Origin of the sequence: Parapedobacter soli (genome assembly GCF_025460835.1) — a bacterium.
Lineage (GTDB): Bacteria > Bacteroidota > Bacteroidia > Sphingobacteriales > Sphingobacteriaceae > Parapedobacter > Parapedobacter soli.
Map to the genome: position 1 here is coordinate 57,672 of NZ_JAMXAY010000014.1, position 43,867 is coordinate 101,538.

At 48.8% G+C, this 43,867-nt stretch carries 41 protein-coding genes and 1 tRNA gene (1 of these 42 running past the window's edge); 22 read left to right on the top strand and 20 right to left on the bottom strand.

Going from position 1 to position 43,867, the window contains the following annotated elements; all coding sequences use genetic code 11:
- Positions 1-696 carry the final stretch of a MutS-related protein gene (locus tag NGM62_RS08365; protein ID WP_262247073.1) on the top strand. It extends 1,104 nt beyond the left edge of the window, so 696 of the gene's 1,800 nt are visible here — the last part of the coding sequence; the start codon falls outside the window, past its left edge; the stop codon is at positions 694-696.
- 4 nt (positions 697-700) lie between these two features.
- Here NGM62_RS08365 and smpB read toward each other — a convergent pair whose 3' ends face one another.
- Together smpB and NGM62_RS08375 are read right to left on the bottom strand one after the other, a co-directional pair.
- On the bottom strand, positions 701-1,156 hold the full coding sequence (gene smpB, locus NGM62_RS08370; protein ID WP_262247074.1) for an SsrA-binding protein SmpB: 456 nt from the start codon (positions 1,154-1,156) through the stop codon (positions 701-703).
- Positions 1,157-1,191: 35 nt separating this feature from the next.
- The gene (locus NGM62_RS08375) at positions 1,192-1,854 is read right to left on the bottom strand and encodes a metal-dependent transcriptional regulator (RefSeq protein WP_262247075.1); all 663 of its coding nucleotides are present in this window, start codon (positions 1,852-1,854) and stop codon (positions 1,192-1,194) included.
- 87 nt (positions 1,855-1,941) lie between these two features.
- On the opposite strand from NGM62_RS08375, the gene NGM62_RS08380 reads away from it, so the two are divergent.
- Genes NGM62_RS08380 through NGM62_RS08390 form a run of 3 tightly spaced genes read left to right on the top strand, consistent with a single transcriptional unit; the run spans position 1,942 to position 5,146 of the window.
- On the top strand, positions 1,942-3,039 hold the full coding sequence (locus NGM62_RS08380) for a carboxylate-amine ligase (RefSeq protein WP_262247076.1): 1,098 nt from the start codon (positions 1,942-1,944) through the stop codon (positions 3,037-3,039).
- Between the two features lie 45 nt (positions 3,040-3,084).
- Entirely contained in the window at positions 3,085-3,936 is an 852-nt protein-coding gene (locus tag NGM62_RS08385) for a type 1 glutamine amidotransferase (RefSeq protein WP_262247077.1), read from the top strand.
- Between the two features lie 16 nt (positions 3,937-3,952).
- Complete coding sequence (locus NGM62_RS08390) at positions 3,953-5,146, top strand: hypothetical protein (protein ID WP_262247078.1); 1,194 nt, start codon at positions 3,953-3,955, stop codon at positions 5,144-5,146.
- A 61-nt stretch (positions 5,147-5,207) separates the two neighbouring features.
- Here the strand turns inward: NGM62_RS08390 and sucD are convergent, their stop codons facing one another.
- On the bottom strand, positions 5,208-6,086 hold the full coding sequence (gene sucD / locus NGM62_RS08395) for a succinate--CoA ligase subunit alpha (RefSeq protein WP_262247079.1): 879 nt from the start codon (positions 6,084-6,086) through the stop codon (positions 5,208-5,210).
- An 80-nt stretch (positions 6,087-6,166) separates the two neighbouring features.
- Entirely contained in the window at positions 6,167-6,706 is a 540-nt protein-coding gene (locus NGM62_RS08400; RefSeq protein ID WP_262247086.1) for an RNA methyltransferase, read from the bottom strand.
- A 170-nt stretch (positions 6,707-6,876) separates the two neighbouring features.
- Here NGM62_RS08400 and rpsT point away from each other — a divergent pair, with 170 nt between their 5' ends.
- The gene (gene rpsT / locus NGM62_RS08405) at positions 6,877-7,131 is read left to right on the top strand and encodes a 30S ribosomal protein S20 (RefSeq protein ID WP_262247088.1); all 255 of its coding nucleotides are present in this window, start codon (positions 6,877-6,879) and stop codon (positions 7,129-7,131) included.
- Positions 7,132-7,220: 89 nt separating this feature from the next.
- Here rpsT and NGM62_RS08410 read toward each other — a convergent pair whose 3' ends face one another.
- Positions 7,221-8,078, bottom strand: coding sequence for a 3-keto-disaccharide hydrolase (locus NGM62_RS08410; RefSeq protein ID WP_262247090.1), 858 nt, complete (start codon positions 8,076-8,078; stop codon positions 7,221-7,223).
- Between the two features lie 185 nt (positions 8,079-8,263).
- Here NGM62_RS08410 and NGM62_RS08415 point away from each other — a divergent pair, with 185 nt between their 5' ends.
- Positions 8,264-9,754 (top strand): succinate CoA transferase, encoded by a 1,491-nt coding sequence (locus NGM62_RS08415; RefSeq protein ID WP_262247092.1) that lies wholly within the window; start codon positions 8,264-8,266, stop codon positions 9,752-9,754.
- A gap of 30 nt (positions 9,755-9,784) precedes the next feature.
- Here the strand turns inward: NGM62_RS08415 and NGM62_RS08420 are convergent, their stop codons facing one another.
- The 8 genes from NGM62_RS08420 to NGM62_RS08455 all read right to left on the bottom strand — a co-directional run bounded on the left by NGM62_RS08420 (position 9,785) and on the right by NGM62_RS08455 (position 21,163).
- Positions 9,785-12,946, bottom strand: a complete 3,162-nt coding sequence (locus tag NGM62_RS08420) for an error-prone DNA polymerase (protein ID WP_315975859.1) — start codon at positions 12,944-12,946, stop codon at positions 9,785-9,787.
- Positions 12,930-14,441, bottom strand: coding sequence for a Y-family DNA polymerase (locus NGM62_RS08425; protein ID WP_315975858.1), 1,512 nt, complete (start codon positions 14,439-14,441; stop codon positions 12,930-12,932). Before NGM62_RS08425 ends, NGM62_RS08420 begins: the two co-directional genes overlap by 17 nt.
- Complete coding sequence (locus NGM62_RS08430; protein ID WP_262247093.1) at positions 14,438-15,181, bottom strand: ImuA family protein; 744 nt, start codon at positions 15,179-15,181, stop codon at positions 14,438-14,440. The genes NGM62_RS08425 and NGM62_RS08430 overlap by 4 nt, the downstream gene beginning before the upstream one ends.
- A 289-nt stretch (positions 15,182-15,470) precedes the next feature.
- On the bottom strand, positions 15,471-16,742 hold the full coding sequence (rodA, locus tag NGM62_RS08435; protein WP_262247094.1) for a rod shape-determining protein RodA: 1,272 nt from the start codon (positions 16,740-16,742) through the stop codon (positions 15,471-15,473).
- Positions 16,735-18,684 (bottom strand): penicillin-binding protein 2, encoded by a 1,950-nt coding sequence (mrdA, locus tag NGM62_RS08440; protein ID WP_262247096.1) that lies wholly within the window; start codon positions 18,682-18,684, stop codon positions 16,735-16,737. The genes rodA and mrdA overlap by 8 nt, the downstream gene beginning before the upstream one ends.
- 32 nt (positions 18,685-18,716) lie before the next feature.
- Positions 18,717-19,232 carry a rod shape-determining protein MreD gene (locus NGM62_RS08445; protein WP_262247098.1) on the bottom strand — a complete coding sequence of 172 codons (516 nt, stop codon included), beginning with the start codon at positions 19,230-19,232 and terminating at the stop codon, positions 18,717-18,719.
- The gene (mreC, locus tag NGM62_RS08450; RefSeq protein ID WP_262247100.1) at positions 19,225-20,058 is read right to left on the bottom strand and encodes a rod shape-determining protein MreC; all 834 of its coding nucleotides are present in this window, start codon (positions 20,056-20,058) and stop codon (positions 19,225-19,227) included. Before mreC ends, NGM62_RS08445 begins: the two co-directional genes overlap by 8 nt.
- An 82-nt stretch (positions 20,059-20,140) precedes the next feature.
- A complete protein-coding gene (locus tag NGM62_RS08455) occupies positions 20,141-21,163 on the bottom strand; it encodes a rod shape-determining protein (RefSeq protein WP_262247102.1) in 1,023 nt (340 codons plus the stop codon).
- A gap of 121 nt (positions 21,164-21,284) precedes the next feature.
- Here NGM62_RS08455 and NGM62_RS08460 point away from each other — a divergent pair, with 121 nt between their 5' ends.
- Together NGM62_RS08460 and NGM62_RS08465 are read left to right on the top strand one after the other, a co-directional pair.
- Positions 21,285-23,273, top strand: coding sequence for a DUF3857 domain-containing protein (locus NGM62_RS08460; RefSeq protein WP_262247104.1), 1,989 nt, complete (start codon positions 21,285-21,287; stop codon positions 23,271-23,273).
- Positions 23,270-25,174, top strand: coding sequence for a DUF3857 domain-containing protein (locus tag NGM62_RS08465; protein ID WP_262247106.1), 1,905 nt, complete (start codon positions 23,270-23,272; stop codon positions 25,172-25,174). The genes NGM62_RS08460 and NGM62_RS08465 overlap by 4 nt, the downstream gene beginning before the upstream one ends.
- Before the next feature lie 5 nt (positions 25,175-25,179).
- On the opposite strand, the gene NGM62_RS08470 is transcribed toward NGM62_RS08465, so the two are convergent.
- A complete protein-coding gene (locus NGM62_RS08470) occupies positions 25,180-26,835 on the bottom strand; it encodes a M1 family metallopeptidase (protein ID WP_262247107.1) in 1,656 nt (551 codons plus the stop codon).
- Positions 26,836-26,842: 7 nt separating this feature from the next.
- Positions 26,843-28,246, bottom strand: coding sequence for an aminopeptidase P family protein (locus NGM62_RS08475; RefSeq protein WP_262247109.1), 1,404 nt, complete (start codon positions 28,244-28,246; stop codon positions 26,843-26,845).
- A 132-nt stretch (positions 28,247-28,378) separates the two neighbouring features.
- On the opposite strand from NGM62_RS08475, the gene NGM62_RS08480 reads away from it, so the two are divergent.
- The 5 genes from NGM62_RS08480 (at position 28,379) to NGM62_RS08500 (ending at position 30,414) form a co-directional block, all read left to right on the top strand.
- Entirely contained in the window at positions 28,379-28,828 is a 450-nt protein-coding gene (locus NGM62_RS08480) for an SRPBCC family protein (protein ID WP_262247110.1), read from the top strand.
- A 114-nt stretch (positions 28,829-28,942) separates the two neighbouring features.
- Positions 28,943-29,263 (top strand): ArsR/SmtB family transcription factor, encoded by a 321-nt coding sequence (locus NGM62_RS08485; RefSeq protein ID WP_262247143.1) that lies wholly within the window; start codon positions 28,943-28,945, stop codon positions 29,261-29,263.
- Between the two features lies 1 nt (position 29,264).
- A complete protein-coding gene (locus tag NGM62_RS08490) occupies positions 29,265-29,729 on the top strand; it encodes an SRPBCC family protein (protein WP_262247112.1) in 465 nt (154 codons plus the stop codon).
- A 6-nt stretch (positions 29,730-29,735) separates the two neighbouring features.
- Positions 29,736-30,122: a DoxX family protein gene (locus NGM62_RS08495; RefSeq protein WP_262247114.1), complete on the top strand. Its 387-nt coding sequence runs from the start codon at positions 29,736-29,738 to the stop codon at positions 30,120-30,122.
- Between the two features lie 13 nt (positions 30,123-30,135).
- Entirely contained in the window at positions 30,136-30,414 is a 279-nt protein-coding gene (locus tag NGM62_RS08500) for a YdeI/OmpD-associated family protein (RefSeq protein ID WP_262247116.1), read from the top strand.
- Positions 30,415-30,484: 70 nt separating this feature from the next.
- Here NGM62_RS08500 and ggpS read toward each other — a convergent pair whose 3' ends face one another.
- From ggpS to NGM62_RS08515, 3 genes are all read right to left on the bottom strand, one after another.
- Positions 30,485-32,737, bottom strand: coding sequence for a glucosylglycerol-phosphate synthase (gene ggpS / locus NGM62_RS08505; RefSeq protein WP_262247117.1), 2,253 nt, complete (start codon positions 32,735-32,737; stop codon positions 30,485-30,487).
- 210 nt (positions 32,738-32,947) lie between these two features.
- On the bottom strand, positions 32,948-33,475 hold the full coding sequence (locus NGM62_RS08510) for a YqgE/AlgH family protein (protein WP_262247119.1): 528 nt from the start codon (positions 33,473-33,475) through the stop codon (positions 32,948-32,950).
- Positions 33,476-33,557: 82 nt separating this feature from the next.
- Positions 33,558-34,193, bottom strand: coding sequence for an HAD family hydrolase (locus NGM62_RS08515; RefSeq protein ID WP_262247121.1), 636 nt, complete (start codon positions 34,191-34,193; stop codon positions 33,558-33,560).
- A 67-nt stretch (positions 34,194-34,260) separates the two neighbouring features.
- Between NGM62_RS08515 and NGM62_RS08520 the strand changes: the two genes are divergently transcribed.
- A tRNA-Ile gene (locus NGM62_RS08520) sits at positions 34,261-34,334 on the top strand.
- Positions 34,335-34,841: 507 nt separating this feature from the next.
- Positions 34,842-35,936: a tyrosine-type recombinase/integrase gene (locus NGM62_RS08525; RefSeq protein WP_449301311.1), complete on the top strand. Its 1,095-nt coding sequence runs from the start codon at positions 34,842-34,844 to the stop codon at positions 35,934-35,936.
- A gap of 43 nt (positions 35,937-35,979) precedes the next feature.
- On the opposite strand, the gene NGM62_RS08530 is transcribed toward NGM62_RS08525, so the two are convergent.
- Positions 35,980-36,195, bottom strand: a complete 216-nt coding sequence (locus NGM62_RS08530; RefSeq protein ID WP_262247124.1) for a hypothetical protein — start codon at positions 36,193-36,195, stop codon at positions 35,980-35,982.
- A gap of 25 nt (positions 36,196-36,220) precedes the next feature.
- Between NGM62_RS08530 and NGM62_RS08535 the strand changes: the two genes are divergently transcribed.
- The 3 genes from NGM62_RS08535 to NGM62_RS08545 are packed head-to-tail and all read left to right on the top strand — an operon-like array spanning position 36,221 to position 38,939.
- Entirely contained in the window at positions 36,221-37,315 is a 1,095-nt protein-coding gene (locus NGM62_RS08535; protein ID WP_262247125.1) for an isochorismatase family protein, read from the top strand.
- A gap of 25 nt (positions 37,316-37,340) precedes the next feature.
- Positions 37,341-38,402: a branched-chain amino acid aminotransferase gene (locus tag NGM62_RS08540; RefSeq protein WP_262247126.1), complete on the top strand. Its 1,062-nt coding sequence runs from the start codon at positions 37,341-37,343 to the stop codon at positions 38,400-38,402.
- 12 nt (positions 38,403-38,414) lie between these two features.
- Positions 38,415-38,939 carry a YfiT family bacillithiol transferase gene (locus tag NGM62_RS08545; protein ID WP_262247127.1) on the top strand — a complete coding sequence of 175 codons (525 nt, stop codon included), beginning with the start codon at positions 38,415-38,417 and terminating at the stop codon, positions 38,937-38,939.
- A gap of 3 nt (positions 38,940-38,942) precedes the next feature.
- Here NGM62_RS08545 and NGM62_RS08550 read toward each other — a convergent pair whose 3' ends face one another.
- Entirely contained in the window at positions 38,943-40,379 is a 1,437-nt protein-coding gene (locus NGM62_RS08550) for an aminotransferase-like domain-containing protein (protein ID WP_262247129.1), read from the bottom strand.
- 98 nt (positions 40,380-40,477) lie between these two features.
- Here NGM62_RS08550 and NGM62_RS08555 point away from each other — a divergent pair, with 98 nt between their 5' ends.
- The 4 genes from NGM62_RS08555 to NGM62_RS08570 are packed head-to-tail and all read left to right on the top strand — an operon-like array spanning position 40,478 to position 43,828.
- Positions 40,478-40,921 carry a GNAT family N-acetyltransferase gene (locus NGM62_RS08555; protein WP_262247132.1) on the top strand — a complete coding sequence of 148 codons (444 nt, stop codon included), beginning with the start codon at positions 40,478-40,480 and terminating at the stop codon, positions 40,919-40,921.
- A 2-nt stretch (positions 40,922-40,923) separates the two neighbouring features.
- The gene (locus NGM62_RS08560) at positions 40,924-41,886 is read left to right on the top strand and encodes a ketopantoate reductase family protein (RefSeq protein ID WP_262247134.1); all 963 of its coding nucleotides are present in this window, start codon (positions 40,924-40,926) and stop codon (positions 41,884-41,886) included.
- Positions 41,887-41,905: 19 nt separating this feature from the next.
- On the top strand, positions 41,906-43,306 hold the full coding sequence (locus NGM62_RS08565; RefSeq protein WP_262247135.1) for a pyridoxal phosphate-dependent decarboxylase family protein: 1,401 nt from the start codon (positions 41,906-41,908) through the stop codon (positions 43,304-43,306).
- 33 nt (positions 43,307-43,339) lie between these two features.
- On the top strand, positions 43,340-43,828 hold the full coding sequence (locus NGM62_RS08570) for an SDR family NAD(P)-dependent oxidoreductase (protein ID WP_262247137.1): 489 nt from the start codon (positions 43,340-43,342) through the stop codon (positions 43,826-43,828).
- Positions 43,829-43,867: the final 39 nt, after the last annotated feature.

A 43,867-nucleotide genomic window follows, 5' to 3' on the forward strand; every position in this document is an offset into this window, starting at 1 on the left:
GTGGTAAGTTTAGCAACTTTATGCCGCAATCACCCGCAATGGGTTTTCCCCGAGGTGGTGGAGTCAGCGAAACCCTATGTCGCAGCTAAGGGTTTATCGCATCCGTTAATCCCATCACATGCAGCTGTGCCAAACGATTACGTGATGGACGGCCACCGGGTTGCACTGATTACTGGTTCCAATATGGCCGGTAAAAGCACTTTTCTCCGCGTTATCGGTACCAATTCAGTGCTGGCGTTTTGCGGTGCACCCGTTTGCGGCACATCCATGCAGCTATCGGTTTTCCATGCGGTAAGTTACATGCGCATTGCCGACTCGTTGAATGAGAGTACTTCTACCTTTAAAGCGGAGCTCAACCGGATTGAAGACGTATTACGGGCTGTACGTACCCGGCCACGCACCTTTTTTCTCATTGATGAAATGTTACGGGGCACCAATTCCAGGGACAAGTACCTTGGGTCGAAAGCGATTATCAAGCGGTTGATTGCCGATGGTGGCGTGGGTATGGTGGCCACACACGATCTCCAATTGGCTAAATTGGCAGAAGAATATCCTGGTGTACTGGCCAACTTCCATTTTGATATCCAAGTGAAGGAGGGAGAGATGCTTTTCGATTACAAGCTTAAGCCTGGTGAGTGTACGATTTTCAATGCATCGCTATTATTGAAGAATATAGGTATCGACGTAGCGGAATAGCGCTTCACCGTTTCATTACCCGTGCCAGCTCGCGCTTAGTGTCACGTTCTTTGATCGTTTCCCGTTTATCGAAATCCTTTTTGCCCTGGGCCAATGCGATTTCCACTTTGGCGAATCCGCGGTTGCCGATAAATATACGCAGCGGGATGATGGTGAGACCGCGCTCGTCGATTTTTGATTTTAGCTTTTTGAGTTCTTTTTTGGTGAGCAGCAGCTGCCGGTCGCGCTTGGCTTCATGGTTGTAAAACGAACCGTGCGAATATTCTGCGATATGCATGTTGCGGATATATAAATCATTTTCGAAAAATGAGCAGAATGCGTCGTTGATATTGGCCTTTCCCTCCCGGATCGATTTGATTTCTGTGCCAAGCAGGCGGATGCCAGCGATGTAAGTGTCGAGGATGTGGTATTCGAAATGTGCCCTTTTGTTTTTAATATGGATAGTTGAAGATAATGCCATTTTAGTTGTAAGTCTTTCGTCGATAGCTCACCGTCTTAATTCAGTTTGCAATAAATATTTTGTGCTACCTTATCGGATATGTTGATTTTCGTCCTATCGATCTCTATGGCGATCGAGTGGTCGAATTCATACCGTTGCAGCACGGTTATCTCGCTGTGGATACCGATGCCGATCTGGCTTACGTATTGGAGAAACGACGGGCTGTTATCTCTGACAGCGATGATGGTGTAGGTGTTGCCGCTGTCAGCTTCGGCCAGCGTAAGCCGTGCTTCATGTACATAATTGCCATCAGCCTTGGGTATGGCGTCGCCGTGTGGGTCGAATTGCGGGAATCCCAGAAAGCGGTCGAGCCGTTCCACCAGTTTGTCGGATTTGATATGCTCCAATTGCTCGGCGATATCATGCACTTCATCCCAACTGAAGCCCAGCTTGTCAAACAGAAACGTTTCCCACAGCCGATGGCGCCGGATAATGGCCACTGCCAGGTCGCGCCCCGTATCGGTGAGGGTGATTTTGCCATATTTTTCGTAGTTGACCAACTGCTTTTCACGCAACTTCTTTAACATATCGGTTGCCGTGGCGGGGCGGACATTGAGCTTGCCGGCCAACTGATTTGTGCCTGCTTCGCCAACACCGTCGTGTTCGGCCGTGATGCGGAGCAGCGCCTTTAAATAGTTTTCCTCGGTATCCGATAGCATAACGGCAAAGGTAGGGAAATTGTTATGAAAAAATATTTTTGGTTTTGCTCAGAAAAAACCGATATCTTACAGGGAAATTTACACATTATGGATCCTCATCGCTTTACTATCGGCATAGAAGAAGAATATATGGTGATGGATCCCATTAGCCGTGAACTCAAATCGCACGATCAGAAAATTGTGGAACTATCGCAGAAGATCCTGAAAGACAGGGTGAAGGCCGAAATGCACCAGGCGGTAGTAGAGGTGGGTACGGATATTTGCAGCAATATTGAAGAGGCGCGCGAAGAGGTACAGTTTCTGCGTGCCACCGTAGCAGCGATTGCGGGCGACCTGGACCTGATTGTGGGGGCTTCTGGTACCCATCCGTTTTCAGAGTGGCAGCGGCAGCTGATCACCGATACGCCGCATTATTTCGAAATCATCAATGAGATGCAGGATGCTGCTCGCTCCAACCTTATTTTCGGGTTGCATGTGCACGTGGGTATGGAGAACCGGCAGATGGCGATACATATTGCCAACTCCGCGCGGTATTTTCTACCCCATATTTTTGCGTTATCCACCAACTCACCCTTCTGGGAGGGTAGAAATACCGGCTTTAAGTCTTTCCGTACGAAGGTGTTCGATAAATTCCCGCGAACGGGCATTCCGGATTATTTCGAGTCTATCGAGGAATACGACAGCTACATCAATCTACTCATCAAAACCAATTGCATTGACAATGCGAAAAAAGTATGGTGGGATCTCCGCGTACACCCATTTTACAACACGATCGAGTTCCGTATCTGCGATGTGTCACTAACCATACAGGAAACCATGGCACTGGCTGCCCTCTTCCAAGCCGTTTGCGTGAAGCTGCATAAACTGCGTTCGCGGAACATGAGTTACATGATTTATAAGCGACCGTTGATAAACGAAAACAAATGGCGGGCTTCCCGTTATGGGTTGGATGGACAGCTGATTGATTTTGGCAAGGAAATGGAAGTCAATACCCGAGTGTTAATTTACGAGTTGCTTGATTTCGTGGACGATGTGGTGGATACCCTGGGAAGTAGGGAGGCAATCAACTTTGTGCCCCGAATTTTGGAAATCGGCACGGGTGCGGACCGCCAGTTGGCCGTTTATGAAGACGCCGGAAACTTGATAGCTGTGGTTGATTTTGTTTGTGATCAATTCCTAGCCTAGCTTTTTATTCCCTCATTTTTATTCTGTTATTATTACCTTTGCCCGATGGACCGACCGGGACGTAATATGCGGATAGCATTACTTGACTTCAATAAAGGGTATCCCAACCAAGGGATAGACAACATACACGATATCCTGCAGCGCTACGCTGCTGAAAAGGGGCTGGAGCTTTATCTCGATGTATTCGATGTACGCCAGCGCCATGAAATACCTGATTTGTCGTATGACGTGTATATCTCGAGCGGTGGCCCGGGCTCACCGCTCGAAGAATCTGCAACCGTTTGGGAAAGCCGTTATTTTAAGTTGATCGGCGACTTGATATCCCATAACAACGTTGCGTTGCCCACCGAACGTAAATTTTCGTTCTTCATCTGCCATGCATTCCAGTTGGCATGCAAATATTTCAAAGTAGGTGCCCTGTGCCGGCGCAAATCCACTGCATTCGGAGTGTTTCCTGTCCACAAAACATTGGCAGGTAAATCCGAGCGGATATTTATGGGGCTACCGGATCCGTTTTATGCAATTGACAGCCGGGAGTGGCAGGTAGTGATGGTTGATAAGACGCGATTGCGTGCATCGGGGATGGAGATTATCGCTATCGAGAAAGAACGCCCGCATGTACCGCTCGAACGGGCCGTAATGGCAATCCGTTTCTCACCGGAGATGATCGGCACGCAATTCCACCCCGAGGCTGATGCTTGCCGGATGCATGACCATTTGTTGGTGCCGGAGCAGAAGCAACGAGTTATCGATCAGCACGGTATAGCCAAGTATGAAGATATGGTCCAGTGCCTGGCCGATCCCATGAAAATCAGACTTACCCAAATGTCGGTGTTGCCCGAATTTCTGGAAGTTGCGCGGCAGGCCCGTATGCAGCGGCAGGAAGCTGTTGTCTGATTAATCGCCTCCCGCCATGATTCCTTTTTTCCGTAATGCGTTTAATGCCGGGTTTTCTAAAAAGAGGTACCAGCGGCTGCTTGCGCTATTGGATGGGCCTTATCCAGGGGCACTCGGCTTCCGCATAGCGGAAACCCCGGTGTTTGTGCCTGGTGAGCTTGCCGAAAAATTGGTTCGTGCATGTGAAGGGATTGTAGATACATTGGTGCGACCCGGTTTCTCTCACCGCAGTGAAGGCGCTATTCCACCGCGCTTCCGTGTACCGGGTAGCGAAGGTCACAGTGACGTGCTGTGTCTCGATTTTGCCATCTGTCTCGACGATGCCGGGCGCCTTATGCCGCAATTGATCGAACTTCAGGGATTCCCTACCATACTCTTCTTCCAGGCGGCTTTGGCGCGTGCCTATAGGCAGTGTTATGATATTCCCTCCGGCTTCGATAACTATTTCAACGGATATACCGAAGAACGCTATGTTCAGCTGTTGAAACGGCTGCTGCTAGGGGGGCACCCACCTGGAAATGTCGTTTTGTTGGAAGTGAAACCCCATGAGCAGAAAACCAGGATGGATTTTTACCTTACCGAGGAAGCCACGGGGATACGGCCGGTATGTATTTCGGAGCTTTTCAGGGAGGGCGATACGTTTCATTATTTCCGGGATGGGCGCAAAATACCAATAAAGCGTATTTATAACCGCGTTATTGCAGACGATTTTGAAGCTCAGAAAGGACAGTTATCCCGTTATGCCGATATCACGGCAACGTCGGATGTGGAATGGGTTCCGCATCCCAACTGGTTTTACCGCATCAGTAAGCATACCCTGCCAAGCCTTGATTCGCCTTATGTGCCCGAAACCCACTTTCTAGGTGAGGTAGGTGTACTCCCCCACGACTTGGAAAACTATGTGTTGAAACCGTTGTATTCCTTTGCGGGCCAAGGCGTGATTGTGGATGTGATGGAAGCTGATATTGCCGCTATCCGCAACCCTATGCAGTGGATTTTGCAGCGTAAGGTAAGCTATGCGCCGGCGGTTGACACACCGACGGGTGGGGCATTTTGTGAGGTACGGATGATTTACTGTTGGGAACGGGAGGCTGAGCGCCCGGTACTGGTCAATAACCTAGTGCGGTTGAGTAAAGGGAAACAGATCGGTGCCCGCTATAACACGGATATGGATTGGGTAGGGGTGGGGATTGGTTTTTTTGAGCAATAAAAAAGTGCCGGGAGTTTATCACCTCCGGCACCTGTTTATCTTGTAGGGTATCTCGCGCGTGTCAGGCGCTCACACCCAACTCTTCAGCCATTGCCTTGCCGATTTCCGCGGGGGATTCAACCACGCGTATACCGCACTCGCGCATGATTTTCATCTTAGCGGCGGCGGTATCTTCCGCCCCCCCTACGATTGCACCTGCGTGCCCCATGCGGCGCCCCGGGGGCGCTGTTTGGCCCGCGATGAATCCGACGACCGGTTTGGTACCGTTTTCTTTGATCCAACGTGCCGCTTCGGCTTCCATACCTCCGCCTATTTCACCAATTACAATGATACCCTCGGTTTCGGGGTCGTTCATCAGCAGCTCCACGGCCTCCTTAGTAGTGGTGCCGATGATCGGGTCGCCTCCGATACCGATTGCTGTGGTAATGCCTAAGCCGGCTTTAACGGTCTGGTATACAGCTTCATAAGTAAGCGTACCCGATTTAGATACGACACCCACGGATCCTTTTTTGAAGATGAAGCCGGGCATGATGCCGATTTTCGCTTCGTCAGCCGTGATGATACCGGGGCAGTTCGGACCAATAAGTCTCGAATTTTTATCACTCAGGTATGACTTTACCTGGATCATATCCTTGGTGGGTATACCTTCGGTAATGCACACGATAACACCGATGCCAGCAGCCGCAGCTTCCATGATTGCATCGGCGGCGAATGCCGGGGGCACGAAAATAATCGATACGTTCGCACCGGTTTTTTCAACGGCCTCTTCGATTGTGTTGAATACTGGCCGCTCAAGGTGTGTCTGCCCACCTTTGCCGGGGGTTACACCTCCAACTACATTTGTGCCGTACTCAATCATTTGCGATGCATGGTAAGTACCTTCGTTACCGGTGAAACCCTGTACGATTACTTTGGAACCCTTATTTACTAATACACTCATTGTTCTGGTTTTTGCACCGCAAACTTAGATAAAATTGCGTTGATATGCAAGATGGGAGAGCGTAAATCGTATAGCAGAAGCTATGTGCGCAAATGTAACTTGGAGTAGAATTCCCACAGTACAATACCCACGGATACCGCGATATTGAGGGAATGCTTGGTGCCCGACTGGGGTATTTCGACGCAGCTGTCTACGCATGCCATCACTTCGCTCGAAACGCCGTGCACTTCATTGCCGAATACCAGTGCGTATTTTCCGTGAGGGGGGAGGTCGATTTGCTGGAGAGGGATGCTACCTACGGCCTGTTCTACCGCGATAATCCGGTAGCCTTCATCGCGGAGGTCTTTTACTGCATCGGCAGCACTGGTTACGTGTCGCCAGGCAACAGACCGCGTAGCGCCGAGCGCTGTTTTTTCAATCTCGCGGTGGGGAGGAGTGCCCGTAATACCACATAAAATGATCTGTTCCAAAGCAAATGCGTCTGACGTGCGGAATGCTGAGCCCACGTTGTGCATACTGCGCACATTATCAAGTATCAGTGCAATGGGCAGCTTCGTCTGGTTTTTGAACGCTTCGATAGACGGACGGTTCAACTCATCCATGGAAAGTTTTATGTGCATATGATTTGTCGTTCTGTTGGTCATATAAAGTTATTCATGCGCGAACATTTTCGCACAGGCAAAGATAAGGAAAGTCGGCGTCTCAAATTTTGCTGCATTTGTTTTGAATATTAAAAAGAAGGTGGTAACTTTGCGGACTGAAAAATTGATAGAAAAATTAGCTCATATAAATGGCAAATCATAAATCATCACTTAAAAGAATCCGTTCAAGCGCTGCGAAGCGTTTGAGGAATCGCTATCAAGCGAAGACTACCCGTAATGCAATCAAGAAATTGCGCAACACCACTGATGCAGCAGCGGCAAAAGAATTGCTGCCACGTGTGGTTTCCATGTTAGACCGTCTGGCTAAGAAAAACGTCATCCACAAGAACAAAGCTTCCAACAACAAGTCGAAGTTGACTAAACTTGTGAACAGCCTGTCATAATAAATACTACAGATACAATAAGTGAAAAGCCGCCCTGCAATCCAGAGCGGCTTTTAATTTTACGCTATCTGCCATTAATGCATTTCTTCTTACCCACCATTCCGCGCCGCTTCCAGCACTTGCCTTAATTTCGCTTGATCGTGCAGATATGGTTCGAGATCAAGCAATTCCACTTTACGGAAATCGATAGGATGGCTTTCGCTCTGTAGGGAGATATACCCGCTTTCCAGTACTTTCCCGTCCTGTTTTACCGCCGGGTCGTAATTCGACACACTGCCGCCGCCGATCTGGGGTTTGTAGTACGTCAATACCGTATCGCCCTCGATGATGTGATGCACTACGGAGTCGGCCAATACCAGGAACTCTGCCGTTACCCATTGGTCGCCATGATATGTCTTTGATGTGGAGTTGGTGCAATGGGGAGTGAACAGCTCACCATCTTTTTCCATGAGCACGTTGGTGCCTGGTGTACACAGGTTGCTGGTAGTCCGTTCGTTGGTGCCATCGCCGCCAAGGAGCTGCCCTTCGATCGATATGGGGAAGTCCTGGTCCTTAAGCATGGTATGTGGGTCTTGTCCATGGAGCATGGCCCCACTGTTGCGCCAAGCCCAGCCCTCACCGCCCGGAGCCTGTTCGCCGACGAAGCGGTATTCTACCCGGAGGAGGTAAGCCGAATAGGGGGTATTATAATGGATATGGCCGTATTGGAAATCGAAGTCGGTATAGCCATCATAGCGGACTTTCATAAGGCCGTCTTCCACGCGGAAGGTGTTGGCATAGTTATCACCCACCTCGTGCTTGGCAATTTTCACGGTCCAGTCGTTGAGGTCCTTACCATTGAAAAGCTGTATCCATTCGGGTGTTGGCGTCTTGGTCGACTGCTCCGCGTTGGTACAGGCACCTACCATGGTTGCCAGCGTAGCAGCGATCATAAGCGTTGTTTTCATAACCTTAAATAAAATGTAAAATAAACAATTTGTTAGACGCGATGAAGATACTAATAAATCACAGATCCCATAGCGTTCCTTTTTATTTCCTGCGATTATCGTTTACGTATTACGGCAACTTTGCCTAAGTTTGTCTCGCGATAAAATTGATCAGGATTTTTGTGACCTCTTATACGAAACAAACAATGCCCTACGGAAGGATAAAAGCAGAAACATTATTTGATAAGGTAACCACTGCCGAGCAGGCCGCGCAGCTCTTTGAAGACGGCATGGTGGTGGGTGCCAGCGGGTTTACTAAAGCCGGAGACAGTAAAGTGGTGCTCGATGCATTGGCCAAATGGGCCGAGCATGAAGATATGAAAATCACGTTGATGACCGGGGCCTCCCTCGGCCACGGTACTGATGGTAAGCTCACCCGTGCTGGGGTGTTGGCCAAACGGATGCCTTTTCAGGTAGACCGTATGCTGCGCCAGGCAATCAATGGCGGGGAAGTGCTATTTATCGACCAACACCTCAGTGAAAGTGCGGAGTTGCTACACAACCAATGCTTGCCGCCGGTGGATATTGCGGTAATCGAGATTGCACTCATCGAGCAGGATGGTAGTATCGTGCCCACCACATCGGTGGGTAATTCCGTGACATTCGCTGCGCTGGCCAAGAAAGTCATCCTTGAAATCAATACCAAAGTGCCCGAATCCATATTTGGCTTGCATGATATCTTCCAACCTGAAAACTATCCGCACCGTAATGTTATCCCAATCGTTGCTCCTGAGAATCGTATCGGGAGGCGTTCGATACCTCTTGATATCAATAAGATTGAAGCGATTGTGTTTACCGATATCCAGGATAGCCCGGCGGATATTTCCCCTCCTGATGAAAAAACAATAGCCATTGCCCAGCACCTGCTCCACTTTTTTGAAGCCGAAGTGAAGAAAGGGCATCTCACCGATCGGTTGCTTCCCATACAGGCAGGTATCGGAAAGGTAGCCAATGCTGTACTATCGGGCTTTCAGGATAGTAATTTTTATGATTTGCGGATGTTTTCGGAAGTGTTGCAAGACAGCACCTTCGACCTGTTGGATAGCGGTAAAATGAGCTTTGCCTCGGCCTCGTCGATCACTGTTTCGGCGGCATGTTATGAACGTGTATTCAATAATTTGCAAAAGTATAAGGACCGGGTGGTGCTGCGTCCGCAGAATATCAGCAATACACCCGGTTTGATCCGCCGCTTGGGGGTGATTGCTATCAACACGGCAATCGAATTCGATATCTACGGGAATGTAAACTCCACCCATATCGGTGGTACCAATATCATGAATGGAATCGGTGGTTCGGGCGACTTCGCACGGAATGCGTACCTGAGTATATTTGTCACTAAATCTGCTTCCAAAAACGACACCATCTCGCATGTCTTGCCTATGGTATCGCATGTAGACCATACCGAGCATGACGTGGATATCTTGGTTACTGATGTGGGGTTGGCCGACCTAAGGGGCCTCGCTCCCCGGGAGCGGGCACCGGTCATCATCAATAACTGTGTGCACCCCGATTACCGCAAGGCGTTGCAATCGTATTTCGACCGTGCTTGCGCACAGCGGGGCGGCCATACGCCGCACATCCTCGAAGAAGCATTCAGCTGGCATATCCGCCATCGGGAAACGGGAAGTATGAAGTGAGCGGTCGTGGGATGAAGGTGGGTTGATTGGTTATTTGAAATTTCTCCCCTTGTGGAAAACGCGGCCGGCTTGCTGCGGTCTGCCGGGTGCCAGTGTGCTGAGCAGCCCGGTGAGGTCAAAGCATTGCGTAGCCACCACATGGACTACTTCTCCTTCTATCTGCAGCTTGCCCTGTACCATGAACAGCCGTGCCTGCAATATGGCTTTGCGGTATTTTTCAAAAAGATTGCCCCACACCACGACATTGGCAAAGCCGGTTTCATCTTCGATCGTGACGAACAACACGCCCTTGGCCGTGCCGGGTCGCTGCCGCACCGTTACCAATCCGCACACCTTTACCGGCATGCCGTCTTCCAGTGTGTTCAGTCTGCCCGTAGGTACTACGTGCAGCAAGTCCAGTTTTTCCCGTACAAAACTGACCGGGTGTGCTTTGAGTGAAAGGGAGGTGTTTGCATAATCATGCAGCACATGTTCTCCAGGTGTCATCAGTGGTAATTCGATTTGGGGTTCCACCGTGCTTTCCGAGGGTTGCCCGTCGAACAGGGCAATGGGTCTGTCGGCCACGGCGGCGACCTCCCAGAGGGCCTGCCTGCGGTCGAGGCCCAGGGATCGTAAAGCATCGGCATCGGCCAGTCTTTCAAGTGTGGCGTGGGACACCCCGGCGCGGCATAGTGCCGGAATGTCGGCGTATGTTCCCGGGCGCCTGGCTACCAGTATATGGGCCTCTGCTTCATCCATCCCCTTGATCTGGCGGAAGCCCAAGCGGAGTGCGTGGCGGGTGCCGGGCCTGCCTTCGAGGGTATGGTCCCAATGGGAGTGGTTTACATCTACCGGGAGCACGGTGACCCCATGTTTCCGGGCATCGGCAACGATCTGTGCAGGTTGGTAGAATCCCATGGGCTGGCTATTGAGCAGGGCAGCGGCAAATACATCGGGGTAGAAGCATTTTATCCACGAGGAGATATAAACCAATAAGGCGAAGGAAGCAGCATGGCTTTCGGGGAAACCGTAACTCCCGAAGCCTTCCAGCTGCCGGAACACGCGGGTAGCAAATTCGGTTGTGTAGCCCCGACTAACCATGCCCTCCACCATTTTTTTATGGAAGCGGCTTACCTCACCCTTCGCTTTGAACGTGGCCATGCTGCGCCGCAGTTCGTCGGCTTCGTCGGCAGAAAACCCTGCGGCTACCATGGCAATTTCCATGGCCTGTTCTTGGAATAGCGGTACGCCCAACGTCCGCTTCAAGATGCCTTCTATTTCTTCCGAAGGGTAGTCGATGGCCTCCGTTTTATTGCGGCGCCGTAGGTAGGGGTGCACCATATCACCCTGTATCGGACCGGGTCGCACGATGGCTACCTCGATGACCAGGTCGTAAAAGTTTTTCGGGCGCAGGCGTGGCAGCATGGACATCTGTGCCCGGCTTTCGATCTGGAATACACCCAACGTATCGGCGCGGCTGATCATCTCGTAGACTGCGTTCTCCTCTTGCGGCACGGTTGCCAGGGTGAGGGGACGGTTGTAATGTGCTGCTAACAGATCGAAGGCCTTGTGGATACAGGTGAGCATACCCAATCCCAGTACATCGACCTTCAGGAAGCCCAGTGCTTCGAGGTCGTCTTTGTTCCATTCAAGGCACGTGCGCCCTTCCATGCGGGCGTTGAGTATCGGACAGAGCTCATGCAGTGCACCCTGTGTGATGACGAACCCGCCTGTATGTTGCCCCAGTTGGCGGGGAAAGCCGATGTATTGATGGGTGATAGCTATCACTTTTTGCAAATGGGGATCGTTGTGGTTAAATCCGTGTTCGGCCAGCCGCTCCATGTCGATATGGTTGTCCCAATGGCTGCCGATCACTCCCGCAAGGCGGTCTACGGCGTCCAATGACAAGCCCATGGCTTTGGCAACATCGCGGACGGCACCTTTGGTGCGCACTTGGGTCACGGTGGCCACGATAGCTGCCCGGTGGCGCCCATATTTGCTGTAGATGTATTGGATAACCTCTTCGCGCCGCTCGTGTTCGAAATCCACATCGATATCCGGCGGTTCATTGCGAGCCTCAGACATGAACCGGGCGAAGAGCAATTTGACTTCGGCGGGGTTGACGGAAGTGATTTCAAGGCAGTAGCATACCACAGAGTTGGCCGCGGAGCCACGTCCTTGGCAAAGGATATTCTGCTTGCGTGCAAAATGGACATAATCGTATACGGTTAGGAAATAAGATGCGTAATTTTTACGCTCGATGAATTGGAGTTCGTTGGAGATGGTCTCCCGGATGGTTTCCGGGATGTTGTCGCCGAACCGCCTTTGTGCACCCTGCCATACCAGGAGTTCCAGTTCCTGCTGCGGGGTACGCCCTTCTGTGGTGAGCTCTTCGGGATAAATATATTGCAGTTCGTCGAGTGAGAATTGGCACGCCCGGGCGATGACCTCCGTGTTACGGATGGCCTGTGGGTATTGCAGGAAAAGACGTTCCATCTCGGCCACTGGTTTGAGGTATCGCTCCGCGTGCTGGTGCAGGCGGTACCCTGCGGTTTGGATCGTGCATTTTTCGCGGATACAGGTAAGTACATCCTGCAGCTCGCGGCGTCCCGGTTCATGATAGTGGATGTCGCCCAGGGCCACCAACGGGATATCCAACCATTCAGAAAGCTGGTTTAGCCGGAATAGCTTCTTGGCGTCGTCGCCCAGGTAATCACGGGTGGCCCCCAAGTAAAGTGCGCCGTCAAAAGCTTTCCGGTAAGCCTCTACATGTTTTATATAGCCAGGGTCGAGTTCGAATGCAGGGGTTAGTTTATTAGGAGGCAGGACAATGAATACCATCCCTTTCCTGTGTTCATAAACATCTTTTCTGTATAAGTGGCATTTCCCTTTTTCTGCACGGATATTGCCTTTGGTGAGCAGGGTGGAGAGTTGCCCATAGGCGTCTTTATCTGTGGGGTAAGCCAGCAGGCTGGGGCCATCCATAAGGTCCAGCCGGCAAGCGGGAATGAAACGTATGCCATGTTTCTTGGCGGCCACGTGTGCCCGTACCAGTCCGGCGAAGCTATTTCGGTCGGTAATAGCTATGGCTGTATAACCTAATGCGGCTGCCTGTTCAACCAGTTCCTCGGGGTGGGAAGCACCACGGAGGAAACTGAAATTCGATGTAGCCTGTAATTCCGTGTATTCCATTGCTTCATGCAAAAAAACCATGGATAAACCATTGCTGTGGCTGGCTATCTTCGGAATGCCCCAATCTGAATAACCAATAGCGCCGCCCTTGGTCGTCTTCCACACAATAATAATCCCGGTGTTCGCCGCTGTCCAGCCACCATGCCCGTTCGATCCGCTCGGGGCCATCCGCTTTTTTTATGTGGTGCCGCTCGCCACGGTATTGGAATACCATGGGGGGATAGTCTGGGATGGGGGCCATTACGTCAACGGGTTCGGGCTTGGCCAGCATACGGATGGGCCGTGGTTTGTCATCAAGCCACTCGGAAGTGGGTTTTTCGGTGGGGGTGCTTGCCGGTTTGAACGAACGCTCGGGCCAGTAATTTTCTTCCGGAAGAAAACGGCTTACGGTGCATATACCGGCTTTTCCTGCCAGCTTGTCGAGCAGTTGGGCAATGGCAAGGTCTTCCGATTCTGGCGTACCCTCCCATAATGTTCCCTGTGGGAGGTTCAGGTCTTCCACTGCTGTGGCTTTCAGTACGAAGAGCTCGATTCCCAAAGCAGGCTCTAGCTGGGGTATTTTCAATGAAAACAGGTTAAGGATGTGCTTCATGTAGGCGGTGGGCCGGTTGGTACCGATGGTTGCCTGTATAATCTTCCCGTCTACCCGATAGCCTACCAAGGTGGCTTTTCGTAGCCCCTTGCCGGCCCTTGCCAGCCGGCTGCATAGAGGCTCCACTAATTTCTCCAGCGCTATCTCAATACCTGTAGCCGTACGGATAGGGTCGAGGCAGGGTAACCGTTCTTCGTAAAGGGGAGGGGGGTGAAGGGGCTGTAAGGCCTCGTCTTCGTGGCCCAGCGCTTGCCGCAAACGGCACGCCAAATGGTTGCCGAACCGTCTGCGCAATACCGATGGCGGCATATCCATAAAGCTGCCGATGGTGCGTAATCCCAGCTTATGAAGCCGTTGTACTGTGATGCCGTCTATGCGCAGGGCGGCGGGCGGAAGTGGTGAGAGGGCATCCCGTTGGGTGCCACTTTTTATGATGGTGGAGGATTGGCCATAATGTGCTGCAGCCCATGCCGCCCCGATGGTATCGGCCAGGGCGGCCTGCACGTGGTAGCCATTGTTTTGTAACCTGGTGATGATGGTATTTAAATAAGCTGTTTCCCCACCCCATAGGTGGGCGCAGCCACTACTGTCGAATATGAGTCCATCAGGATGGTCGGGGGCGACAATAGGTGTGTAGCACATACATCTTACTCCTAACCGGTTAAGTAGTTTTTCCTGTATGCCCGGTTTATCTTCAACAACCAGCAGATCGGGCATAAAGGCTTTGGCATCGGCAGTGGCCATACCGGTATGCACACCCTGTGCCGTTGCCAGTGGATTGGCAGCGGTGATGCGCATGCGGCCATGTTGGGGTGCTGCGAGCACAAACGGGATTGGCTTCAATGCGGGTTGGCGGATGGTAAGCCTGTCGGTCATCAAGTACCTGAACCATATCGATACATACCGTTTTTGCATTTCCATCATCCGATTTTCTGATTTCTCATGGCCCATAAAGTACTGGTGGTGTATTGGCTGACAGGGTGGAATTGCCCGGAAAACCATTCTACCTGCCAGCTACTGGGATTGCCGTTGCGTACTTTCAAAAGCTCGACGTTCCATCGGGGGAAGCCTACCCCCGGCATACCCGGTTCCAATTGGCTCGGTAGGTGGTTTATTTGCCACCGGGCGGCGCAGGCGGTGGAGCCCACTTGTACAGGCTTGCCACGGAGGATAAAGCCAGTGACTTTACTTTTTTCGGCGGCCAGTTGAAGCCGTCTGGACCGGATAAAGTCCAATTCGGACAGTTCGGCCACAACGGCGGCGAGCCCGGTGCACTTCAGGGCCTCTTCCATGGCCCAAAGTATTTCCCGTTCGCGCCTTACGGTAATGAAAATCACCCGATCTGGCGTTATGCCAAAGTTTTTTAATGCAGGGGGGTAGAGCATCCTCGGCAGGCCGATCCATAAACAGGTGCCTTGCTGCCGCATCAGAAGGCTTAAGATACCACTGATAAAGCCACTTGATGCTGAAGCCTGTTCTATGGTGGTGCCGACAAACTCATGGATACAGCCCGTAGGAAAAATACCGTTGGGGAAGGCTTTCTCGATCTGCCCGAGGCCGATTTGCTCTGTGGGGGTTTGGGGCAGCACAAATCCCTGCCATCGCAAAATATCCGTTTGCAATTGGTTGATGATAGCTCGTTTCCTGTTGGATAGTGAAACCATATATCTTTTGTATTAACATAGCAAAGTTAATACTAATATTATTAGTATGGAAGTAAATCTTTATTAAGTGGTTTTATTTGTGAAGTAGCGGTAGGCGAACAGGAAGATTCGTAGTGGAGAGAAAATAAAAATAAAAAAATCACAAAAAAATTAGGAGTTTATTAAAAATCTCTTAAATTTGCGGTCATTCATGTGTGCAGCCATTTGCGTAGCGCCCTGCACCCCATGCAGGGCCACGCATTTGGTATTTTTATTTGCCGTTAGTTTTCCTCTTTTTCCTTTCCTGCCGTTATACGATACCCTTTCTGTTCGCATCGAATTTGAGCATGATAAAGAGCAGGATGGTAAAGCTCCATAAGGAGGAGCCGCCATAACTGATGAAGGGGAGGGGTATGCCGATAATAGGTACGATACCGATGGTCATGCCGATATTGATGGCAAAGTGGAAAAACAGGATACTCGCTACGCCATAGGCATATATGCGTGCAAAAGCGGTACGTTGCCGCTCGGCGATATTCACAATGCGTAACAGCAGGGTAAGGTAAATACCGATCACCACCATAGACCCCACAAAGCCCCATTCTTCTCCCACGGTGCAGAAAATGAAATCCGTGCTCTGCTCGGGGACGAAATTATATTTCGTTTGTGTACCCTGCAGGTAGCCCTTACCCCAGAACTGGCCAGACCCAATGGCGATCATCGATTGGTTTAGGTTGTATCCTTCTCCGCGGGGGTCGTCTATTTTTCCCAAAATCACATCGATGCGGTTGCGCTGGTGGGATTGTAATACATTTTCATAGACAAACTCCACACAGAGTACATATACTGCAGCTATTGCGAAAATAGCAGCCAGGGAGGTTATGATTTTCCGTTTTTTCCGGAAATAGTAAATCCCCAATCCAACGGTCATGGCAACTCCCGCTATAACGATCCATTGGTTGAACGCCAAGGTGAGTACGAATAGCATGATAGCTAGCGCACCGAACAGCATCCATGGCCCTGAGATATAGCCTTCGCGGTAAAATACAAATACCAATGCGAAGAAAGCGAGCGCTGAGCCTGTGTCTGGTTGGAGGAGGACAAGGGCCACCGGTAAAGCGACGACAGTTATGCCACCGATCAAGGTTTTGAGATTGGGTGTTTTCGTACTATGTGCACTCAGGTACCGGGCCAGCAGCAAGCAGGTAGCCAGTTTGGCAAATTCGGAGGGCTGTAACCTGAAGCTGCCAATGGGGATCCATGCCTGGTTTCCCCCCACATTGCGCCCTATGATAAGCACGGCAATCAGCAGCAATATGGTAATAGCGTACAAGATGGGAGAGAAAGAGCTGTAGAACTTGGCATCGACAATGAGTATGACAATAGCGATCAGCATTGCCGAAAAAATATAAATAGATTGCTTGCCATAGTTTGTTTCCAGACTGAAGAGCCCTGGATGCTGGGGGTCGAACACAGCTGCATGGATATTGAACCACCCGATGATACATAGCAGGAACCACAGCAATACGGTGAACCAGTCTACATTACCGCCAAAGAACCTATTTCGGTGCATACTATTCATACCTGCTAGCTATCATGCTATGGTGAACGAATATGGATTCTTCTTCCGGGTCTTTCCTTGGTTCGGTTGGTCGTTTGGGTGCTGCCTTTACGGATTCGGCCGGCTTTTGCGGGTCCTGTTTCGGTAAAAGGTCAGCGTTATAAATCCGGTCTTGGATGTATTTGGGTAGCGTGATGGTGTCTTTGAGGTATTGCTCCACGAGCATACTGGCGATGGGACCTGCCCATACTCCGCCATAGCCTGCATTTTCGACCACTACAGCAATAGCGATTTTGGGGTTATCGCGCGGAGCGAAAGCAAAAAATACCGCGTGGTCGGCTCCGTGCGGGTTTTGGGCAGTACCTGTTTTCCCACACATCTCGATATCTGCAATCCGTACGGAATACCCTGTTCCACCCGGTACGTTCACCGCACGGCTGAGCCCTTCTACCACGGGTTCATAATACTTTGCATCTACTCCGGCAGAAATCTTTTCGGTAAATTCCGGTTTGACGATTTTCTTCTCACCGATGGCTTTGATCAGGTGCGGCCGGTAGTAGAAGCCCCGGTTGGCCACGATGGCCATGATATTGGCCATTTGCAGGGGGGTGATACCCATCTCGCCCTGGCCGATGGATAGGGATATGTTATAACCGGATCCCCAGCGTGCGTTTCCGTAGCGTTTGGTGTAATAATCTGCCGTAGGCAGGAGGCCATCCTGCTCACCCGGCAAGTCGATCCCGAGCGGCTGGCCGATGCCGAACTTCATGGTGGCCTCGCGCCACAATGTATAGGATTCGGGTGACGGCAGGTTACGGTGGTCGATCATGCGGGCGTATGTATAGCCGAAATAGGTGTTGCACGATCGTTGGATGGCGGTAACCAATGGGATAGAACCATCCACGTGTGTGCAGCGCATGATGGCCCGGCCGCCGCCATAGCGGTATCCGCCGGGGCAGTTGAAAACGGTGCTGGCTTCGATGACACCGGCCTGCTGGGCGGTTAGGGCACTGACCACCTTGAATACCGAGCCCGGGGGATACTGGGCCTGGATGGGACGGATGAACATCGGTTTATAGGGGTCGTACAGTAATTTCATGTAGTTGTTGCCCCGTTCGCGCCCCACCATCATGTTGGGGTCGTAGCTGGGACTGCTCACGAATGTCAGGATTTCGCCGGTAGCCGGTTCAATAGCTACCACACTTCCTATTTTGTTGCGCATCAACTTCTCGGCAAGGATCTGCAGGTCTTTATCCAGCGAAGATACCAAGCCGTCGCCGGCTACGGCCAAGGTGTCGTATTTGCCATCCGCAAATGAACCCTGGGGTCGGTTAAACGCATCGACCATCACGTTTTTCACACCGCGTTGGCCTCTCAGGAGCTCCTCGTAGGCCCGCTCCACGCCACTTGCTCCTATATAATCCCCCGGTCGGTAGAAACCATTGGATCGTTCGATATCGCGGTCGTTCACTTCTTGTATATACCCGAGGAATTGGGCAGCGATGCTGTCGGGATAACTGCGCACCGTCCGGTTTTGTACGTAAAACCCACGGAATTTGTATAAGTGCTCCTGTAGTGTGGCATAGGCAGCCGCGGGTATCTGTTTCTCAAACGGAGATGCTTTGTATGGCGAGTAATCGCGGGCGGTTTTCATCCGCTTTAGAAATCCTTCGTGGTCGATGCCCACAAGTTCACAGAGCAACGCTGTGTCGAGGTCCCTGACCTCGCGCGGTGTTACGAGAAGGTCGTATACCGGCTCGTTCTGCACGAGAACCTGCCCGTTGCGATCGAGGATGACGCCACGGGCCGGATAAATGACCATCTTACGCAAGACGTTGTTATTTGCCGACAGCAGGTAGCTTTCATCTATCAGTTGCAGATAAAACAGCCGTGTAGCAATAATGACGGCCACAACGATGAATATACCCTGTATGATGTATTTTCGTTCAAAAAACGCGTTCATTTATGTGGATATGCCTCGGCGGCTATTTTGCTTTAACGTTGTTTTTTCCGGTAAAAAAGCAGACTAAACAATAAAATGATAACGACGGTAAATATACAACTTAAAAAGATACGGGTGATGGTGTAATGGAAATGATGGAATGTGAACGTTTCCAGCATGAACAATACGGAGTGGTGGAACAAGGTAGTTAAAGAAACATACAGGAAATACCACCGGAAGGGTACCGTTCCTAAAAGCGGTGTCATGTAGTTTTCATGCTGGTCTGATTGCAGGGTAATCCGTATAAAGAGGATACGCCCCCAAGCCAGGGCCGCGCATGCAGCGGCATTGACACCCAACGTATCGTAGAATGCATCGACTGTGATACCGGTGAGGAAAGCAAGGCAATAGAGTACAAAATTAGGTATGCCCACCGGCAGCAGTAAAACAAACAGTATATAGGGGAAAGGGGTGGCCAAATTGTAATACCCCATGTTTTTGAATAGGAATACCTGTAGCGCCACAAGTACGCAAAAACGGATGGTGTTATACAAGAAAACCTTAGCCATCGTTTTCGCTTTGAGATTCCAACATTTCCTTTTCGTCGGTGAGTATGTCCACCACAATGTATACCTGTTTCAGGTTATGGAACTGCGTGCTGAGCTTGACGCGGATATCCAGGAAGCTATCGCCTCCTGCAATGCCCGTCTGTATCACGTTGCCTACGGGTATCCCCTGCGGGAACAACGAGAACCCCGATGTAAATACCCGCTCGCCTTCCCGCACTTTCACATGGTTGGGGATATCCTTGAGTATACCCAATTGGGCATCGTAATTGTCGCCCCACATCAATGATCCAAACGCTCCGCTGTCTTCCAAAGCGGCGCTGACACGCGTTTCGCTATGGAGTAACGACTGCACGGTGGCGAAATGCTCCGAAACGTTCAGCACGATCCCCACAATGCCATTGGAGGTGATTACCCCCATGCCTTTTTTGACACCATGTTTACGCCCTTTGTCCAGGGTGATGTAATTGTTTTTTTGGTGGATGCTGTTGTTGGTCACCTTGGCTACCACGTAACGGTATCGTATGTTTCCCATACTATCCGTAACGGCGCCGCCCACGATGCTGTCGGGGGCTGCCAGGAGCTGCAATCGTTCACGTAGACCCGCATTCTCCTCGGCAAGTTGTGTATTCACCTCCCGGAGGTTGAGGTAGCTCTGCCATGCGTTGATACGTGCATAGGCCGAGCCGATGAATTCGTTGGATGAATTGACGGCCGATGCACGTTGGAATGAGTTGTTCTGGACGACTAAGTATACAGCATAGCCAAAGAAAATCACAAAAAAGAAGAAGGCATTATACTTATTGAGAATGAGCCAGAGGTTCTTCATTCATATCTGCTTTTTTGTTTTTATCATTTGCTTTCTGCCCCGTAAACCACGGGTGGCAATTGGCGAACGGCTGCTTATCTGCTTATTGCATCAAAAACTTGAATGTACCGATGTTTTTCAAGGCGATGCCCGTTCCCCGCACAACAGCCCTCAAGGGGTCTTCAGCCACGTGTACCGGAAGCTTGGTCTTTGCTTGGATCCGCTTGTCGAGTCCACGCAATAGCGCACCGCCCCCTGTGAGGTAAATACCTGTTTGGTAAATATCTGCGGAAAGCTCCGGTGGGGTGATTTCCAGCGCTTTCAGGATTGCCTCCTCGATTTTGGAGATAGACTTATCCAAGCAATGGGCAATCTCGGTATAAGATACGGTAATCTGCTTGGGTACTCCCGTCATCAAATCGCGGCCCTGCACAGCAAAATCAGCTGGCGGCTCCTGCAGCTCGGGGAGCGCGGAGCCCACTTCGATTTTTATTTTCTCCGCTGTCCGGTCGCCAATCATGATGTTGTGCTGCCGGCGGATATACTGCACGATATCCGAATCGAAATTATCCCCGGCTACCCGTATCGACTGGTCGCACACGATGCCCGACAGCGCGATAACCGCGATTTCCGTGGTGCCGCCACCGATATCGATGACCATGTTGCCCATGGGCTCTTCCACGTCAATGCCGATACCCACGGCGGCAGCCATGGGTTCATGCACCAGATAGACCTCTTTGGCCCCGGCTATCTCGGCTGAATCACGGACGGCCCGCTTTTCCACTTCAGTGATCCCGGAGGGGATACAGATAACCATGCGCAATGATGGGAAAAACCAGCCTTTACCGTTGTTCACCATCTTTATCATCCCACGGATCATGTGTTCGGCAGCATTGAAATCGGCAATGACACCATCTTTCAGTGGCCTCACCGTCCGGATATTATCGTGCGTTTTCCCTTCCATCTGCATGGCCTGGCGCCCTATGGCGATGACCTTGTTGGTGGTGCGGTCGAACGCCACGATAGACGGCTCGTCTACCACCACTTTATCATTATGGATAATGAGCGTGTTTGCCGTACCCAAATCAATAGCAACTTCTTGTGTAAACCAGTTAAATAAGCCCATCCGGCAAAATATGATAAGATTTTCAAATAATGTGCAAACCTACCAAAAAAACTGATAACTTTAACCACAATATCCGATTTATATCCGATTTGTATTAGACTATTAATCTGTTGTCCCAGCGATGATGAAAACCATATTGACCTTTGCCATTTTGATGCTTTTGGGTGGCTGCGTGTATAGCCAGGATTTTGCATTCGGTTCACTTAATCCGGAAGACCTTAAGCTTGCTAAGAATGACTTGGACAGCTTTTCAAATGCTGCCGTGCTGAACGAGTATGGGAGAGCCTTTATGGTTTATGACGATACGAAAGGCTACACCGAATTGATTGTGGACTACCATGCGCGGATCAAAGTCTTCAATAGCGACGGCTACCGCCATGCGACGGTTGTGATACCGGCTTATAAAGATGAGAGCGGGGAACGTGTCGATGTGATCTCGGAGGTGAAAGCCGTGACCATCAATGTGACCGATGGACGCATCGTAACGGTGCCATTAGACCAAAGCCAATTGTACAAAGAAGAGGTCAGCAGGTACCGTACGGATACGAAATTTACCTTTCCCGATCTGCGGGAAGGGAGCATCATTGAGTATAGCTATCGGTTGCGGTCGCCCCATATCTTCAATTTCCACACGTGGAACCTGCAAGATGACATCCCGAAAATCAACAGCTTGTTTGAAGCGACAATACCGGGGATGTATACCTACAACGTCACGTTACGGGGACCTTATCCACTGGCCGTACAAGATGCGAAGCTGAGCCGCGGAGCCTTTCGGATTGCAGGCCGTGATATTGATTGCTCCCATATGACCTATGGGATGAGCAATATACCTGCATTTGTATCTGAAGATTATATGACGGCTCCAAGTAATTTTAAATCAGCTATTTATTTTGAGTTGTCCGATGTTTATAGGCTTAATGGCACCAATATTAAGATTACCAAGGAGTGGAAGAATGTAGACCGCGAGTTGGTGAGCCATGCGGACTTTGGTGGCCAGATGAAGCGCGACAATGTATTCAAGTCTATCCTGCCTACAATCGTCACTGACACCATGGACGACCTCGGCAAAGCCCAAGCTATTTACCGTTATATCCAGCAACATATCAGATGGAACCGGTACCTCGGCAAGTACAGTGAACTGAATATCAAAAATGCGCTTGAACGCGGGTCGGGGAACATCGGCGACATCAACCTTGCCCTGATTGCCGGACTGCGTGCCGCGGGTTTGGATGGAGAGGCCGTTATCCTTTCTACGCGTGATAATGGCGTGGTAAACGATGTACACCCGGTGCTCAGCGATTTCAATTATGTAGTTGCCAAGGTCAATATCGGCGATACGTACTATCTATTGGATGCATCAGATCCCTTATTGCCGTTCGGTTTGCTGCCTTTGCACTGTATCAATGGCAAGGCACGCGTCATCAACCTGAAAGCCCCTTCGTATTGGATTGTCCCGGAATCATCACAGAAATCGACAACCCAATATATGTTGAAGGCCAAGCTGGACGCCGATGGTGTATTGCGCGGCCGGCTGACGACCAACAGCTATGGTTATGCAGCATGGCGTAAACGCAAGGAGCTTGCCAATTACAATACACTTGAGGAATATATTGAATACCGCGATGAGAAGCTTACTGCTTTCCAGGTTGAGGCGGGTGAAATCCTCGGGGCTGAAGAGTTGGATAAGCCATTCGTGGAACATTATGATATCACGGTGCGATTATACGATAGCCTACAGCGGGAAGACTTGTTTTTTAATCCATTTTTTATCAACCGGGTCAACAAAAACCCGTTTAACCTGGATGAGCGTACGTACCCTGTGGATTTGGGGGCGGCGATGGAAGAGCGGGTATTGATGACCATCGAGCTCCCTGCCGATTACGAGTTGGTTTCCAAGCCGGATGATTACAACTTAGTATTGGAAAACCGGGGCGGCCGGTACCTTACACAAACCGGTGTGGATAATAATGTACTGACGTTTTCGCAATTACTGGCGCTGAACCACCCTACCTATCCGCCGGAGAGTTACTTCGCGCTAAAAGAATTTTTCAGCCGGATCATCCAGCAGGAAAAAATCGATATGGTCTTGCGAAAGAAGGAGGGGCAATGAAAGCGGTAACGTTAATGGTGCTGGCGGTACTGGGTAGCCTGAGGCCGGCAGCTGCGCAACCGGATTATGCGGTTGCACATATTCCTGCCGCGTTGAAGAGCCGGGCCGATGCTGTGGTACGCTATGAGGAAATCGTGGTCGATATGCTTTCACCGACCAACGTGCGCTATCGTGTGGATCGTGCGGTCACCGTTTTCAATCCTTCGGGCGAAGAACGGGCGCGGTTGGTGATCCATTACGACAAGGCGACTGCTATAAAGCAGATTTCGGGGAGTGTATATGACGAGATGGGGTTCCAGTTGCGTAAATTTACCAAACGCGACTGCCGCGATGAGAGTGCGGTAAGCAATTTCTCCTTGTACGAAGACAGTCGGGTAAAGCATTTCCTTCCGGCGATGGCGGGCTATCCCTATACGGTGGCCTACAGTTACGAGGTGGTGCTGAAACAGAACCTGATTATCCCCGCATGGCGCCCCGAAGCCTACTGGGATGTGGCCGTGCAGCGTAGCCAATACACGTTTATCTGTGCGGAAGCTGATGAGGTAAGGATAAGCGCCACGAATTACGACGGCGAGCCGGTGCGTCGGTTAGATAAAGGGCGAAGGGCCCTCACCTGGGCTGTGGATAATCTGCCGGCGCGGCGTTATGAGCCTTATAGCCCCGATCCGGAAACTTATAAGCCAATGGTTAGGATAGCGCCTGTGCATTTCGATTATTATAAACATCGCGGACAGTATTCCAACTGGGAGGAACTCGGCAACTGGATGTCTGGTGCACTGCTCTCGGAGGGAACAGCGCTTCCCGCAAAAACAGTAGCGGAAGTAAAGGCGCTGGTGGGCGGGTTGGCAGGCGATCGGGAAAAGGCGGCGGAACTTTACCGCTACATGCAACGTAAAACCCGCTACGTGAGCGTGCAGATCGGCATCGGTGGCTTCAGGCCGACGGCGGCGGCGGTGGTAGAGGGGCTTGGCTATGGCGACTGCAAGGGGCTGGTCAATTACATGCGTGCGCTGCTGGCGGTGGTAGATATCCCTTCCTATTATTGTGTAGTGGAGGCTGGCAACGCGAAGCGCGACATCCGGGCTGATTTTGCCAGTATGGACCAGGGGAACCACGTAATCCTGTGCGTGCCGTTTGATCAGGACACGGTTTGGTTGGAATGCACCAGCCAGCGGCTGCCGTTCGGCTTTCTGGGGTCGTTTACGGACGATCGGACTGTTTGGGCCTGTATGCCCGAAGGAGGCAGGCTACTGCGGACACCGGCCTACGCTGCGCCTGTAAGTACGCAGGAACGGCATGCTGACCTGCAACTGGCTGAGGATGGCACCCTGTCTGGCCACATGCGTACCATCTTCTCGGGTGGGCAGTATGATAACCACCTCGATATTGCTGAAAGCAGCGGTACCGGGCAAGTGAAGTTGTTGAAGGCTGCTTATGATGTTGACCACATCGGCTTTGAGCATATCGATTACCAGAAACAGGAGGGTGATTCCCCTACACTCGCAGAAAGCTTGGATATCACGATGCCACGTTATGCTCCGTCAAGTGGCAACCAGGCATTTCTATTGCCCAATATTTTTAATAAACAGTTTAGCATGCCTAATTTAAACAATAGAAAACAAGATGTTTATGTGAACAGGGGATATACCGATGAAGATCACTTTACCTATACACTGCCGACAGGTTATACCGTGGTGGGTGGGCCGTGGGATATTACGCTAAATAGTCCTTTCGGCTGCTATGAACTCACGATGGAGCAGGAGGGTGACCAGCTTTCTTATCGGCGGCGACTGGTGTTGAAAGGGGGTACTTATCCGGCCGAGCGTTATGCGGAATTGTGTAAATTCATCAACGACGTCAGCGTGTTTGACCATCGCAAGGTGGTATTTACTAAAAAATAACGTAGCTATTCGACCAGCACACCAATGTAGAAGTTGAACGTGTCTACCTCCAGGTTGTCGCGCGTAAGTCCCGTGATGCCGACGGGCGTAAATTGCCGCTTGGGTTGGATAAACTGATAGGTGCCTCCTTTGGTGCGCGCGCGTACCGGCATGTCGAAATCCTGCGCGTCGGCAATCCAGCGGCAGAATGCCCTGCCATCTTCCGAGAACGTAAATTCGAGGGTGGGGATGCTGGCGTGGCGTACGTATTGCGCATACAGTTGTGACAGGTTTTTCCCCGATTGTTCACTGATGTAGTTTACGATATCGCCGTAGTCTACCGTGCTATGGTAGAACTTTCGGTTGAGGCCCCTCAGTATCTGCCGCCACTTCTCGTCATCATCGATGATGGTTCGTACCATGTTGTGCAACACTCCGCCTTTGTTGTACATGTCGACTGAGCCTTCATTATTCACGTGATAGTGGCCAATCATGGGTGCTAGGTTCTGGATGCTACGGCGGTTGCCGTGTATGTATTCCTGGCCTGCACGTTTGCCGAAATGGTATTCGATATACAGCGATTCGGAGTAGTTTGTGAAACTCTCATGTATCCACATATCGGCCAAATCGTTAGACGTTATACTGTTGCCAAACCATTCGTGCCCGGATTCGTGGATGATGATGAAGTCCCATTTTTCGCCCCAGCCCGTATCCGATCCGTCGCGGCCTAAGTAGCCGTTTTGGTATTTGTTTCCGTAGGCAATAGCACTCTGGTGTTCCATGCCTAGATGGGCAGTTTCGACCAGCTTATACCCGTCGTCATAGAATGGATAAGGACCGAACCAATGTTCGAATGCCCGGAGCATTGGCTTGACATTGGCGGCGAAGTGCGGTTTAGCCTTGCTTTCATTTTCGCGCAGCACCCAATAATCTAGATCGAGTATACCCTTTTCGCCATGGAATGTATCGGCGAAATGTACATAGTCGCCGATGTTGGCGGCAATGTTGTAGTTGTTTATCGGGTTGCTCACAAACCAATTGAAGCGGGTGTAACCATCACCGAGGTCTTCGCTGCCCCGGAACCTGCCGTTAGATACGTTGGTTAATCCGTTGGGAACGCTGATGCTGATGAGCATGCTGTCCACTTCGTCCGACTGGTGGTCTTTATTGGGCCACCAAACGCTGGCACCGAGGCCCTGGCAGGCGGTGGCAATCCAGTGTTTCCCGTTGCTATCTTTCTTGAAATCGAATCCGCCATCCCATGGCGCCCGTTTGGCCTGTAGGGGATAGCCCGAGTAGAACACCGTAAACGAATCTGATTGGCCCGCGTTCATGACCTTCGGAAAATCGATAAAGACGGCGTTGTACTCCCGGGTGAAGGGCAATTGTTGCCCACGGTACACGATGCTATCGATACGAAGGTTATCAAATAGGTCAACTTGCAGGCGATTGAAATCGTTTACGGCCGTAAATGCAAACAAATTGGAGCCTGCGATGTGTCGCCTATCGGGGTCTATGCGCACATCGAGATGGTAATAGTTGACGTCATAACACGTACGCAATGGCGTGAGCCGGCCACGCAGTGAGTCGGCCCGGCTAAATAGCTCGCGGGCTTTGAGTAGTTGGGCGTGGCTATCTGCAGCCGCAGTAATCAATAAGATAAGTACGATTAGGTGCCTCATTTTTAAGTTACTGACCAGTTTCTGTCCGTATTTGTTCAATATCGGCCACCGTTTTAGCCAACGGCTTGCCCAGTATACGGTGGCCGTTTGCGGTGATGAGTACATCATCCTCTACGCGGATACCCCCGAAATCCCTGAATGTTTCGACCTTACTATAATCAATGAATTGGGTAAGTTTGTTTTCCGCTTTCCATAGATCTATGAGTTCGGGTATGAAGTACAGGCCTGGCTCCACTGTAAGTACGTAGCCGGCTTCCAGCTGCTTACCCAGACGGAGCGATTTGAGGCCGAAGGTGCCGGTGTCTTTACGCAGGGTGTCGCTGTAGCCTACGTATTGTTCGCCGAGGTCTTCCATATCGTGTACATCGAGTCCCATCATGTGCCCGGTACCACATTGAAAGAATAGGGTGTGTGCCCCTGCAGCCACGGCTTCGTCGGTGTCGCCACGCATCAGACCCAACGATTTAAGCCCATCGGTAAGCATTCGGCACGCGTGGAGGTGGATGTCGAGGTAACGGACGCCGGGTTTTAATGCAGCTGTTGCCGATTCCAACGCATTCAACACGATATCATAAACCTCTTTTTGCAGCGGTGTGAATGTTTTTCCAGCGGGAAAGGTGCGTGTGAGATCGCCTGCGTAACCCATCGCTGTTTCTGCTCCCGAGTCGTTGAGTACCAGGTCGCCCTCCTGCAGCACATTTCCATGGTAGTGGTTGTGTAATACCTCACCGCGCACGGAGAGGATGGTGGGGTAGGCGAGGGCTCCGCCAGCCTGCTGCGCCACTTGCTGTATCGCTGCTGCTATATGTTGCTCGGTCATACCCGGCTTTGCTAGCCGCATTGCAGTAAGGTGCATCTCCACGCTGGTATTTACCGCCCGTTCAATTTCGGCGACTTCTTCTTCCGATTTGACGGAACGTTGCGCTACGACAGCTTTGATAAGTTCCACAGACGCAGCTCCCGTAAGCTGTTCGATGGGAATCCCGGTTAGCTGCGTCAACTTGATGAGGTTGGCATGCCTGTAAGGAGGCAGAAAGTGAACGGGACGGCCGTTGTCCATCGCTTCCAAAAGGGTTGCAGCTAGCCTTTTTGTCGGCTGCGTTTCCGAAACACCGGCTTTGGCCGCTTTTTCCTTCAGCGTTTCCAGTCGGCCCATCCAGATGATATCATCGATTGTCATTTCATCGCCGAAAATGGTGGCGGTGTTTTCGTCGATGTCTATAATGGCTGCCAGTCCCGGCGTGGCGATGCCAAAATAGTAGAGGAAGGTACTGTCTTGCCGGAAAGGGTAGGTGTTATCCCTGAAATTGATAGAGGCTTCGCCGTTGCCCATCAGTAGAATAATTCCGTTGGAAACGTTCTCCTGCAGCGCCCTCCTACGCGAGCGGTAGGTTTGTGTGCTAAACATCATGGGTATAAAGGTACTAAAAAGCTGGATGTCGTCTAACCGTTTTTTGTTGAAAAGTTTGTGGAAAATAATCCAAACTTCTTCGCGCGCGGAGTTGTTATAAATCAATAGCAAGTCGGGCATGCACGTATACGGATGAAAACTTTACTATTCACGAAAGAAATTGATGCGACAGCCCAGAAAGTCTGGGACACGCTTTGGAATCCAGCCACCTATTCAAAATGGACGAACGCTTTCAATCCGGATGACCCGGTAGGCGGGTTTATGCAAACGGATTGGCAAATAGGAGGTAAAACGTTATTTCTAGATAGCAGCGGCAGCGGAATGGTCACCACCATTAAATCCATAGACGAACCTTATGAACTGGTGTTTGAGCATTTGGGCGAAATGACGGATGAGCGGGAGGATATAACGAGTGGAGGAGTAAAATCTTGGGCCGGATTATTGGAAGAGTATTATCTCACCGAACAAAACGGCATCACTACGCTCCGCGCTTCCGTGCAAACGCCAGACGAGGGGATGGAGGCGATGGACCGCGGGTTTACCGAAGGACTGGAAGAAGTGAAGCGGCTCGCTGAGCAATAAACAATACCGAAAATCTACCTCGGAGCAGATCAATCTGCCGTTAACCATAAAATGTCAAATAAAATTTGTGTAGTTAAATAGCTACATTTATATTTGTAGCCAAATAGCTTCATGATGAAATTAAGACGCGATGTATTTCAGGCAATAGCCGACCCGACAAGGAGGGCTATCCTCTTGTTGGTTACCACGCAGGCAATGACGGCAGGGGCGATAGCCTCAAATTTTGATACAGCCAGGCCGACGGTTTCCAAGCATCTACAAATATTGACGGCATGTGATTTACTAGAACAGGAGCAAAGGGGACGGGAAGTCTATTATCATTTAAATCCGGAAAAAATGAAAGAGATAGCCGATTTCCTAGAACCCTTCCGGAAAATGTGGGACGACCGGTTCAATAAATTGGAATCTGTTATGAAAAAATCTATAACCAACTAAGATGGAACGGAAAACAAAAATCAATGCCGAAGAAGGCAAACAGGAATTGACGATAACTCGGGAGTTTGATCTGCCTTTGGCATTGCTCTTTAAGGCCTACGAGGAACCGGAATTTATTGAGCAATGGATGGGAACAAAAGTGTTGAAACTGGAAAACAAAAAGCATGGCTCGTATTTGTTTGAGACTTCACACCAGGGAAATGTGATGTTTCGCGCCAATGGCACCATACACGAATTTATTCCGAACCAAACGATTATACGGACGTTTGAGATGGAAAATTCGGAAATCGGCGTTCAGCTGGAATTTTTGGAGTTTGAGCAATTGACGGAGCAGACAAGTAGGTTGACGATGCAGGTTATTTACCGGTCTGTGGAACACCGGGCCATACAATTGAAAATGCCATTTGCATACGGCCTGAATATGGCGCATGATCAACTGCAGCAAGTGATGACTAACTTAATATAACTTGATATGTCGAAAAAAAATAAAATCATCTATTGGGTGGCAACCCTATTCTTATCGCTGGGAATGCTAGCAGGTGGAATCCAACAAATGCTTCAGATTGGCGGCTATAATGAGATTGTAACCCGGTTGGGGTATCCGCTTTACATGCTATCCATTATAGGTGTTTGGAAAATATTAGGAGTGGTGGCCATCCTATTGCCCGGATTTCCCCTGGTAAAAGAATGGGCGTATGCAGGCTTTTTCTTTGTGATGACGGGGGCTGCAATTTCCCACGTCGTTATGAAGGAGCCATTTGTTGAAGTCGTGCCTTCATTGACACTGCTCACGGCCATTGTTGTTTCGTGGTATTTCAGGCCCGCAAGCCGGAAAATAGCCGCAACTCAAATGAGTTAATAGATTAAAACAAATGACAGACATAGCGATTGAAGAAGGAGTGGTTCATGAGGTGCCGGGCGATTTGGAAAAAGCACTACGCTCCAACGCGGAACTATTGGAAAAATGGAACAAGTTAACGCCGCTGGCCCGCAACGAATGGATTTGCTGGACAACGATTGTGAAACAGGAAAAAACACGGGCAGAACATATAAAGCGATTGGGTGAAGATATCGTTGGCGGCAAGAAACGCCCTTGCTGCTGGCCCGGATGCCCACACCGGCGTCCCAATGCTCAAAAATGGTTCAAATAGTGTAAGCCAATCGGGGTAATAAAACGCCGTTTGTACCTGAGTCGCGAATGAATCCCGGTGGAAGGAACCGTTAGGACGTATGCACCGTTGTCGCTTTTTTCAACCCCTCAAGAAAATCTTTACCCCAGCGCTGCACATCGTAATGGTTTACCGTTTCAAATAGTCGCTGCATGCGGAGTTTCCTTTCAGTGATGTCCAAAACCAACGCATTGTGCAGCCCATCTTTGAGGCTTTGGCTATCGTAGGGGTTGGTACGGATGGCGTGGGGTAGTTCTACCGACGCACCGGCAAATTCGGAGATAACGAGTACACCGTCGGGATCTTCCTGCAAGCCTTTTACGGCGACATATTCTTTGGCAACCAGGTTTAATCCGTCGCGCAGCGGGGTAATCCAGGCCACATCGGCAATGGCATAATAGGCGAGGACTTCTTCAAATGGTACAGACCGGAAGAAGAAGCGGATAGGTGTCCAGTCCATGCTGGCATATTTACCGTTGATTTTCCCTACGGCCTGCTCCAGTTCTTCCTGAATACGTTCATAGACTTTCATGCCCTGCGATGGCGGCGTGCAGATATTGATTAATTCCAGCGTGCCGTGGTATTCGGGGTGTTGATCGAGGAATTCGCCGAATGCCTGGATTTTCTCCAGCGGTCCTTTCACATAATCCAGCCGCTCTACTGATAGGACAATGCGTTTGCCGGCGGTTTGTTGGCGAAGGGTATCGATTCGGCTTTTAGTTTCTTCATTTTCACAGATACGGCGGATGTTTTGCATGTTTACCCCCACCGGCTGGGCCCCCAGCCGGATGGTATTGTCACCCACGGCGATTTGCTTGGTCATCTGGTCGATGCCCAGCGCACAGCTATAGGTAAGGAACTGTTTAGCTGCATTGACACGGCTGATCACTTTGGTAGGGGCGTGGCTTTTCACCACATCTACGAAATTTTCCACATACCGCGGGATGTGGAAGCTGACGAAGTCGCATTGCAGGAGGCTACCGATGATCTCATGCCGCCACGGGATAATGTTAAAGATATCAGCCGGGGGGAATGCCGTGTGGTGGAAGAAACCGATTTTAAGATCGGGCCGTAGTTGCCGCATGTAAGCGGGGACCATCCACAGGTTATACTCGTGTATCCACACATACGCGCCATGCTCGGCCTCAGCCGCCACGCGCTCGGCAAACAGTTTATTGATTTTGAGGTAGTGCTGCCAATGGTCGTGGTTAAACTGGGCCTTACTGATAAACGAGAAAATCGTCGGCCAGAAAGCCTCTTTCGAGAATACCCGGTAGAACAGGTCGATGTCTTTTTTTGGTAGTGGGATGATCGATGCTTTCAGGTTGGGGTAACGTTCTTTGTCGATATATTGGCTGAGTTCGGGGTTATCGCCGAGCAGCCCGGCCACCTCTTCGCCGATCCATACGCCCGGCCGGCCCGTATTGAAAAAGCCGAGTAGGGAGGGGATGATGCCGTTTGGGCTACGCGGTGGAATGCGCTTCGGTTTGCCGTCTTCAACAACGATATCGAAGGGTAGGCGGTGGTACACCATCAATAACTGTTTGTTGCTGATATCTTTTTTCTTGGTGACCTTTTCTTGGTTAGGGTGGTATTTTCGGAAAGGCTCGAAGTGCCGCATTGCCTCCAGTATGCCCCCGGCACCTTCTTTGGTAGCTTGGAAAACATTGTCCATATTTTCTACGGCTGTGATAAGAGCGGGCTCCGACCTGCCAACGGCCACACCTTTGTACCCCGTTTCGAAAAGCGAAAAATCGTTGAAGGTGTCTCCAGCCACCAATACCCGTTCTTCGGGGAAGCCGATCAGCCCAATCAACCGCTTGAGCGTGGCTCCCTTATTTACACCGCCCGGTAAGATGTCGAGGTATTTCCCGGCCGACAGCAATACATCGCATTGATAACCGCCGGCAATTTCCCTTATGGCGTCGAGGTCGACACCATCGTCGTAAAAAAACGAACAACGCCGCTGCTGGGGTACCTCCTGCGGTCGGATGCCAGGGATGCTGGCCAAATGCTGTTTCAGCAGGTATTCGTCTGGCCAGCGCTGCTCAATTTCAGACTGGATAGCGGCAATGGGTTCGAGTGTAGTGCCATCCACCACGGTGGCACCTACGTCGCTGATGATGTAGTGGGGTATGGGGATGGTGGGGTCGTGCAATAGCGGTAAAACCGTTTCCAGGCCGCGGCCTGTTACGAAAACCAGTTTAAGATCCGGTTGTGTCCGGATCAGTCGGTAAAGTTGTCTTTTTTTTGAAATGGATCCGCCGAGAAAAGTACCGTCGAGGTCGGTCGCTAATAACATCATCGTTTTTTTCTTTTATAGCCATGGCATATCCGCTATTGACGGTGCCAGTGTGCTTCGTGAGATAAAATACGGGAGATTGATATTTAAACAGGTGACCCAATACCTGCCCAGATTGGAAGGAGCGGGTGTTTCGCTCCGCGGAGGGGCAAAGGTATGTAAAATCCACTGCAATCCCAAATCAACCGCGGCGGCGGTCCCCGCGGCGGCGACTTAATTCCACATCGGGTTTTGTGGGAAATTGGCTATGTGGGCGTATTTGGGGCCGAGTGATACAATGGCTTCTTTCCACAGGTTTTCGCCATCGTTTCCGAAGGTGATATCCGGGTTGTAATGGTTGCTGATTACCCAGGCATTCTCTTTCAGTTCACTTTCTAATTGACCTGGGCTCCAGCCGGAATAGCCCAAGAAGAACTTCACTTCGTCTGAAGCGATATCGCCATTTTTTATGAGGATCTGCAAGCTTTCGAAATTTCCGCCCCAGTAGATCCCATTGCCCAGCCCAATGCCACTGTGCAATTTGTCATGGCATTTGTGGATGAAGTGGATGCTATCTTGCGCTACAGGGCCACCAAAAAACAAGGGGAATTCGGCGTCGGGGAGTTCACTCATCACATCGCGGAGTTGGATGGTAGCGGGTTGGTTAAGCACGTAGCCTACGGTTCCATCTTCATCGTTGTGTTCACACAGTAAGACGACCGATCGTTGGAAGTTGGGGTCGAGCATGAAAGGCTCAGACATCAACAAACTTGCTATTTGAGGGGTGTTTTTGTTAAACATCGCTGCGTCTCCTTTCATATTGTTCAGGTAAATGTACGGAAAATCACCCGGTATATCCCAATCGATGCAAAAGTTGGGGCAGCGTATCGCCGGGGTTGAGCAAGTGAGCCTGGAAGCCCATTTTATCAGCAGTTTCGATATGCTGGGGGCTATCGTCCACGAAGAGTGTTTCTGCTGAGTTCAGCCCGTGCGTGTCCAATACGAATTGGAAAATCTCTTTATCCGGCTTACGCATCCCCAGGAGGTGCGAATAATAGTCCCTTTCGAAGAAACTCGCATTGCCGTTGAGGCCGAATTCGCTGCTAAGGTAATCCATGATCCACTGGTAATGGATTTCGTTGTTGTTGCTAAGCAGGAAGGTGCGGTATCGGGATTTCAGCTGGTTGAGCAGCTCGTGGTGGCCCGGCCGTACGCCGATCAGGAGACTGTTCCATGCGGCATCGATGGCTTCATCGGTTAAATCGTGATTGTTTGTGGCGTCCCGAAGTTCGTTTCGGAATTGCGCAGCTGTAATGATTCCCTTGTCGAAAGCATCAAATAAGGCATGTTGGGCTCTGTGGCCATAAAAAGCATCTACGTCCGGAATACCAAGTTGGGAGAATGACTGCCGTAGCTTGGGGAAATCGATATCGAAAATGACATTTCCATAATCGAGGATGATGTTTCGTATATTTTTCATGAAAATTTCTACTTCTGTGTGCAAATATGTAGATTTGCAGCCGCAAAACAATATAATAGTTTGCACTGCGCCTATAGCTCAGTTGGTTAGAGTAGAAGACTCATAATCTTTTGGTCCCTGGTTCGAGCCCAGGTGGGCGCACAAATCGAAAAGTCGTTTTTCCGAAAGGGAAAACGGCTTTTTTCGTTTCTTAGGGCACTTTAGGGACATCTGTCCTACGTCGCATCGGATACCCCGAATCGACGTGACTTGCATAGATTTTTGTTGAACTTCACGTAAAAGTGTTACAAATGTGTTACAGCTCTTTTACGTGCCAATTTCGAAAGAACTATGGCAACCGTTAGTGCAAAGGTGTTCGAGCATCACAAAAAAGCCGATGGCACCTACAATGTGAAAATTTGTGTGCAACACAAAAGATTAAGAAAGTATCTTGACACAACTCATTTTGTCGTCAGGAAACAATTAACCAAAGACTTTAAGGTCAAAGACCCGTTTATCGCCGACAAGGTCGAGAAGCAGCTTAGGGATTATCGCAAGATGATTAGTGAGCTTGACANTGTCGTCAGGAAACAATTAACCAAAGACTTTAAGGTCAAAGACCCGTTTATCGCCGACAAGGTCGAGAAGCAGCTTAGGGATTATCGCAAGATGATTAGTGAGCTTGACAAACGACTGGATTATTTTACCGCGGAATCCCTGAGCGATTACCTGCGTGACAAAGATGAGGATATCGATTTCATCAAATTTTGCGACCAACACATCGAACGTCTAAGAAAAGAAAAGCGTACGGGAACCGCGAACAACCACAGAAAAATCCGTAATAGTCTTGTCGATTATTTTAAACGGCCATCGGTATCCATCAAGGAAATCAATTCCAACATGCTGATGACGTATGAGCGTTATTTAAGGTCAGAGCGTACAATGACACGTTACAACCAAGACAACAAGCCAGTTCTCACAACCGAAAAAGGATTGTCGGATAGTGGACTGCATAATCACATGAGGGATTTAAGAACATTGTTCAATGCTGCACGAGAAATGTATAATAACGAAGACCTCGGAATATACCGCATCAAGCATTATCCATTCAAGAAATACAAGGTTGGTTCCCCACCCCTCACAAAGAAAAGGAACAATACACTTGAACAAGTATTAACTATTCGGGATTGTGTAACCACCCCCGGAAGTCGTGCGGAATTGGCAAAGGAACTTTATATGCTTTCGTTCTACCTTTGTGGCATAAATGCCGTAGACCTGTATCAAATAACGGAACGTGATATTAGAAACGGACGTGTTGATTACAACCGTTCCAAAACCGAGGGTAAACGCAAGGATAATGCTTTTATAAGTATTAAGATTGTCGAAGAAGCCAAGCCGTTATTGGAAAGGTATTTAGGGAAATTGCGTGAGCGTTATTCGAGTGCCAACTGCCTGAACTGGGCCTTATCTAAAGGCATGGAGCAATTACGTAAATTGGCAGGGATACCCGATATTACGCTTTATTGGGCAAGGCATACATTTGCCAACACCGCACGAAATGATTGTCGCATGAGTAAGGACGATGTGGCACTTGCGCTCAACCACGTTGACGAAGGTAATCGTACAACGGACATCTACATCGCCAAAGATTGGAAAATCGTTGATGATGTACAGCGGAGAGTGATTGCGCAACTTAAAAAAGTCGAAGCAAAAATCAGGAAGAAAATTGCGGATAAGGCTATATCGGAAGACGTGGCCGCTTAGAAATGATAATGCTGCATGGGATGTTATATTCCATGCAGAACTTTTAACACTTTAATTTGACAATTATGAGAGCTGTAATATGGTTTTTTATAACGTGTATAATAGCGACGGTTGGTTTCTTTGCTGCTTTGAGCATGAAAACCCCATGGGTTGGATTTGCTGTTGCTTTTGGCGTATGGTTGATTTTTATATGGAACACGACAAAGCCTAAGAGGTAAACTGCTTCTGTCAAAAAATCAAAATTTGTACCTGTTATCATAAATTTAGTTTTATGATTTTTGTGTATGACGAATAACTACTTAGAGCAGGATAAATCTGCGCTGCTTGTTATAGATATGCAGTACGATTTTGCAAATCCTAAAGGCCAAGCCTATGTCGATGGAACGGAAGAAATAATTCCCCACCTCGCTTCTCTAACCAGTATATTCAGGAAGTACGGAAAACCTGTGTTCCATATCATACGCTTGTATCAACCAGACGGAAGTAATGCTGAATTATGCCGTAGAGAGCTTATTTCGTCCGGTAAACCAATCGTAGCTCCTAATAGTCTGGGTGCAAAAATTATTGATGAATTATTGCCTGAAATTGATAGCCCGCATTCTGATGACGAGCTTCTTAACGGAAATATCATCCGGTGTGGGGATAATGACTACATCTTGTATAAACCAAGGTGGGGTGCATTTTATAACACGACATTACATGATGTATTGCAATCAAAGGAAATAAATTCGCTATTTGTTGCCGGATGTAATTTTCCGAATTGCCCACGTACCACCATGTACGAGGCGAGTGAACGGGATTACAGGATTGCAATGATTCCGCCGACAATATCGGGTGTATACGATAGAGGCTTACAAGAAATGCAGCATATCGGTGTGCATATCTTTGAAGATCCTGCCCTCGTAGATTTCTTTTTCAAAAGTGGAATAATAATCACCGATTATCACCCGGCCTATAAAGACGCTTTCAAAGCTTTGAATATGGCGTGGCTAAACCAGTATTTTGATATAGAACCGGTTGACCAGTACGTATTGTCCAATCCGGAAGAGGCTATACTCAAAAGTGGTGGAAAAATCCTTTTTGCCTTAAAAGACGGTCAACCTATAGGTACAGCTGCCTTGAAAAAAATGGATGACGATCGCTTGGAATTGACCAAGATGACCGTACATGAGAATTACCGAGGGTGTGGAATCGGCAAAATGCTTTGCAGTCAGGCGATATCCGTATCCAAACGTCTTGGCGTGAAAGAGCTTGTACTTTTCTCGCACACCCGCTTAACAGATGCCCTGAATATATATCGGAAATTAGGTTTCAACGAAACGGAAATAGATAAGACAAAATACAAAAGAGCCGATGTCATGATGACGTTCACCTTTTAAATCCATATCAATTTTAACTTACAAGATGACCAGTTTAACGACCCCACATACAATATTGACCAGCGCAGAGAAGTTTGATTTTGAAAATTTTACTTTCGGCTCTACGCCTACCGACCATCTATTTTTCGCTAATTACGACAACGGAAGCTGGTGCAATCCGAGAGTCGAAGAATTTAGCAACCTATCCCTCAGCCCATTCTCACTATGTTTCCATTACGGACAGACGGTCTTCGAGGGAATGAAAGCTTACCGCATAAGCGAGGGAACAATCAATATATTCAGGCCCGACAGGCATTTGGCCAGGATGAATCGGTCTTTAGCGCGGATGTGCATGCCGGAAATTCCAAAAGATTTATTCTTAACGGGTTTGGAAGCAATTGTGAAAGCGGATCATTCATGGTTGCCCGATGGCAAGGATAAACTTGCTTTGTATATCCGCCCCTTTGTTATTGCTACGGAGCCACGTTTGGGCGTTAAAGTTTCGGATACGTTTCTGTTTTGCATCGCCTGCACTCCCATCACGCAGTATTATGATAAGCCATTACGCGTTAAGGTAGAGACCGAATTTTCCCGATCACCTGAAGGAGGAGCCGGTTATGCAAAATGTGGAGGAAACTACGGCGGAGCTTTCTATCCAACTTACCTCGCCAACCAACAAGGTTTTGATCAGATTATATGGACAGACGCTTCTACACATCAATTTTTGGAAGAGGCTGGTACGATGAATATTATGCTCATTGCCGACGGGAAACTATTGACCCCACCATTGAGCTCTTCTATTCTGGATGGTATCACCAGAAACTCGCTCATACAACTATGCCGGGATTTGGGTATTTTGGTCGAAGAACGGCGAATAAGCGTAGCAGAGTTGGCAGATACCTTGGCTCATAACGAAAATGTGGAGATTTTCGGTGCAGGTACAGCCGCTATTGTTTCTCCAATAGCCAGTATCCAAATTGACGGAGTTGATTATCACCCCTACACGGGAGATAAAGCGGTAATGTACCGTTTGAAAAATGAATTGGAAGAAATAAGACGTGAGCGCAAGACAGACCCACACGGATGGAATTATTTAGTAAATATTTAGAAACAGCGAACAATGGATGTAAGATACCCAATCGGACATTTTGAGAAGCCGAACCTTATCAATAAACAGGAACTTTCGGGCTGGATAAGGATTATTTCTGGATTCCCGAAAGAAATAGGCAACGAGGTTTTATCATTAACGGATGAACAGCTCGATACCCCATACAGAGATGGTGGCTGGACCGTAAGACAAGTTGTCCATCATTGTGCAGACAGCCATATGAATGCTTTTATACGTTTTAAGTTGGCGCTCACAGAAACTGATCCCATTATCAAGCCTTATTATGAAGCGTTATGGGCAGAACTGCCGGACAGCAAAATTCACTTGGAGCCCTCGTTAAACCTTTTAAAAGGGTTACATGAGAGGTGGAGTAAATTACTTGAAAGCCTTGACGACGAAGACCTAAAAAGAACATACGTTCATCCTGAACACGGTCGACCAATTCCTTTGGACGAAGTTATTGGTATGTATGCATGGCATTGCAATCACCACTTGGCTCATATTAGGGTGTTAAAGAGAAACCAAAATTGGATATAGTTTTTACAAAGCTTTATGGGCAAGGTCTCCCAGCAATTTAAGATCGCGATCCAATCGCTCATTCCATAACAAACCGTAGTTTAATCGAAGGCAATTTTCGTATTGATTTTGCAACGTGAAAATTCTACCCGGCGCAAAGCTGATTTTATGCCGCAGGCATTGTTCATATAATGCAATGGTATGAATAGTTTTAGGTAATTCCACCCAAATCACAAACCCGCCCTGCGGCCTGCTGGCCATTGTTCCGTCAGGAAAATAATCCGAAATGGCCCTTGAAAATTTGAGTAGATTGCCATGGAGCGTACTCCTTAGTTTGCGGAGGTGGTTCTCATACCGGCCTGTTTCAAGAAACCCGGCAATAACTTCCTGTGTGATGGAAGTCGATGAGATATTGTGATAGAGCTTCATGCGCCGTACCTCATCCTTGAACTTTCCCGGAGCAACCCACCCAACCCGATAGCCGGGAGCGAGCGTTTTGGATACCGAACCGCACCACAATACCAGGCCGCTTTCGTCATAGGTCTTGCATGATTTCGGTCGTTGCTGACCAAAATATACGTCACCATTAAGATCATTCTCAATAAGGGGAACGTTATATTTTTCAAGGAGACGTACCGTCTGTTTCTTGTTTTCGTCGGGCATGCAACTGCCCAGCGGATTGCTGAAATTGCTGATAAAGAGACATACATTTATCTTGTTTTTTCTTAGTGCATCTTCCAATGCGTTCAGGTCAACACCATGCTGTGGATCCGATGGTAGTTCCAATACTTTGACGCCTAACACCTGAGCGAGTTGTAACATGCCGAACGAGATAGGACTTTCCATGGCTACCGTATCTCCTTTTTTTGTTAATGCCATCATACAATATGACAGCGCGTTCAGGCAACCACTTGTGGTGATGATTTCATCATGCTTCAAATTACACTCCATTGCGAAAGACCATCGGGCAATTTGACGGCGTAACCGCTCATTTCCCTCGGTTTTGTCGTACATGACACCGCTGCCTTTCAACTCCCTTGTTGCCATCATAAGACCTTTGTTGAGTTTTGCTATGGGCAATAGCTCATTTGCCGGAGTTCCCAATGCAAGCGGTAAATGACCATCTTCCCCCAAGCTATCATAAATCTTACGTACCAATAATTCACTGTCGGCATAATTCGCTTCCGATTCCGGGTTGGTAAGCTGGGGTAGCGCAGGAATTTTCGTTTTTGAATACCGCACATAGTATCCGGACTGAGGCCGCGTCTCAATCAACATTTTACTCTCTAAATAATAGTATGCACTCAATGCCGTATTTTGACTTACACCATATTCACGGCAAATCGTCCGTAGCGATGGGAGCTTATCACCGGTACGCAACGTACCGTTCAGGATTTGTTGCTCGATAATTTTAGCGATACGCATATAAGCGAACTCCGACTTGTTTTGTGTTTTCTTCATTCGTACATTTTAACTGCTACCAGCAAAAATAATAAAACTGCATCTGCTATCATAAAAATATATTACCGAATTTTGTTTGACAAGATGAACTTAAAGCTATGGGACACTATAAGATTAAAACGGGATTTCATCGGATGGATTTAGGGAGCATCCATTATTTTATCTCCAAAGAAAGCTATTGGGCTCAGAATGTTCCTTTTGAAATCGTAGAAAAGTCTTTAAAAAATTCCTTTTGCATAGGCGTTTTTGATAGTGAAGACAAGCAGATTGGTTTCGCCCGGATAATCTCTGATCGGGCGACTTTCGGTTACCTGTCTGATGTTTTCGTTTTAAAGCAATACCGTGGAAAAGGCGTCAGCAAAGCAATGCTGCAGTATATCGTTAATATCAAATGGGTAAAGCAGTTACGACGGTTTGTGTTATTCACCGAAGATGCCCAAACACTTTATAGCCGCTACGGCTTCAGGAGTTTATCCGATTCGGAAAAATATATGGAAATTGTTCAAGATAATATGTATCGCACACCTATAAAAAGCAAGTAATAATGGATTTCTATCACAAGCACATATTTATCGTAGGTTCAGGGGCTATTGGTAAAGCGCTCGCTATCTTCCTTTCTCAAGCGGGTAGAAAAGTTACCATGATAAGAGGAAGCGTAGATGACGGTAGTACAGTAACCCGCCGTTTCGCTGTCGAAATGGAAAACGGCTCTATACACGAGGCGGATGTTGAGGTTGCAACATTGAATTCCCTTTCCGAGATTGACGGTATTGTTGTTCTCGCAACCAAATCTTTTGGAAATAAAAAACTGGCGGGCGCATTAAAATCAAAAATAGGCGACTCACCTATCGTACTCCTACAAAACGGCTTGGGCATCGAGCAACCTTTTTTGGAGTGTGGATACCAGCAGGTGTACCGTTGCGTTCTCTTTGTAACGAGTCAGTTGATTGATGAAATTGTTGTGCGGTTTAAGCCTGTGGCAACTTGTCCTGTGGGAATAGCGCATGGAGATGAAGAGCAACTAAACAATATCGTCGCCCATCTAAATACCCCTGATTTTAGATTTATGAGTGAAGTGCATATCCAGCATATCATATGGAAAAAAGCGATCATCAATTGCGTGTTCAATTCGGTTTGCCCGTTATTGGAAATTGACAATGGCATCTTCCACAGAAATCCTGATGCGCTGAAAATTGCCCGTAGGGTAATCGCTGAATGCACAACTATCGCTCATGCAAAAGGAATAGCAATTCAGCCTGATGACGTAGAGAGTGGTTTGGTTCAAATAAGCCGGTTTTCCGATGGGCAAGCGATATCGACCTTACAAGATATACGGCGTAATAAAAGAACCGAAATAGAAACATTAAACGCTGAAATAGTGAGGATAGCGGAACAGATACATCAGCAGGATGCCGTTAGGGAGACAAGGTTATTAGGTGAACTCACGAAAATAAAGTCTGAAATCGCATCAAAAAGAACAAATCAGGAAACATCAACAAAGTATTGACCGTTAGTGAATAATCGATATGGAAAAGACCTTAGAAATTGTTTATAAATATTCATTGGATTATCTGGATAGAGTTGACGATTTACCAGTAAACGCTATCAGCGGAAAAAATGACTTGGAGCGTGCACTCGAATATCCTTTGCAAGATCGTGGGATAGATAGTGTCCAAGTCATTGAACAATTGATTGCTGATGCTGAACAAGGAATTGTTCACTCTACTTCAGGGCGCTTCTTTGGCTGGGTTATGGGAGGAAATGTCCGTTCCGCTCTTGCTGCAGAATGGCTTACATCTTTGTGGGATCAAAATGCTGCCTTATACGTCAGTAGCCCTGCGTCCGCGATTGCCGAAGAGGTTGCGGGCAAATGGCTAAAGGAATTATTCGGCATACCTCAAGATGCAAGTTTCGCGTTTACAACCGGTTGCCAGATGGCACATTTTACCTGTCTTTCAGCTGCCCGTAACGCGCTACTTGAACGTAACGGTTGGGATGTTGAGAAAAGTGGTCTTTTTGGTGCACCAAAAATAAAGATTTTTACAAGCGAATTACTGCATGGATCCGCCTTAAGAGCCATTCGGTTTCTTGGATTGGGAACGGATAACATCGAATATCTTGAAACAAACAATGACAGGCAATTATCGCCGGAGGCACTTTGCGAGGCACTCGAAACAAACCAACAACCGGCCATAGTCGTTTTGCAGGCAGGCGATCTGAACACCGGAACATTTGATGATTTTGATAAATTGATAGCCATAACCCACCAGTACAACGCTTGGGTACATATTGACGGGGCTTTTGGATTGTGGGCTGCTACCAGTGAGAACTTTAAGCATCTCTTAAAAGGGTGTGAAAATGCAGACTCTTGGGCAACGGACGGACACAAATGGTTAAATGTACCTTATGACAGCGGCTATGCATTTGTAAGAAATGTATCTGCTCATTACAAAGCACTTTCCATCCGGGCGAGCTATCTTACTCATAGTGATGGCGCAAGGGATCAGATGGACTGGACGCCTGAATGGTCACGACGAGCCAGAGGATTTGCAACGTACGCCGCTATAAGGGAATTAGGCAGAATTGGGATAGGTCAAATTATTGATAAAAGCTGTTACCTGTGTGCCAAATTAATTGAAGAATTGGGAAAAATACCGGGCATTGAAATCGTCAGCGAACCTATCATCAATCAGGGGCTCGTAAGGTTTATGCCGCCCAAAAACCATCTCGATCATCCAGATCCCAATTCGTTTACAGATTTCATCATTCAGGAAAATCTGGACAAAGGAATGTCTTTTTTGGGAGGGACCGAATGGAATGGTATACGTTGTATGCGGATATCGGTGTGTAATTGGCAAACTAACGAAGACGACATTTCGAAGACTGTTCAAACTTTTAGAGAAATCCTCTATAAGTATTATTTGTAAATAATGTAAACAATTATAAGTTAGGTGATTAATATGAAAATAATGTTAATAACAGGCGCCAGCCGAGGAATAGGTGCAGCAACAGCGCTCCTTGCCGCAAGAAACGGTTATGCAGTAGCAGTAAATTATAAAAAGAACAAAGCAGCAGCCGACGATGTAGTTAATCGGATTGTATCACAAGGAGGAAAAGCCGTCGCCATTCAAGCAGATGTTTCCAGGCAAGATGAGATTGTTCGTTTATTTTCCGAAGTGGATAGGCATTTTGGAAAGCTCCATTGCCTCATCAACAATGCCGGAATACTTGAGCATCAGAAGAAATTCGTTGATCTTGATTATGAAAGATTGCAACGGATGTTTAACGCCAATGTAATGGGACCATTTCTGTGCTGCCAAGAAGCCATTAAACGCATGTCGTCAACATATGGTGGTGAAGGCGGAACCATTGTCAATGTTTCCTCCATTGCTTCCAGGACCGGGGCACCTTTTGAATACACCGATTATGCTGCCACAAAAGGAGTATAATTCCCCCCGAAAACAGGACAGCAGTTTAAGTTAGATTTT

Bases quoted from the DNA above. Each gene is read 5' to 3' on its own strand.
- smpB (WP_262247074.1), bottom strand. From the start codon at position 1,156: ATGGCATTATCTTCAACTATCCATATTAAAAACAAAAGGGCACATTTC.
- NGM62_RS08375 (WP_262247075.1), bottom strand. From the start codon at position 1,854: ATGCTATCGGATACCGAGGAAAACTATTTAAAGGCGCTGCTCCGCATC.
- NGM62_RS08380 (WP_262247076.1), top strand. From the start codon at position 1,942: ATGGATCCTCATCGCTTTACTATCGGCATAGAAGAAGAATATATGGTG.
- NGM62_RS08385 (WP_262247077.1), top strand. From the start codon at position 3,085: ATGGACCGACCGGGACGTAATATGCGGATAGCATTACTTGACTTCAAT.
- NGM62_RS08390 (WP_262247078.1), top strand. From the start codon at position 3,953: ATGATTCCTTTTTTCCGTAATGCGTTTAATGCCGGGTTTTCTAAAAAG.
- sucD (WP_262247079.1), bottom strand. From the start codon at position 6,086: ATGAGTGTATTAGTAAATAAGGGTTCCAAAGTAATCGTACAGGGTTTC.
- NGM62_RS08400 (WP_262247086.1), bottom strand. From the start codon at position 6,706: ATGCACATAAAACTTTCCATGGATGAGTTGAACCGTCCGTCTATCGAA.
- rpsT (WP_262247088.1), top strand. From the start codon at position 6,877: ATGGCAAATCATAAATCATCACTTAAAAGAATCCGTTCAAGCGCTGCG.
- NGM62_RS08410 (WP_262247090.1), bottom strand. From the start codon at position 8,078: ATGAAAACAACGCTTATGATCGCTGCTACGCTGGCAACCATGGTAGGT.
- NGM62_RS08415 (WP_262247092.1), top strand. From the start codon at position 8,264: ATGCCCTACGGAAGGATAAAAGCAGAAACATTATTTGATAAGGTAACC.
- NGM62_RS08420 (WP_315975859.1), bottom strand. From the start codon at position 12,946: ATGGTTTTTTTGCATGAAGCAATGGAATACACGGAATTACAGGCTACA.
- NGM62_RS08425 (WP_315975858.1), bottom strand. From the start codon at position 14,441: ATGATGGAAATGCAAAAACGGTATGTATCGATATGGTTCAGGTACTTG.
- NGM62_RS08430 (WP_262247093.1), bottom strand. From the start codon at position 15,181: ATGGTTTCACTATCCAACAGGAAACGAGCTATCATCAACCAATTGCAA.
- rodA (WP_262247094.1), bottom strand. From the start codon at position 16,742: ATGAATAGTATGCACCGAAATAGGTTCTTTGGCGGTAATGTAGACTGG.
- mrdA (WP_262247096.1), bottom strand. From the start codon at position 18,684: ATGAACGCGTTTTTTGAACGAAAATACATCATACAGGGTATATTCATC.
- NGM62_RS08445 (WP_262247098.1), bottom strand. From the start codon at position 19,232: ATGGCTAAGGTTTTCTTGTATAACACCATCCGTTTTTGCGTACTTGTG.
- mreC (WP_262247100.1), bottom strand. From the start codon at position 20,058: ATGAAGAACCTCTGGCTCATTCTCAATAAGTATAATGCCTTCTTCTTT.
- NGM62_RS08455 (WP_262247102.1), bottom strand. From the start codon at position 21,163: ATGGGCTTATTTAACTGGTTTACACAAGAAGTTGCTATTGATTTGGGT.
- NGM62_RS08460 (WP_262247104.1), top strand. From the start codon at position 21,285: ATGATGAAAACCATATTGACCTTTGCCATTTTGATGCTTTTGGGTGGC.
- NGM62_RS08465 (WP_262247106.1), top strand. From the start codon at position 23,270: ATGAAAGCGGTAACGTTAATGGTGCTGGCGGTACTGGGTAGCCTGAGG.
- NGM62_RS08470 (WP_262247107.1), bottom strand. From the start codon at position 26,835: ATGAGGCACCTAATCGTACTTATCTTATTGATTACTGCGGCTGCAGAT.
- NGM62_RS08475 (WP_262247109.1), bottom strand. From the start codon at position 28,246: ATGATGTTTAGCACACAAACCTACCGCTCGCGTAGGAGGGCGCTGCAG.
- NGM62_RS08480 (WP_262247110.1), top strand. From the start codon at position 28,379: ATGAAAACTTTACTATTCACGAAAGAAATTGATGCGACAGCCCAGAAA.
- NGM62_RS08485 (WP_262247143.1), top strand. From the start codon at position 28,943: ATGAAATTAAGACGCGATGTATTTCAGGCAATAGCCGACCCGACAAGG.
- NGM62_RS08490 (WP_262247112.1), top strand. From the start codon at position 29,265: ATGGAACGGAAAACAAAAATCAATGCCGAAGAAGGCAAACAGGAATTG.
- NGM62_RS08495 (WP_262247114.1), top strand. From the start codon at position 29,736: ATGTCGAAAAAAAATAAAATCATCTATTGGGTGGCAACCCTATTCTTA.
- NGM62_RS08500 (WP_262247116.1), top strand. From the start codon at position 30,136: ATGACAGACATAGCGATTGAAGAAGGAGTGGTTCATGAGGTGCCGGGC.
- ggpS (WP_262247117.1), bottom strand. From the start codon at position 32,737: ATGATGTTATTAGCGACCGACCTCGACGGTACTTTTCTCGGCGGATCC.
- NGM62_RS08510 (WP_262247119.1), bottom strand. From the start codon at position 33,475: ATGTCTGAGCCTTTCATGCTCGACCCCAACTTCCAACGATCGGTCGTC.
- NGM62_RS08515 (WP_262247121.1), bottom strand. From the start codon at position 34,193: ATGAAAAATATACGAAACATCATCCTCGATTATGGAAATGTCATTTTC.
- NGM62_RS08525 (WP_449301311.1), top strand. From the start codon at position 34,842: ATGATTAGTGAGCTTGACAAACGACTGGATTATTTTACCGCGGAATCC.
- NGM62_RS08530 (WP_262247124.1), bottom strand. From the start codon at position 36,195: ATGATAACAGGTACAAATTTTGATTTTTTGACAGAAGCAGTTTACCTC.
- NGM62_RS08535 (WP_262247125.1), top strand. From the start codon at position 36,221: ATGACGAATAACTACTTAGAGCAGGATAAATCTGCGCTGCTTGTTATA.
- NGM62_RS08540 (WP_262247126.1), top strand. From the start codon at position 37,341: ATGACCAGTTTAACGACCCCACATACAATATTGACCAGCGCAGAGAAG.
- NGM62_RS08545 (WP_262247127.1), top strand. From the start codon at position 38,415: ATGGATGTAAGATACCCAATCGGACATTTTGAGAAGCCGAACCTTATC.
- NGM62_RS08550 (WP_262247129.1), bottom strand. From the start codon at position 40,379: ATGAAGAAAACACAAAACAAGTCGGAGTTCGCTTATATGCGTATCGCT.
- NGM62_RS08555 (WP_262247132.1), top strand. From the start codon at position 40,478: ATGGGACACTATAAGATTAAAACGGGATTTCATCGGATGGATTTAGGG.
- NGM62_RS08560 (WP_262247134.1), top strand. From the start codon at position 40,924: ATGGATTTCTATCACAAGCACATATTTATCGTAGGTTCAGGGGCTATT.
- NGM62_RS08565 (WP_262247135.1), top strand. From the start codon at position 41,906: ATGGAAAAGACCTTAGAAATTGTTTATAAATATTCATTGGATTATCTG.
- NGM62_RS08570 (WP_262247137.1), top strand. From the start codon at position 43,340: ATGAAAATAATGTTAATAACAGGCGCCAGCCGAGGAATAGGTGCAGCA.